General features: G+C 37.6%; 57 protein-coding genes and 2 riboswitches (2 of these 59 cut by a window edge). Of the genes, 30 read left to right on the top strand and 27 right to left on the bottom strand.

What is annotated here, in order from left to right; translation table 11 throughout:
- Window positions 1-262: the 3' end of a superoxide dismutase gene (locus QDN89_RS17430; RefSeq protein ID WP_280771441.1), read on the top strand. The gene continues 662 nt to the left of window position 1, outside the view; only the last 262 of its 924 coding nucleotides appear in the window; the start codon falls outside the window, past its left edge; it ends in the stop codon at window positions 260-262.
- A 67-nt stretch (window positions 263-329) separates the two neighbouring features.
- Here the strand turns inward: QDN89_RS17430 and QDN89_RS17425 are convergent, their stop codons facing one another.
- Entirely contained in the window at window positions 330-737 is a 408-nt protein-coding gene (locus QDN89_RS17425; RefSeq protein WP_280771440.1) for a VOC family protein, read from the bottom strand.
- A 314-nt stretch (window positions 738-1,051) separates the two neighbouring features.
- On the opposite strand from QDN89_RS17425, the gene QDN89_RS17420 reads away from it, so the two are divergent.
- From QDN89_RS17420 to QDN89_RS17410, 3 genes are all read left to right on the top strand, one after another.
- Window positions 1,052-1,252: a hypothetical protein gene (locus tag QDN89_RS17420; protein ID WP_280771439.1), complete on the top strand. Its 201-nt coding sequence runs from the start codon at window positions 1,052-1,054 to the stop codon at window positions 1,250-1,252.
- Between the two features lie 131 nt (window positions 1,253-1,383).
- Window positions 1,384-2,085 carry a Na-translocating system protein MpsC family protein gene (locus QDN89_RS17415; RefSeq protein ID WP_280771438.1) on the top strand — a complete coding sequence of 234 codons (702 nt, stop codon included), beginning with the start codon at window positions 1,384-1,386 and terminating at the stop codon, window positions 2,083-2,085.
- A 202-nt stretch (window positions 2,086-2,287) separates the two neighbouring features.
- On the top strand, window positions 2,288-2,470 hold the full coding sequence (locus QDN89_RS17410) for a hypothetical protein (RefSeq protein ID WP_280771437.1): 183 nt from the start codon (window positions 2,288-2,290) through the stop codon (window positions 2,468-2,470).
- 67 nt (window positions 2,471-2,537) lie between these two features.
- On the opposite strand, the gene QDN89_RS17405 is transcribed toward QDN89_RS17410, so the two are convergent.
- Window positions 2,538-3,581: an outer membrane lipoprotein-sorting protein gene (locus tag QDN89_RS17405; RefSeq protein WP_280771436.1), complete on the bottom strand. Its 1,044-nt coding sequence runs from the start codon at window positions 3,579-3,581 to the stop codon at window positions 2,538-2,540.
- 136 nt (window positions 3,582-3,717) lie between these two features.
- On the opposite strand from QDN89_RS17405, the gene QDN89_RS17400 reads away from it, so the two are divergent.
- Together QDN89_RS17400 and QDN89_RS17395 are read left to right on the top strand one after the other, a co-directional pair.
- Window positions 3,718-5,142, top strand: coding sequence for an amidohydrolase family protein (locus tag QDN89_RS17400; protein ID WP_280771435.1), 1,425 nt, complete (start codon window positions 3,718-3,720; stop codon window positions 5,140-5,142).
- 36 nt (window positions 5,143-5,178) lie between these two features.
- Entirely contained in the window at window positions 5,179-5,886 is a 708-nt protein-coding gene (locus QDN89_RS17395) for a YwaF family protein (RefSeq protein WP_280771434.1), read from the top strand.
- Between the two features lie 260 nt (window positions 5,887-6,146).
- Here the strand turns inward: QDN89_RS17395 and QDN89_RS17390 are convergent, their stop codons facing one another.
- Window positions 6,147-7,130: an acrylyl-CoA reductase family protein gene (locus QDN89_RS17390; RefSeq protein ID WP_280771433.1), complete on the bottom strand. Its 984-nt coding sequence runs from the start codon at window positions 7,128-7,130 to the stop codon at window positions 6,147-6,149.
- A gap of 269 nt (window positions 7,131-7,399) precedes the next feature.
- On the bottom strand, window positions 7,400-7,918 hold the full coding sequence (locus QDN89_RS17385; RefSeq protein WP_280771432.1) for a DUF3231 family protein: 519 nt from the start codon (window positions 7,916-7,918) through the stop codon (window positions 7,400-7,402).
- A 190-nt stretch (window positions 7,919-8,108) separates the two neighbouring features.
- On the opposite strand from QDN89_RS17385, the gene QDN89_RS17380 reads away from it, so the two are divergent.
- Window positions 8,109-8,315, top strand: coding sequence for a spore coat protein (locus QDN89_RS17380; protein WP_280771431.1), 207 nt, complete (start codon window positions 8,109-8,111; stop codon window positions 8,313-8,315).
- Between the two features lie 107 nt (window positions 8,316-8,422).
- A complete protein-coding gene (locus QDN89_RS17375; RefSeq protein ID WP_280771430.1) occupies window positions 8,423-8,887 on the top strand; it encodes a spore coat protein in 465 nt (154 codons plus the stop codon).
- Between the two features lie 76 nt (window positions 8,888-8,963).
- On the opposite strand, the gene cobA is transcribed toward QDN89_RS17375, so the two are convergent.
- The 5 genes from cobA to QDN89_RS17350 form a co-directional block, all read right to left on the bottom strand.
- Window positions 8,964-9,749, bottom strand: coding sequence for a uroporphyrinogen-III C-methyltransferase (gene cobA / locus QDN89_RS17370; RefSeq protein ID WP_280771429.1), 786 nt, complete (start codon window positions 9,747-9,749; stop codon window positions 8,964-8,966).
- A gap of 17 nt (window positions 9,750-9,766) precedes the next feature.
- On the bottom strand, window positions 9,767-11,938 hold the full coding sequence (nasC, locus tag QDN89_RS17365; RefSeq protein WP_280771428.1) for an assimilatory nitrate reductase catalytic subunit NasC: 2,172 nt from the start codon (window positions 11,936-11,938) through the stop codon (window positions 9,767-9,769).
- Window positions 11,939-11,968: 30 nt separating this feature from the next.
- Window positions 11,969-12,292 (bottom strand): nitrite reductase small subunit NirD, encoded by a 324-nt coding sequence (gene nirD / locus QDN89_RS17360; protein WP_280771427.1) that lies wholly within the window; start codon window positions 12,290-12,292, stop codon window positions 11,969-11,971.
- A 15-nt stretch (window positions 12,293-12,307) separates the two neighbouring features.
- Complete coding sequence (nirB, locus tag QDN89_RS17355; RefSeq protein WP_280771426.1) at window positions 12,308-14,740, bottom strand: nitrite reductase large subunit NirB; 2,433 nt, start codon at window positions 14,738-14,740, stop codon at window positions 12,308-12,310.
- Between the two features lie 86 nt (window positions 14,741-14,826).
- A complete protein-coding gene (locus QDN89_RS17350; RefSeq protein ID WP_280771425.1) occupies window positions 14,827-16,365 on the bottom strand; it encodes a NarK family nitrate/nitrite MFS transporter in 1,539 nt (512 codons plus the stop codon).
- A gap of 478 nt (window positions 16,366-16,843) precedes the next feature.
- On the opposite strand from QDN89_RS17350, the gene QDN89_RS17345 reads away from it, so the two are divergent.
- Window positions 16,844-17,572, top strand: coding sequence for a class I SAM-dependent methyltransferase (locus QDN89_RS17345; protein ID WP_280771424.1), 729 nt, complete (start codon window positions 16,844-16,846; stop codon window positions 17,570-17,572).
- Between the two features lie 42 nt (window positions 17,573-17,614).
- Here QDN89_RS17345 and QDN89_RS17340 read toward each other — a convergent pair whose 3' ends face one another.
- Window positions 17,615-17,815 carry a DUF2188 domain-containing protein gene (locus QDN89_RS17340; RefSeq protein WP_425335419.1) on the bottom strand — a complete coding sequence of 67 codons (201 nt, stop codon included), beginning with the start codon at window positions 17,813-17,815 and terminating at the stop codon, window positions 17,615-17,617.
- 220 nt (window positions 17,816-18,035) lie between these two features.
- Between QDN89_RS17340 and QDN89_RS17335 the strand changes: the two genes are divergently transcribed.
- Window positions 18,036-18,635 (top strand): trimeric intracellular cation channel family protein, encoded by a 600-nt coding sequence (locus tag QDN89_RS17335; protein WP_280771526.1) that lies wholly within the window; start codon window positions 18,036-18,038, stop codon window positions 18,633-18,635.
- 101 nt (window positions 18,636-18,736) lie between these two features.
- Here the strand turns inward: QDN89_RS17335 and QDN89_RS17330 are convergent, their stop codons facing one another.
- Together QDN89_RS17330 and QDN89_RS17325 are read right to left on the bottom strand one after the other, a co-directional pair.
- A complete protein-coding gene (locus QDN89_RS17330; protein WP_280771423.1) occupies window positions 18,737-19,081 on the bottom strand; it encodes a hypothetical protein in 345 nt (114 codons plus the stop codon).
- Window positions 19,082-19,195: 114 nt separating this feature from the next.
- The gene (locus tag QDN89_RS17325) at window positions 19,196-19,768 is read right to left on the bottom strand and encodes a DUF1836 domain-containing protein (RefSeq protein ID WP_280771422.1); all 573 of its coding nucleotides are present in this window, start codon (window positions 19,766-19,768) and stop codon (window positions 19,196-19,198) included.
- 172 nt (window positions 19,769-19,940) lie between these two features.
- Here QDN89_RS17325 and trhA point away from each other — a divergent pair, with 172 nt between their 5' ends.
- The gene (gene trhA / locus QDN89_RS17320; protein ID WP_280771421.1) at window positions 19,941-20,588 is read left to right on the top strand and encodes a PAQR family membrane homeostasis protein TrhA; all 648 of its coding nucleotides are present in this window, start codon (window positions 19,941-19,943) and stop codon (window positions 20,586-20,588) included.
- A 71-nt stretch (window positions 20,589-20,659) separates the two neighbouring features.
- Here trhA and QDN89_RS17315 read toward each other — a convergent pair whose 3' ends face one another.
- Window positions 20,660-21,457: a YihY/virulence factor BrkB family protein gene (locus QDN89_RS17315; RefSeq protein ID WP_280771420.1), complete on the bottom strand. Its 798-nt coding sequence runs from the start codon at window positions 21,455-21,457 to the stop codon at window positions 20,660-20,662.
- A gap of 151 nt (window positions 21,458-21,608) precedes the next feature.
- Here QDN89_RS17315 and QDN89_RS17310 point away from each other — a divergent pair, with 151 nt between their 5' ends.
- On the top strand, window positions 21,609-21,812 hold the full coding sequence (locus QDN89_RS17310; protein ID WP_280771419.1) for a YwbE family protein: 204 nt from the start codon (window positions 21,609-21,611) through the stop codon (window positions 21,810-21,812).
- A 70-nt stretch (window positions 21,813-21,882) separates the two neighbouring features.
- On the opposite strand, the gene QDN89_RS17305 is transcribed toward QDN89_RS17310, so the two are convergent.
- Window positions 21,883-22,911, bottom strand: coding sequence for a LacI family DNA-binding transcriptional regulator (locus tag QDN89_RS17305; protein WP_280771418.1), 1,029 nt, complete (start codon window positions 22,909-22,911; stop codon window positions 21,883-21,885).
- Between the two features lie 278 nt (window positions 22,912-23,189).
- On the opposite strand from QDN89_RS17305, the gene QDN89_RS17300 reads away from it, so the two are divergent.
- The 3 genes from QDN89_RS17300 to QDN89_RS17290 all read left to right on the top strand — a co-directional run bounded on the left by QDN89_RS17300 (window position 23,190) and on the right by QDN89_RS17290 (window position 28,619).
- A complete protein-coding gene (locus tag QDN89_RS17300) occupies window positions 23,190-24,455 on the top strand; it encodes an extracellular solute-binding protein (protein ID WP_280771417.1) in 1,266 nt (421 codons plus the stop codon).
- 140 nt (window positions 24,456-24,595) lie between these two features.
- Window positions 24,596-26,962, top strand: a complete 2,367-nt coding sequence (locus tag QDN89_RS17295; protein WP_280771416.1) for a glycoside hydrolase family 31 protein — start codon at window positions 24,596-24,598, stop codon at window positions 26,960-26,962.
- Window positions 26,963-27,314: 352 nt separating this feature from the next.
- Window positions 27,315-28,619 (top strand): sugar ABC transporter substrate-binding protein, encoded by a 1,305-nt coding sequence (locus QDN89_RS17290; protein WP_280771415.1) that lies wholly within the window; start codon window positions 27,315-27,317, stop codon window positions 28,617-28,619.
- Window positions 28,620-28,672: 53 nt separating this feature from the next.
- Here QDN89_RS17290 and QDN89_RS17285 read toward each other — a convergent pair whose 3' ends face one another.
- A complete protein-coding gene (locus QDN89_RS17285; RefSeq protein WP_280771414.1) occupies window positions 28,673-29,851 on the bottom strand; it encodes a MalY/PatB family protein in 1,179 nt (392 codons plus the stop codon).
- A 260-nt stretch (window positions 29,852-30,111) separates the two neighbouring features.
- On the opposite strand from QDN89_RS17285, the gene QDN89_RS17280 reads away from it, so the two are divergent.
- From QDN89_RS17280 to QDN89_RS17265, 4 genes are all read left to right on the top strand, one after another.
- Window positions 30,112-31,473 carry a TrkH family potassium uptake protein gene (locus tag QDN89_RS17280; protein WP_280771525.1) on the top strand — a complete coding sequence of 454 codons (1,362 nt, stop codon included), beginning with the start codon at window positions 30,112-30,114 and terminating at the stop codon, window positions 31,471-31,473.
- A 102-nt stretch (window positions 31,474-31,575) separates the two neighbouring features.
- The gene (locus tag QDN89_RS17275; protein ID WP_280771413.1) at window positions 31,576-31,923 is read left to right on the top strand and encodes a hypothetical protein; all 348 of its coding nucleotides are present in this window, start codon (window positions 31,576-31,578) and stop codon (window positions 31,921-31,923) included.
- Between the two features lie 99 nt (window positions 31,924-32,022).
- A complete protein-coding gene (locus QDN89_RS17270) occupies window positions 32,023-32,658 on the top strand; it encodes a DUF4352 domain-containing protein (protein ID WP_280771412.1) in 636 nt (211 codons plus the stop codon).
- A 155-nt stretch (window positions 32,659-32,813) separates the two neighbouring features.
- Window positions 32,814-33,803, top strand: a complete 990-nt coding sequence (locus QDN89_RS17265) for a helix-turn-helix transcriptional regulator (RefSeq protein ID WP_280771411.1) — start codon at window positions 32,814-32,816, stop codon at window positions 33,801-33,803.
- Between the two features lie 670 nt (window positions 33,804-34,473).
- Here the strand turns inward: QDN89_RS17265 and QDN89_RS17260 are convergent.
- Window positions 34,474-35,889 carry a rhodanese-like domain-containing protein gene (locus tag QDN89_RS17260; RefSeq protein WP_280771410.1) on the bottom strand — a complete coding sequence of 472 codons (1,416 nt, stop codon included), beginning with the start codon at window positions 35,887-35,889 and terminating at the stop codon, window positions 34,474-34,476.
- 253 nt (window positions 35,890-36,142) lie between these two features.
- Here QDN89_RS17260 and modA point away from each other — a divergent pair, with 253 nt between their 5' ends.
- Genes modA through QDN89_RS17245 form a run of 3 tightly spaced genes read left to right on the top strand, consistent with a single transcriptional unit; the run spans window position 36,143 to window position 38,675 of the window.
- Complete coding sequence (modA, locus tag QDN89_RS17255) at window positions 36,143-36,922, top strand: molybdate ABC transporter substrate-binding protein (protein ID WP_280771409.1); 780 nt, start codon at window positions 36,143-36,145, stop codon at window positions 36,920-36,922.
- Window positions 36,923-37,594 (top strand): molybdate ABC transporter permease subunit, encoded by a 672-nt coding sequence (modB, locus tag QDN89_RS17250; protein WP_280771408.1) that lies wholly within the window; start codon window positions 36,923-36,925, stop codon window positions 37,592-37,594.
- A gap of 7 nt (window positions 37,595-37,601) precedes the next feature.
- Window positions 37,602-38,675 (top strand): sulfate/molybdate ABC transporter ATP-binding protein, encoded by a 1,074-nt coding sequence (locus QDN89_RS17245; protein WP_280771407.1) that lies wholly within the window; start codon window positions 37,602-37,604, stop codon window positions 38,673-38,675.
- Between the two features lie 160 nt (window positions 38,676-38,835).
- Here the strand turns inward: QDN89_RS17245 and QDN89_RS17240 are convergent, their stop codons facing one another.
- From QDN89_RS17240 to pgsB, 4 genes are read right to left on the bottom strand one after another with little or no spacing between them, the layout of a single operon-like run.
- The gene (locus QDN89_RS17240) at window positions 38,836-40,752 is read right to left on the bottom strand and encodes a gamma-glutamyltransferase family protein (RefSeq protein ID WP_280771406.1); all 1,917 of its coding nucleotides are present in this window, start codon (window positions 40,750-40,752) and stop codon (window positions 38,836-38,838) included.
- Window positions 40,749-42,050: a CapA family protein gene (locus QDN89_RS17235; protein ID WP_280771405.1), complete on the bottom strand. Its 1,302-nt coding sequence runs from the start codon at window positions 42,048-42,050 to the stop codon at window positions 40,749-40,751. Before QDN89_RS17235 ends, QDN89_RS17240 begins: the two co-directional genes overlap by 4 nt.
- A 17-nt stretch (window positions 42,051-42,067) precedes the next feature.
- Window positions 42,068-42,526 carry a poly-gamma-glutamate biosynthesis protein PgsC gene (gene pgsC / locus QDN89_RS17230; protein WP_280771404.1) on the bottom strand — a complete coding sequence of 153 codons (459 nt, stop codon included), beginning with the start codon at window positions 42,524-42,526 and terminating at the stop codon, window positions 42,068-42,070.
- A gap of 58 nt (window positions 42,527-42,584) precedes the next feature.
- A complete protein-coding gene (pgsB, locus tag QDN89_RS17225) occupies window positions 42,585-43,847 on the bottom strand; it encodes a poly-gamma-glutamate synthase PgsB (protein ID WP_280771403.1) in 1,263 nt (420 codons plus the stop codon).
- Window positions 43,848-44,058: 211 nt separating this feature from the next.
- Here pgsB and QDN89_RS17220 point away from each other — a divergent pair, with 211 nt between their 5' ends.
- Both QDN89_RS17220 and QDN89_RS17215 read left to right on the top strand, forming a co-directional pair.
- Entirely contained in the window at window positions 44,059-44,736 is a 678-nt protein-coding gene (locus QDN89_RS17220) for a futalosine hydrolase (protein ID WP_280771402.1), read from the top strand.
- Window positions 44,737-45,573, top strand: a complete 837-nt coding sequence (locus tag QDN89_RS17215) for a 1,4-dihydroxy-6-naphtoate synthase (protein WP_280771401.1) — start codon at window positions 44,737-44,739, stop codon at window positions 45,571-45,573.
- Between the two features lie 314 nt (window positions 45,574-45,887).
- On the opposite strand, the gene QDN89_RS17210 is transcribed toward QDN89_RS17215, so the two are convergent.
- The 3 genes from QDN89_RS17210 to QDN89_RS17200 all read right to left on the bottom strand — a co-directional run bounded on the left by QDN89_RS17210 (window position 45,888) and on the right by QDN89_RS17200 (window position 49,463).
- Complete coding sequence (locus QDN89_RS17210; protein WP_280771400.1) at window positions 45,888-46,352, bottom strand: DUF2188 domain-containing protein; 465 nt, start codon at window positions 46,350-46,352, stop codon at window positions 45,888-45,890.
- Window positions 46,353-46,449: 97 nt separating this feature from the next.
- Window positions 46,450-47,916, bottom strand: a complete 1,467-nt coding sequence (locus tag QDN89_RS17205; RefSeq protein ID WP_280771399.1) for a methyl-accepting chemotaxis protein — start codon at window positions 47,914-47,916, stop codon at window positions 46,450-46,452.
- Between the two features lie 371 nt (window positions 47,917-48,287).
- Window positions 48,288-49,463, bottom strand: a complete 1,176-nt coding sequence (locus QDN89_RS17200) for a YVTN family beta-propeller repeat protein (RefSeq protein WP_280771398.1) — start codon at window positions 49,461-49,463, stop codon at window positions 48,288-48,290.
- A 435-nt stretch (window positions 49,464-49,898) separates the two neighbouring features.
- Here QDN89_RS17200 and QDN89_RS17195 point away from each other — a divergent pair, with 435 nt between their 5' ends.
- Complete coding sequence (locus tag QDN89_RS17195) at window positions 49,899-50,663, top strand: class I SAM-dependent methyltransferase (protein WP_280771397.1); 765 nt, start codon at window positions 49,899-49,901, stop codon at window positions 50,661-50,663.
- 9 nt (window positions 50,664-50,672) lie between these two features.
- Window positions 50,673-51,179, top strand: coding sequence for a GNAT family N-acetyltransferase (locus QDN89_RS17190; RefSeq protein WP_280771524.1), 507 nt, complete (start codon window positions 50,673-50,675; stop codon window positions 51,177-51,179).
- On the opposite strand, the gene QDN89_RS17185 is transcribed toward QDN89_RS17190, so the two are convergent.
- Window positions 51,174-51,464, bottom strand: coding sequence for a DNA-binding protein (locus tag QDN89_RS17185; protein WP_280771396.1), 291 nt, complete (start codon window positions 51,462-51,464; stop codon window positions 51,174-51,176). The two genes, QDN89_RS17190 and QDN89_RS17185, sit on opposite strands and share 6 nt — an antisense overlap.
- A gap of 188 nt (window positions 51,465-51,652) precedes the next feature.
- Here QDN89_RS17185 and QDN89_RS17180 point away from each other — a divergent pair, with 188 nt between their 5' ends.
- Entirely contained in the window at window positions 51,653-52,213 is a 561-nt protein-coding gene (locus QDN89_RS17180; RefSeq protein WP_280771395.1) for a beta-class carbonic anhydrase, read from the top strand.
- A gap of 118 nt (window positions 52,214-52,331) precedes the next feature.
- Here QDN89_RS17180 and thiW read toward each other — a convergent pair whose 3' ends face one another.
- Window positions 52,332-52,814 carry an energy coupling factor transporter S component ThiW gene (thiW, locus tag QDN89_RS17175; protein WP_280771394.1) on the bottom strand — a complete coding sequence of 161 codons (483 nt, stop codon included), beginning with the start codon at window positions 52,812-52,814 and terminating at the stop codon, window positions 52,332-52,334.
- Between the two features lie 116 nt (window positions 52,815-52,930).
- Window positions 52,931-53,040: riboswitch (TPP riboswitch) on the bottom strand.
- 86 nt (window positions 53,041-53,126) lie between these two features.
- Here thiW and QDN89_RS17170 point away from each other — a divergent pair.
- Entirely contained in the window at window positions 53,127-53,459 is a 333-nt protein-coding gene (locus tag QDN89_RS17170) for a hypothetical protein (protein WP_280771393.1), read from the top strand.
- Window positions 53,460-53,522: 63 nt separating this feature from the next.
- Here the strand turns inward: QDN89_RS17170 and QDN89_RS17165 are convergent, their stop codons facing one another.
- Together QDN89_RS17165 and QDN89_RS17160 are read right to left on the bottom strand one after the other, a co-directional pair.
- Window positions 53,523-54,245: a class F sortase gene (locus QDN89_RS17165; protein WP_280771392.1), complete on the bottom strand. Its 723-nt coding sequence runs from the start codon at window positions 54,243-54,245 to the stop codon at window positions 53,523-53,525.
- Window positions 54,246-54,261: 16 nt separating this feature from the next.
- A complete protein-coding gene (locus tag QDN89_RS17160; protein WP_280771523.1) occupies window positions 54,262-55,077 on the bottom strand; it encodes a DUF4397 domain-containing protein in 816 nt (271 codons plus the stop codon).
- 419 nt (window positions 55,078-55,496) lie between these two features.
- Here QDN89_RS17160 and QDN89_RS17155 point away from each other — a divergent pair, with 419 nt between their 5' ends.
- Together QDN89_RS17155 and QDN89_RS17150 are read left to right on the top strand one after the other, a co-directional pair.
- Window positions 55,497-55,976: a GyrI-like domain-containing protein gene (locus QDN89_RS17155; protein ID WP_280771391.1), complete on the top strand. Its 480-nt coding sequence runs from the start codon at window positions 55,497-55,499 to the stop codon at window positions 55,974-55,976.
- Between the two features lie 268 nt (window positions 55,977-56,244).
- Window positions 56,245-56,349, top strand: a riboswitch (SAM riboswitch).
- A gap of 222 nt (window positions 56,350-56,571) precedes the next feature.
- Window positions 56,572-57,671, top strand: partial view of a methionine biosynthesis PLP-dependent protein gene (locus QDN89_RS17150; protein ID WP_280771390.1) — the 5' portion only. It continues 28 nt past the right edge of the window; 1,100 of the gene's 1,128 nt are visible here — the first part of the coding sequence; it begins with the start codon at window positions 56,572-56,574; the stop codon falls past the right edge of the window.

Below are 57,671 nucleotides of genomic sequence, written 5' to 3'. Positions count from 1 at the left end.
AGTGCAGGGAGTAGGTTGGGCTTTGTTAGTTTGGGCACCAAGACCAAGGAGATTAGAGATTCTTCAAGCTGAATTCCATCACCTACTAAGTCAGCAAGATATGATTCCATTACTAGGCCTTGATGTTTGGGAGCATGCTTACTATTTACAATATAAAAATGACCGGAAATCATACGTTGATGAATTTTGGAAAATTATAAATTGGAACAACGTAAATGAGCGGTATGAAAAAGCTCGATTGATTAAATGGGAGCCTTTCTAGCGGAAGAATTCATCTGTTCGCTTTGTCTTACTATTGGAATTATCTTTCATGCTTCTCGTAGTAGATCTTACTCGGCCATATGAGGAGAATCATCGTCAGGATAAAGGAATTCGATTCGATTTCCATCAGGGTCTCTCACCCAGCATTGATAATTTTGACCAATACCACGTTTGGGAGGTACTTCAAGAGTGATACCATGTGATTTTAAATGATCCGCTATACCATCGATGTCGTCAACACGAATACAAAGGTGGTGAACACCGATCTCTTTTTCTAATGGTTCATGGTCGTTTTCACCCCCGTGAAAAAGTTCAATAAATTGCTGAGGGCCAACTTGAATATACTCAATCCAAGGATTTCCTTCTTTATCTTTAACGTCAAAAACATGTTTTAGACCAAGAATATCCCGATAAAACCGAAGAGATGATTCCATATCACTTACTGTTAATGCAATGTGAGCAAGTCCTTTAATCATAATAAATATCTCCTTTATGAAGTGATGACATTGTTTGCGTGTCATTTTATCATACTATACGAAGTGTTTTAAGTAGAGGGGGGGGGTTGAATTTATTTAAATTATCCTGTAGCATTGACTATGCTTGGAAAACGATAGTGTTTCTGAGAATAATAGAGAAATCATACAAATTAATTATCAAAATATAAACATCATTTATTAATAGGTGGGAATGACTCGGACAAAAGAGCCGTGCATAAGCCGAAAAGGATTTACGCGCAAGGTGTGTGTATCCTTTTCGGCTTTTTTGTTTTTAGTTTTGAAAGGGGAATGAGATGAAATACTTAGTTGATCATGAAAAAAAATCTATTCATCGCACAACGTATGCAAACGATAAGTGCCGTTTTAATGATACACATGTAGATAAAAGGGAATTCACTATCGATTTAACCTATATTGAAAGGTTAAAAATAGAGGGGAATTATGAGGAGTGCGAATTCTGTAATATTTTGGCAGCGAAACCGCAAGGAATTTAAGTTCCACCATGAAGAATGCACCTATGATTTATTAGCAGATTTGAGTATAATTATAGACATAGACAACCAACACACGATATTTATGTATTTTTAGGGATTCTAATATTAATTTACTAAGGTTGTGGGAATATATGAAAAATAATGAGTCGAACATTTACTCGCAAATATCAAGCTATATGGGACGTTTGCTAAGAGAAAAATTTGGAAAAGGGCCAACTTCTGTTTACGTTACGATAAATAATCCATATATTACGGTTTACTTACGCGATTTTTTAGCGCCAATGGAACGTGTGTTGCTAGATAAAGGAGAACGTAAACGATTAGAAGAAACTCGGGATGTCTTGATGCAAGAGTTGATACCTGAAATACAAAAAGAATTAAAAGTCATTGCTGGCATTGACATAGGAAAACTTCATTACGATTGGAATCTAGATAACCGTACTGGTATCGTATTTGGTTGGATTAAAGATGTCCAGCCAACATTAGGTGATTCAGGATTATCTAAAGTGGAGGAAGAAAAGTTCTATGAAGAAATTAATAGAGCTAGTCAAAAAGGGCAAAAGATGCCTGAAAAAACAGAAGTATTTTGGCTAAATGAACGAACAATACTTACAAAAAGAACTGGAATCTTAGTTACCATTGAGCAAGAACTGATTAAAAATGACTTTGTGAAAGAGTTGAAAATTACAAAACGTCCAATGGAAAAAGCGATAGTTGATCAACAACGGTTAGAAAAAATTATCGATCGAAAAATTCTTGATACGTTTGTAGAGTGGGATTTTTCAGAGGACATTGGTTATTTTATTTTTGTTACTGGGGCTAAAAAAGAATAAAGACAAAAACAGCCGATATCGTTAGGCTGTTTTTTAGTTTTTATGGGATGTTTTAGAACCAATGCCTCATAGTACGACATTAGGGAAAGGATAAAAAGATCAAAAAAAATTACCAAAACATATCATACTTTTACGATGATTAAGTTTATATAAACCGGGTATAACAAATATAAATAAATATTTACAAGAGGAGGTTATTTATATGAAAAAATTTAAGGTGATTGTATTGGACCAGTTAGGCAATGTGAGGACAGTATCTTCAGGTGAGGTTGAAGAAGATATAATGGAGATTAATTTTTCTTCAGAAGAAAGCAAAATATATTTTTATGAAGACATGAAAGGGAAGTACCCAGATTGTTCGATTAAAATGATGGCGTGTCAATAAAATAATCATTATATAAAAGAAAAAAGCCGACTCTAGTCAGCTTAAAATAATTGTCATTATTTATTAATTATCTTATTCCTTCTGCAATTTCAATTAATTCGTCTTGAGACAGTTCATCATCTGAAGCTATCAATTCTATAGTGAATTGACCTGTATCCCAGCGAAGAAACTGCATATCATACATGTATGAATATGATCCTTCATAGCGTCCTATCTCCACGTCTTCCTCAGAATCATCATTCTCTATAGGATGACTGTCTCCTTCTTTGAATAACGAAAGCATCAAGTAGTTCCCTGAGTTATCGATAAACTCAATCATGCTTTCATTGACATTGTCGAACTGCATAGCATCTTGGAATTGATAACTTTCCGGAATGCCATCAAAGTCAGGTAAGTCAAAATCAGTAGCTTCATCTAATTCGTCAAGCGTAAGGCTTTCAGGCATATAATTGTCCATTGATTGAATCTCTGCGTCTTCTGGTATATCAAAAGTAAACTTTTCCATATCTATATCGATATTGTATTCGATGTGGTGATAAATCGTTTCAGAACGGAAGTCATCATCTTCCCATATCATTTTCAAAGGTAAATATGTTTCTTCGTCAATCCAGATTTCATAGTTGTTGCTATAAATAGAATCTTCCTTATCCTCTATTGGAGTTAGAGAAAGATGAAAAGTAGAGCGGTCAGCAATTGTTTCTTTTCCTTCCGCAATAACCTCATTTGAGTTCAGCATCTCTGTTAACATTTGACGAATCATATCTGATTCATCTGGTGTTTCATCAGGCAATTCTTCACTGATGTTCTCATTTACCATCACCGTATTGTTTTCTTCGTCATAAGACCAAGACTGCTCTCCATCTGAAACAAAAATATGCCCATCATCCATTTCTGTTCTGTAGTGATCAGGTTTGATAATCCACTCTTTGTAATTCATCGTTTCTTCTTCTCCGTCAAAAACAAAGGAACTAGTGACTTCAGCATAGTAACTCTCCAAATCTTCCTGAGCGGCTACTGCATTTTCGACGATTTGCTCCGTATCTTCGACAGCGCAGGCAGATAGCAAAAAAGCGAATGAGAAGCTACCGAAAAGAAAAATGTTCCGTTTCATATTGATCCCCCTATAAATCTGAAAATAGTTTTCTTTATTTCAACTGTCTATTATACTTGAAACAAAAGGGAAAAACAGGATTTTTTCTTAAAAAAAGGGAAAACTTCTTCGTTTTGTTCTGAAAAGGAGGAATCAGATGAAAGTTGATTTAATAATAAGACATGCACATGTTATGACAATGAGTGGATCAGGAGTTGGTATGATAGAAGATGGAGCGGTTGCCATTAAAGGGAATCGTATTGTACAAGTAGGTAAAACGGAAGAAGTAATGAAAGGATGCCAGGCTGAAGAAATCCACGAATCTAAAGGGAAATTAGTGATGCCAGGATTCATTGATGCTCATATTCACTCGGGTTTAGCGATCTTACGTGGCGTGGCTCAAGACATGGGGAATTGGATGGAAGAAGGACTTTGGCCATTTATGAAACATGTGAAAGATGATGATCAGAGAAAAGGTTCGATGCTAAACATTATGGAGGGGGTCAAAGCAGGGACGACAACTTTTTGTGATTATGATGCTAATATGACGACGCTAGTGAACAATTATGTCGAAATAGGTGCAAGGGCTAGGCTAGCTGAAATGATCAATGAAATCCCGAAAGATATTGGGGATTTACCTAGAGGTGAGCTTTATCCGTTTGAATCAACGATAGGAGAGAAGAAGCTTCAAAATAATATTGATTTGATGAAAAATTGGGATGGAGAAAATAATGGAAAAGTGACCGTGTTATTTGGTCCCCATGGACCGGATATGATGAGCCTTGAATTATTGAAGGAAGTTCAGCATCAAGCAGAGAAGTATGATACAAAACTACATATGCACGTATGCCAAGGCGACAGAGAAATTCATCAGATGAATATGCGATATAGGAAACGTTCGATCCCCTTTTTAGAAGAAAATGGATTTTTAAACGATCGTTTATTAGCCGTTCATTTAACGGAAGCTACCAAGTCTGAAACAGCAGTTGTTGCGCAATCTGGTGCATCGATGATTAATTGTTCGGGAAGCATTGGTATTATTGATGGCATTGTTCCTCCTATATTGGAGTTTTTAGAAGCTGGTGGAAAGGCAGCACTAGGATCGGATCAAGCGCCAGGGAACAATTGTAACAATCTCTTTAATGAAATGAAATTTGTATCCATCTTAAATAAAGTGAAAACGCAAAACCCAGCAACGTTTCCTGCAACGAAAGCGTTAAGGTTAGCAACAATTGAGTCAGCAAAAGCGGTAGGGTTAGACCATGAAGTTGGTTCCATTGAAGTTGGAAAAAAAGCAGATATAATCTTTATCGATTTAGAATCGCCTTCGATGAGTCCTGTTATTAGAAAACCAGTAAGGAACATTGTCCCTAATTTGGTTTACTCAGCGAACGGGAGTGAAGTGGAACATGTCATGGTAGACGGGAAGTTTATTATGAAAGATAGGGAGATCAACACTTTAAATGAAAAAGAAAAAGTGAGAGAAGCACAAAAAGCAGCAGAGAGCTTAAGTGATCGAGCAAGTGCCGATTTTCAAAGTCACTCTCCAGTCATTGGCATGATGCAGAGAGGGGAATTATAAAAAGATAAAAAACGACTAAGAAAGAAGGGAAGACCAGTGTGGTTTGGTGAAGTAGCGGCAGAAGTCCCATTTAAGATGTATTCCATAGAGCATGCTATTGTAGTCGCTATCCTCCTTGGAGGGATCATGGCCTTGTATTTGTCTCGGAAAAAATTGAGGGGAGGAGAAACGCGCTGGTTGGAATGGCTGTTGGCTATCACCTTGATTTTGTTCGAAGTAAGTTATCAACTTTGGATGGTTGTGACAGATAAGTGGGATGCTAGCCATGCTTTACCTCTTCAATTAAGTAATTTTAGTATCATTTTTGTCATTGTACTCCTTTTTACTAGAAGTAAACTGGTGTTTGAAATTGTCTTTTTAGCAGGAATAGGTGGTGCATTGCAGGCAATGATTACACCGGTTTTAAGTTTTGGGTTTCCGCATTTTGTATTTTGGCATTTTTTCTACACACATATGATGGTAATTTGGGTTGCTTTTTACTTTTTGTGGTGTCGTGGCTTTTCATTCACACTTACGAGTGTGATGAGAACGATGTTGTTTCTAAATATCTTACTACCGTTAATTTACTTCATCAATGTTCTAGTCGGAGGCAACTACTGGTTTATTATGCGAAAGCCTTCTGGTGGAAGTTTGTTAGACTTTTTAGGACCGCATCCGTGGTATATTTTAGGGATGGAATTTGCAGCGCTTGCTTTTTTCCTTTTGCTCTGGCTAATATTTGGGCAAAAAAACCGCCGTACCTAATTGGGAATTAGTATTAGGTTTAGCAGTTATATGATTTACTGACAAGAAAATTGCTAGGCAGTAATCGAGTTAGATAGCTCCTTTTATTTGCTATCAGCCGAGCGAAGGGAAGTAAAGGATGGTCATAGTGCCCGACGAACGAGAGGGTCAGCGATGAAAGGCAGTAAACCATCGAAGTAGAAATCAAAACTAAAAAGAACCTGACTTGGCCAAAAAAGGCTTCATCAAATCAAATCAGGTTCTTCCAAACACTAAAATCATTATAGTTTAAGTAAATACCTACCTCGAACGTTACCTTGTAATATCTCACTCAACGCATTTGGTAGTTCTTCAAAACCAATTTCTGTTGCGATGTCATCTAAATGATCTGGTTTAAGGTCTGTAGCTGTTCTATCCCAGACCTTTTGACGCAAGGGCATTGGACAATAACCTGAATCAATTCCAAGGAGGTCAACTCCTCTTAAAATAAATGGCATAACGGTTGTTGGAATTTCAACACCAGCAGTTAATCCACTGACAGCAACAGCTCCCCCTTGTTTAGTCGCACTTAATATGGAAGCCAGTGGTTTTCCGCCAGTTGGATCAATTGCAGCAGCCCAACGTTGTCTTTGAAGCGGTCTGATTTTTTCAGGTGTCACTTCTTCTCGGTCAATAATAGAATGAGCTCCAAGGTTTTTTAAATATGGGTGCTCGGATTTTTTCCCAGTACTTGCCGTTACGGAATAGCCTCGTTTCGAAAGCATGGATACAGCCATACTTCCGACACCACCCGTAGCTCCAGTAACTAGAATTGGTTCTTCATCTTGAGTCAATCCTCTTTGTTCCAATCGGTGAATCGATAAGGCTGCAGTGAAACCAGCAGTACCAATGATCATTGCTTCTCTTGTCGTTAGTCCTTTTGGTAATGCAACGACCCATTTGGCAGGGACGCAGGCATATTCACTAAAACCACCGTCATGGCCTACGCCAAGTTCATAGCTCGTGACAATAACAAGGTCACCAACACGGAATTGATCATCTTTGGAGTCAACTACTTCCCCAGCTAAATCAATTCCCGGTACGTGAGGATATTTATCTGATACTTTTGATTTTGGATTAAGTGATGCTAGTCCATCTTTGAAGTTCACTCCGGAGTAATGAACCCGAATGGTGACTTCACCTGAAGGTAAGTCTGCAAATGTTCGATCTGCAATATTTATTTCACCGTTTTCATTGGCTACTAATGCTTTAAATGACTGAGTCATATAGATAGAACCTCCCCTGAGTATATGATTATATATTATTATTGTGACTTGTTAAGGTTCACCTGTCTAGGGGGAGGAAGGCTACGAAAGTGTCAAAATTATTCTTCCTCTGTCGATTATCAGGTCTAGATGTTTTCACTTCACAATTCCTTCATATGAAAAAACATAAATATTCCCCCTATAAACTCGATTACATAAATCATTTTTCAACATAAGTAGTCTCATGCCAAAGGAAAAAACTCCTCCCGACAAAACGGGAGGAGAAATGTTTAAATCATTTGTTCTTTTGGTGTTCCAACTTCTAATGGCGGTGGAACTAACCAACCTTTTTCTTTGTTAAGCCTGAGCATTTTTAAAGCGGATTGTGCTTTGTCTTGGTGGAATTGTCCATACATTATGGCAATATCTTCTCTCGTGCTTTGTGCCATTGCTTTACTACAGGCAAGAAGTCCAGCTGCAAGGTCTGTAGAAACTTGCCAGGAAATATCTTGATCGGTCATCTTTGCCCCTGGAGGGATTTCTTCAAGTGAAGCTTTAGGTCTTTCAGCTGGACTTGGAGGTAATCCAATCCCATTTTCTTTGAGCAATTGATCTACTTGCTGCTCTTCTTGACTTACTTGGTCGATTAATTGACGTATATTTTTTTTCAGATCGTCATCACCACAATGATTCTCATAAAGTTGATACATGGACTTGACTGATTTCGCAGTCGTTGAATACGTCCAAGTACTAAATATTTCACCGTAATGCATTGGTTCATTTTTTTGATTTCCGCTCAATATACCCATCTTCATCCTCCTTATTTTATAAATATGGTCCTTCTCTGAAATAATGACCACATTCCTTAATATATGGATGTTATGAGTACTTATCCTTGGGAAAAATAGTAATTAATCCTATCACAATCCGCACGTTCATTATCACCATAAAAAAACGGTGGACATAATCTAATACTAAATGAGTAAAGGAAGTGTCAAGGTGGATAAAACACAACAGCAATTGCTCGATTTAATGGTCGATCAAGTATTAACGAAGCACGGAGTAGAAAAAGACAGAAACCTCTCTCTTGAGGACAAAAAACGATTAAAAGAAGTCGTACAAAAATTACAAGAAGATGTGGAAAAATTTAGTGAACAAGCAAATAAAACGTATACCGAACACAATGTCCCAAATCAAAGGAGATAAGATTACACGGGTAATTACTTTCTCAAAATAGTGAAATGTCTTCAGCCAGCTGTCCATGCAAATGAGGATATGATGCATAAGCTATCGTAACTGAAAGGAGGATGAACATGAACCAAGAAATTTATTATTCAGGTAATGACAAGTCAAAAAGGAGCGAATGGTCTGCGTTAGATCCTGATCAGTGCCATCCTACAATGCAAACAGATGATACTCAAGCAGCTGATCAAGTAAATAAAACAGTGCAAACGTCCGAAGAATATATTTTTATAAAGGATTCTTGTGACATTACAGTTTCTACAACAGATACGAAAGCAGCTGTTTCATTGCAAGCAGCATTACAAGCGGCTATTGCATTGGTCATTAATATCTCGATTGCCGATAGCAGTAAAGCAGAAAAAGTGACTCAAGACCTTTTACAAACAGCAAAAACAAAGCAAATGACTTTCCAGAAAACAGTTGTCGAAAACTCTCGTAATGTAGATGTAAAAACGACAGATACACAAGTATCAGTGAATATTCAAATTCTTTTACAATTACTATTAGCGCTAATTGTAAGGTTAGACATTTTGTAATGCCTTTCTAAAAATTACTATGTAAAAAGATGCACACGTTTATTGTGTGCATCTTTATTTTTTATTAAAAGTTCATTTATGCTTCAGCTAGTTGGTATGATTCGGTTTTATGCTCTTTAAACCAAGCTAATTTCTCTCTTAATTTTACCACTTCACCAACGACGATGATTGCGGGAGAACGAAATGTTGATTCAGCTACTTTCTGAGAAATATTCTCTAAAGTTCCTGTTAAAGTTTCTTGATTTTTTGTTGTCCCCCAGCGGACAAGAGCTACAGGAGTATGTGCGGGTCTTCCGTGAAATAAAAGTTGTTCTTGAATCATTTTGATGTTGCCAACACCCATATAAAACACGAGAGTGTCAACAGACGTTGAGAGTGTCTCCCATTGAATTTCCTTTCTTTCATTGTTTGTCCCTTTGTGACCGGTAATAAACGCGCATGAAGAGCTGAAATCACGGTGAGTTAAGGGGATACCCGCATACATAGAAGCAGAAATTCCAGATGTAATTCCAGGGACAACTTCAAAAGAAATGCCATGATCTACACAGTGTTCGGCCTCTTCCCCTACACGACCGAAGATACTAGGATCTCCACCTTTTAAGCGGACGACTGTTTTTCCTTTCAAAGCTTTTTCCACTAATATTTTATTAATTTGCTTTTGTGGAATGAGGTGTTTATCAGGCATTTTTCCACAATAAATTAATTCAACTAATGGCTTAGCGTACTCTAATAGTTTCGTGTTTACCAATCGATCGTATACTATCACATCGGCTTTTTTTAATGCATTTGCCCCTTTTATTGTCATTAATTCAGGGTCACCTGGACCTGCTCCTACGAAAAATACGGTTCCACTCCTATTCATTTTCGTACCCCTCTCATTTATCGTTTCATACTAACGGATTCTTCTGGATTTTTACTTGAGTTTCTTACTAATGGAGTAATAGAAACAGCAGTAAGTTTGAATTCAGGCATTTTGCAATATGGATCTAACTTTCCCTTTGTAACTCGATTAATGGATTGAGAATTTCCCCAGTGAAAAGGAGCAAATATCGTATCTTTACGTATTTGGTCTGTGAATTTACTTCGAATAATCATGGATCCTCTAGTGGAACTTAATTGAAAAATTTCCCCATCTGAAATGTTATATTGTGCCCCTGTCTCAGGGTGTATTTCTAATAGCGGTTCAGGATATCGTTTATTAAGATCTGGACTCCGACGGGTTTGAACACCAGTTAAATAATGCTCCATTACTCTTCCAGTCGTTAAAAGAAGAGGATGCTCTACCGTTGTCATGGACGACTGTTTTTTTCCTTGCAAAGGATAAAAGAGGGCGCGCTCATTCTCATGAGCAAAAGACTGATCAAACAAACGATTTGTTCCGGGATGTCCTTCGTTTGGACAAGGCCAAAATATTCCCTCTTGATCTAGTCGTTTATAAGAAATTCCTGAATAATCTGCTTTAGCTCCCTTGGTTGCTAGACGTAGTTCTTCAAATATGTCTTCAGCTGATGAATAAGAAAAAGCTTTTTCATATCCTAATGCTGAAGCGATCATTGCTAGTATTTCCCAATCATGCTTTACGTCCTTAGGAGGTTGTCGTTCACCTCTTCTTAGAACGACTCTTCCTTCTAAGTTTGTCATCGTCCCGGTGTCTTCTAAATATGAAGAAGTAGGGAGGATCAGATCAGCTAATTGAGCTGTTTCAGAAATAAACATATCGACAACGACTAAATACTTCAATTTCTTTAATGCCTTTTCTACAAAAATAGAGTCGGGGTTTGATACAACTGGGTTTGAACCCATAACGAATAACCCTGTTATTTCTTGTCGGTCAATTTTTTCAATGAGTTCAAACGCCGATACGCCTTTTCGAGGTAATTCGGATTCTTTCAATCCCCATAAATCTGATATAAATTTTCTGTCTTCAACGTTTTCAATGGAACGATAACCAGGAAGTTGGTCAGCTTTCTGACCGTGTTCTCTTCCACCTTGGCCATTTCCTTGACCAGTAATAGAACCATATCCAGCGGCATAGCGGCCGATTTTTCCTGTTGCAAGAACAAGGTTAATAAACTGTCGAACATTTTCGTAGCCGTTCGAATGTTGTTCAACCCCTCGAGCAGTGAATAGAAAACCGTTTTCTGCTTGACCGTATTGTCGTGAAGCCTCTTTCAAATCATCTACATTTACGCCAGTAATATCAGATATTTCTTGCAAGTCGATGGATTCGACTTGTTTCTCAACTTCTAGATAACCATCGGTGCGCGACTCCATAAAATGTTCATCGACATAGTTCTCATCAAATAGAACTTTTAACATACCATTGGCCAGATGAGCGTCGGTACCTGGCTTCACTTTTAAATGAAGATCCGCCAATTTTGCTGTAGTGGTTTCTCTAGGGTCAATGACAATGATATATGCACCGTTTTTTTTGGCTTTTCGAAAATAAGGAATAATTGTAGGTTGGCAATCTGCGATGTTGGTTCCAGCTAAGATAATACATTTTGCATCGGGAATTTCTGAAAGGCTATTCGTTAAGCCACGGTCTATGCCGAGTGCTGCATTGGATGCCAATGAGGAAGCACTCATGCAGAACCGTCCATTATAATCGATATGTTTTGTTTTTAAAGCCATTCTAGCAAATTTTCCTAAGAGATATGTTTCTTCATTTGTAAGGGATCCGCCACCATAAACACCAAGGGCATCTTGGCCATCGTGTGCTTGAATGGATTGGAACTGGATAGTAATAAATTCAATAGCCACTTTCCAAGGGACAGAAATAAACTCTCCATCCATTTTCAGCATAGGTCTTGTCACTCGGTCTTGGTGATAGACATGTTGATGAGCGTTTGCCCCTTTAATGCACATTCTTCCACCAGAAGTAGGATCATTTTTAGATGGTTTTGGTTTAAATTTTCTTGTTGTAATCGCTGTTTGTTCTAATAACTCCATAGAACATTGAACACTACAGTAAGGGCAAACTGCCGGCATGACTTTTTCCGTGCTTTGTTGTAACTCTTTTGATCGAAAATGGTTTAGAAAATCACTCATAGATATCACACCTTTAGTTACGAGAATGCTTTATATTTTTATAAAAACTTCATTATTCCTTACTTCAACGTGATACGTTCGAACACAACCATCATCAGGTTTTTGAACGTCACCGCTCGTCAAGTCAATTTTCCAATCATGTAACGGACAGAAGACAAATTCTCCGCTGACAATGCCTTCTGATAACGGACCTTGTTTGTGTGGGCACTTGTTTTCAACAGCTTTGAATTTTCCACTACTTAATCTAAAAATGGCAATTTCCAAGTTATCAATAATGACTTCTTTCCCAACTTGATTCGGAATTTCATCGACATTTGCGACTTTGATTAACTGTGTTTCTATTGCTTTACTCATTTGTTTTACCCCTTTCTACTTTTGAGCAACAGCTGTGGCTTTATAATTTTCAAAAAGGTCATTCTTTTGTTTTTCATCATTAATAATTTCGCTCCAAGGCTCTTTAAGATTAGAAAGAGCAATTTCCATTCGATTGGCCAACTTTTGTTTTTCTTGCTCATCATCTAAAATAACTGATTTGATATAGTCTAAGCCAACTCGCTCTAACCAATGGGATGTTCTTTCTAAATACCTGGCATTCTCCCTATAGAATTGAAGGTAGGCGGCAATGACTTCTAATACTTCTTCGCCAGTAATAACGGTACATAACAACTCAGCTGCTCTTAAGGTAATGCCACCGTTTCCACCAACGTAGATTTCCCAAGAACCTTCAACACCAACTACACCAACATCCTTGATACCCCCTTCTGCGCAGTTTCTTGGACATGCCGAAACTGCCATTTTTACTTTATGAGGGGTGTTTAGTTTTTCGAATTTCTTTTCGATCGCGATACCTAGACCGATTGCATCTTGTGTTCCAAATCTACAAAAATCTTTACCAACACACGTTTTAACCGTTCGAATTGCCTTACCGTAGGCGTAACCAGAAGGCATATCTAAGTCTTTCCAAACATTGGGAACATCTTCTTTTTTGATACCAAGCATATCAATGCGTTGGCCACCAGTGACTTTAAGCAATGGGACGTCATATTTATCAGCAACATCTGCAATTCTTCTTAAATCTTTTGAGTTCGTAACGCCGCCATACATCCTTGGAACGACGGAGTATGTTCCATTTTTCTGAATGTTTGCGTGCATTCTTTCGTTTACAAACCTTGATTCCTTTTCATCTTCATGTTCCATTGGGTGTACCATTCCTAAATAATAATTAAGTGCTGGACGACATTTTGAGCAACCTTCATCTGAGCTCCAATCCAACACATTCATGACTTCCCTGGTATGAGTAAGACCTTTTTCGCGAATTTCGGCTACGACTTCTTCATGAGTCAAGTCTGTACAATCGCAGACGGTAGCTTTCTCATCAACAATTTCAAATTCATCACCGAGAGTATGTTCCAGTAAATCTCCAACGAGACCAGCGCATGTACCGCAAGATCTTGAAGCATTTGTACAACCTCTTACTTCAGAAACAGTTGTTAAGTTTTGTTCTTGAATAGCGGTGACGATATCTCCTTTTGAGACACCATTACAGCCACAAATCTGATCACTATCAGCCATTTCAGCAACACCACTTTCAGCACCTTGACCTGTTGATTGGAAGATCGTCACTTTGCTCATTTCAGAAATGTCCGTTTCGTTATTGATCATACTCAGCAGTCTTGTTCCTTCACTCGTATCACCGAATAGAACGGCTCCGACAACTTTGTTGTCACGAACGACCACTTTTTTATAAAGCCCTTCAAACTCATCTTGCACTCGAATGGCTTTCGTATTTGGATTATCAGCGAATTCACCAGCAGAGAATACGTCTACACCACTTACTTTTAATTTCGTAGAGAGAATCGATCCTTGATAACCATCTCCGGCATCTATTTCGCATATCTTTTTAGCGAGTGCTTTTCCTTGATCCCAAAGTGGTGCGACAAGCCCATAAACCATTTCTCTGTGCTCAGCACACTCACCGAGGGAATAAACATCAGGTGCGCTCGTTTGCATGTAATCATCGACAACAATACCGCGGTTTGTTTTTATCCCTGACTCTTTTGCAAGGGCGACATTTGGTTTGATCCCAACGGCCATGACAACAAGATCTGCTTTTACAGGTTTGGCATTTTTAAAGGAAACTTTTTTAACTCTTCCTGCGCCTAATATCGCTTCCGTTTGATAACCCATAAGGAAATTCATTCCTTGTTTTTCCAACTCTTCTTGTAACATCGTTCCGGCAGTTGCATCAAGTTGACGCTCCATTAATTGATCCATGATGTGAACGACATCGACTTCCATTCCAAGGTTTAGCAATCCTCTTGCAGCTTCAAGTCCAAGTAAACCACCGCCGATAACAACAGCTCGTTCATACTTCTTTGATGAACGTATCATTTGTTCACAATCTTCAATGTTTCGAAACGCAATAACACCTTCTTTATCAGCTCCAGGCAATGGGAGCATGAAAGGATTAGATCCCGTTGCTATAATAAGGTCATCATAGGATACTTCTCTGTCTTTATCTGTGTAAAGTAGTTTATCTTCCGTGTTTATTTTCTCAACAGTTTCTCCCGTGAAAAGTTTGATGCCATGTTGTTCATACCATTCATAGCTGTTTAGAATAATGTCATCAATCGTTGTGTCTCCTTGTAGTACGGATGACAACATGATTCGATTATAGTTTGGGTGAGGTTCTGTCCCGAAAACGGTTATTTCAAATCTGTTGGGATCTTCTTTCAAGATCTCTTCCAAACATCTGACACCTGCCATTCCATTTCCAATAAGAATTAACTTTCTTTTAGCCATGATAACTCCTCCTATTTATTAAAATACTGATTTAAAGATGGTAAAGGGTTAAAATAACGATGCGTATTCAAAGTAACTTCATGTATTTACTTGGTTTTAGTTGAATAGTTAACCATCGATGCTGATGCGACTTTCTTTAATTCATTTGTAGATTCTGATTCTGCTTGTGCTCTATCAACTGATGATTCGTAATAATCGTTACTAAAAGCGTTCTCTGGCTCGTCTAACCAGAAATAACATGCGAGAAAGCTAAGTAATGCTCCCCCTGCTAAAACGAAGAAAAATGTCTGTGGCGTTACGAGCGTATAAAGAGTTAAATACAATGTGGCTCCGACATTCCCGTAAGCGCCAGCCATGCCGGCAACTTGACCAGTGATTCTTTTCTTTACCATTGGAATCATAGCAAAGGTTGCTCCTTCAGCGCCTTGAACAAATACAGAAGTTAAAACGGTGACGACGATCGCTAATATAAGCGGCCAACCAGAATCAATGAATCCCATCATCGCTAACCCGATAGTAATCCCTACCATGTAAATCAACATAACTTTCTTTCGACTTCCCATTCTGTCAGATAAGACACCTCCAAGAGGACGGGCAACTAGGTTGATAAATGCAAATGAAGCAGCGATAAGCCCAGCTGATGTTGGTGTTAATGAAAATGTTAGTTGAAAAAACATTGGTAGCATTGAAATAATTGCTAGTTCTGCACCGAAGTTTGCAAAATACGTACTGTTTAATGCGGCAACATTTTTAAAGCTATATTTGTCATCGTCTGGAACCCCTTTTTTCAAAATGGGAACATTAACGGCTAGAATTTTGTAAAGTTGATAAACCATTGTAATTCCAATCACTGTATAAGTAAGATATAAGATGGAAGTTGAAATGAATCCCATACTGGCAACTCTCCAAGCGAGAACGGCTAACGCTCCTCCTAGAGGAATCGTCCAAATAATCAACCAAATCATATCTTTCCAAGTACTTACTTCCATGGCACCAGCTTTTTTAGATTTTATGAATGTTTTTCCTTTAGGAGTATCACGCACTGCTAAGTAATAGATGACTCCGTATACGAGACAAAATACACCGGTTAAAGCGACAGCATATCTCCAACCTTCTTCCCCACCGAACATGGTTAAGGCAAACCATGGAAGTAGCATTGCAGCAGCTGCGGATCCGAAATTTCCCCACCCTCCATAAATGCCTTCAGCAAAGCCAACATCTTTTGGTGGGAACCATTCAGATACCATGCGAATACCGACTACAAACCCTGCGCCGATACTACTTAACAATAACCTTGAGATCATCATCTGTGTCCATGAATCCCCGAAAGCAAACATGAATGTCGGAATGGACATGACGATAAGTAATCCTGAATAAACGACTCTTGGACCAAATCGATCAAGTAGCATCCCAATAACAATTCTTGCAGGGATTGTTAAAGCGACATTCATAATCCCGAGGGCTGCAATATGTTCTCCGGTCATCCAATCACTTGTTTCGATCATTGTTGTTGCCAAAGGAGCCATATTAAACCAGGTGAAGAATGAAATGAAAAAAGCAAGCCATGTTAAGTGCAATACTTTCATCTGTTCGTTTTTAAATTTAAAGATAGCAGAAACTTTCAATGATAGATCCTCCTTCAAATAGTTAAAAGATAATTGATCGTACGTTGAAATGTTTGTTTATTCATTATTTTCAAATTATTTAACGCAAAAAGATTTATTTCAAATATTTGTTTGTTAGTGGCGAGTATGTCACAGAATTTTCAAAAATAAAGGATTTTTGTAAGATTATTTAACAGGTAAAATCGCATAAAAAGGCAATTAATTCAACATTTTAAGTGAAGTAATTGCGCTTCTATACATGGTGATAGCGCTTACTTATTTAAGGCATAATTCTATCTCCGTTTATATTTGTTTTGTTGGCTATGTAGACTATCTAAATTAAATTTTGTTGTGAAGCCTAATGTCTCATTAATATGGTTATTGGATAAAAGATCATGAAAGCTCATAAAATGTTTGTTAAACTTCTATAGATTGAGTGAGCAAGCTCACTGCGATATTATTGTCTTTGTAGTGAAATGAAGAGAAGGGGGAGATTACGATGGACTTTTATACAGCTTTAAGTAGCTATTACGATGATATATTTCAAACGAATGAAAAAGCGATTCAGCTAATTAAGAAAAAGGTAAAAGGGACTCGTCTGCTGGATTTAGCTGCAGGAACAGGGGAGGAAGCCATTGAGCTAGCAAAAGCTGGATACGAAGTTACAGCAACAGATTTGAATGATCAGATGGTTGAAATAATGAAATCTAAAATAAAATTAAGAAATTTACCACTCGTTATTAAAAAAATGGATATGAATTTATTAGGGGAAGCACCTGAAGCAGGTTTTGATGGTATTTATTGTATCGGAAACTCCTTTGTTCATCTTCAAAATAGACAAAAGATGATCAGGTTGTTAAATACAGCCTATGAAAAATTAAATAAAAATGGCGTTTTCATTATCCAGGTCGTTAATTACGATCGGATTTATTCGCAAAAGATAAATCAATTACCGACCATAGAAAATAAGGAGAAAGGACTTATTTTTGAGCGATTTTATAAAGCAGAGGACGATCATTTTCGTTTTCGAATGAGATTAACAATTGAAAATGAAGCGATGTCTGACGTACTTGAGAGCGAGACACCACTAAGTCCGCTAACGAAAGATAGCTTTGTTTCTATCTTAGAGTCATCTGCCTTTCAAAAATATAATATTTTCGGTAATTTTCATATGGGGGAGTTTACGACGAATTCACCAGCTTTGGTAGCGGTATTAACTAAAGAATAAAAAAAACCTGACCTCGAGTTCAAAGAGGTCAGGTTTCATTGTTTAACCAAATGTCTTTTCATCTACTACTTCGTTTAAGTGGTTATAAATAGTTAATTTGCTGGGCTTATTTTCTTCAGCCACTTTTTCTCCGGCTTCTATTGCTTCATCCATTTTATCAAAATCTTGCTGTGGTGCTACGTCCTCTATTTTCAGAAACCATGCGTCTGCATCTTTATTTGGTCTTACGGAATATTTTTTCATTATGGAGCACTCCTTATTTTTATTGATTGAAACTATACTGTGGCCATTCCCACCTCGCTTTCAAGATAAACATTGAATTCCCTATTAAATGTATTTCGCTTATTCTGTTCAAATGATATTAAAGGCTTGATCATTTCTAAGTACTCCTCTAGAATTAAACAGTATTTTGATTAGTCGGTATGAGATTTATAAAAAAATAAATAGTGAAAGAAAGAAGGCTATCGTTGTGTGGGAAATATTAAACGGAATCGGTACAATCGCATTTGCTTTAAGTGGTGTATTAGTAGCAATGGAAGAACGATACGATTTAATGGGTGTCTATATATTAGGTTTTATTACCGCTTTTGGAGGAGGGGCCGTTCGGAATTTGCTAATAGGGGTACCTGTTTCGGAGCTTTGGGAACAAGGGACTTTGTTTACGGTTGCTTTTTTAGTCATGACATTGGCGTTTGTGTTTCCAAAAATAGTCCGCTGGACTTTGCTTCGAAGAGGTGTCTTTTTTGATGCAATAGGGTTAGGTGCTTTTTCCGTTCAAGGAGCGCTATATGCTTACTCTATGGGGCATCCACTAAGTGCTTGTATTGCTGCTGCGGCTCTTACGGGAACAGGAGGGGGAATGATTCGTGATGTGTTGGCTGGACGGAAACCATTATTTCTACAAAAAGAAATTTACATCGCATGGACGTTAATCCCTGGCATCGTCGTAGGACTTGGTTGGCTAACAGGACCTGTAGAACTAATAATGATCGTTGTCCTTGTCGTAATCCTAAGACTATGTTCTGTTTACTTTGGATGGAGATTGCCCAATAGACAAATTTAATAGTTGAGATTTTTTATATAAAAAGCAGCAACGGATTAATTGTCCGCTGCTGCTTTTCGTTTATGGATGTTTTAATCAAACAATCGTTTGAAAGGTTTCGTTTAGACCGCTTTTAATTGGTCTTCAGGTAGTTGATGTTTATTAATAAAATCAACAAACAAACGATTGTTTAAATGTGAGCTTTGCTTAAAAATAAATAGAACTTGCTTAAAATCTTCTGATTTCAATGCATGATATATATTTTCCAATAGCAACATTTGAGACAGATCGTCGACATATAAATCAGTGCAGTCTACTTCAACAGTAAATTCTGACGTTGGAATAAGAGTGATCTCTTTTTTATATTCTGAATAAAACTCCTGATCGTCACCGGCTAACAATGATCCTTCAATTTTAACGTTCAATCTTTTGTCGTAAGGGTTAATTTGAATAATTGTGTTTCCCAAATTAAATCCACTCCTTTTGGGAAATGACTTATACTTCCATGTTAAATGGATAAGGAGTAATATTCAAGGCTATCCATACTTTTTGACTATTTTAAACATACTGACACGGAAATACTATATTTCACTTATTGAGGGCAACTCATCAATAAGCTTTTCTGCTGATTTTCGATAAAAATTACTCATCGTTATCATAGAGAGGATCATAAGCACCTGTTGGACGTACTCATCTCCTTCCATCCTTTTTACTTCTTCTGTAATGATTTTCGTATGCTCGTTTGTTTCTTTTACAAAAGACGAAGCATTTTCAGATGCGATGTTTAAATAACGCTTATAAAAGTCATCGACGCCATATTCATCTGAGGAAGTTTTATCGTTAATATGTTGGAGTGTTTTTTTAATATCGTTAATCGACAGGGCACCCTTTAACTCAAATATGAGGCTGATAAGCATCACGTGCTCTTTTGAATAGCGCTTGTTTTTTATTGGAGGGAGAAGTCCTCCCTTAGCATAATTATTAATCATTGTCTTTGTGATGATTTTTTCTTTATCGTTTCGTTTTGCGTTTTGAAATGTGCGATCAAATAATTGAATAACTTGATCCATATATAAATCTAAATCTGGAATATCTTCCATTGTTATTTTTTGTTCCAACTGCATCGTTGGGATTAACTCTGTTAATGATTTCATATAAAACCTCCGTTGTTTCATCGATAAATGATTTTTACTTTATCTAACTGAGACGTTCACACATGTCATTATAACCTTAATTCATTTTGTCGTAAACGTTGACTATTAGATATCGTTACTATATCATTATAAGTAGTTATTAAAACTACTTATCATCATAGGGGGATTTACTTTGAACACATTTATCCGTGAGCCAATAAACGGTTTGACTCATTTAGCGGGAGCAATTCTTTCGTTTGCAGCACTTCTTGCAATGGTTGTAAAAGTATCGATGGAAGGGGCGGCACCTTTAGATCTGACAGCTGTCATTATCTTCGGATTAAGCTTAATTCTTCTCTACGCTGCTTCTGCAACGTATCACATGGTAATGGCAAGCGACAGGGTTATTGCGTTTTTTAGAAAAATGGATCATTCGATGATTTATATATTAATTGCAGGAACGTACACTCCTTTTTGTTTAATCGCTTTAAATGGTGTGACGGGATGGGTGTTATTTGGAATCATTTCAACATTGGCAATGATGGGAGTTATTTTTAAAATGGTTTGGTTTGATTGTCCAAGGTGGCTTTCAACGTCAATTTATATTGCTATGGGTTGGCTTGTCATTTTTTTCATTTCTCCATTATCCGGCGTACTGGAAGCTGAAGGACTATTGTTGCTTATTGTAGGCGGTGTTTTATATACTATTGGAGGCGTTATTTACGGATTAAAACCTCGTTGGCTTCAGATGAAACATTTAGGATTTCATGAGATTTTTCATATCTTTATTTTGTTAGGAAGTTTTGCACATTTTTTAAGTGTCTTTTTCTATGTGTTATAACTAAAAAATTGATTTGGTTCATCTTAATCTAAAGATAAAAAAAGGCAGAAGGGAAACTTCCGCCTTTTTCGTCATCTTACTTTTCTAACCACATCTTCTTTTAAAATCGCATTGATTTCTCCTCCTAGTAGAATAATGATGGAGGAAAGATGAAACCAAACCATCAAAGCTATAACCGTTCCAATGGTTCCATAAGTGGCAGAGAAATCAGCAAATCGATTTAAATAGATAGAAAACCCAAAAGACGTTAATTGCCAGCCGATGGTGGCAAAGATAGCACCGATATATACTTCTCTGATTTTAAGTCGCATGTAAGGACCTACTAAATAAAGAATAAGTAAGATAGTGAATATAATCGCGGAACTTAACATCCAGCGAAGTAAGTCTAGATTAAAGATGACAAAATCGACGATCAAGTAGTCTTTCATAAAGGATCCGACGACTTGTAAGCTAAGAGCGACAATGATTACTGCAAACATCCCAATAGTTAATGCAATGGAGATCAATCTACCAAGAACCATCCCTCTTCTTTCTGTGACGTTATATGCCAAGTTTAAAGCACGAAGAATAGAATTCAACGCTAGCGACGCCGTCCATAGAGTAAAGAGAAGCCCAAATGATAAAACTCCAGTGCTTTGCTGATTCGTCAAAAGCTCCCATTGCCCTTCAATTACTTCAAGAACGTCACTTGGTACATAAGCTTCTTGTAACAAGTTGTAGACATCATTGAATGAAAAAGGTAAAAAAGTTAAAAGGCTGATGATAAAAAGAAGAAAAGGAAATAATGATAGCAAAAAGAAATAGGCACATTGAGCAGCTAAGTCGATTAAGCTATGTTCTTTGAAACGTTTCATGAGTAATTTAAGCAAATGGGAACCTCCTTGGACTATGATTAGTAAGATAATGAAAAGTTTCCTTGTTTTTATCTCATCATTCCCGTAAAGTTTAATGAAGAATCATTTATTTAAGAATTAATGGAAACTGCACGATAGATGTAAATTAGGAAGAGAGGAAACCTTTATGAACGGACAAAACAGAAACAATATCAAACCTGGGCTAGAAGTTGATATCGTTTTAAAACAAGATCAGAGAAGTGGGAAGCTAACGAGAGGGACTGTGAAAGACCTTTTAACAAAATCGTCGAATCACCCTCATGGAATAAAAGTTCGTCTGCAAGACGGCCAAGTTGGTCGTGTAAAGAATATCCATAAAAGAGAAGAGTAAATCTACACAAGAGAAATTCGAATAAATAAACGTATCCGCAAGCTGACTTAGGCTTGCGGATATTTTATTATCAAATTAGTTTGTCATTAAATGGTTTAATACTGTTGCGTTCCATGATTTTAATAGGTATCGTATTTTTTCTTTCTATGTTTACTTTATGATCGATTTGTCCAATTAATAACTCTGTAGCAGTTTTCCCTTTTAAAATAATATCTTGAGAGATTGTAGTTAGTGGAGGAGACAAGTACTTTGAAAAATACAAATCGTCAAACCCCATAATGGATAAATCTTCAGGAATATTCACACCTAAATCATGCAATCCTTTCATGACTCCAAAGGCTGTGACGTCGGAGAAGCAAAATATAGCAGAAATATCCTTTAAAGCGAGTATTTGATTTGCAGTATGTAAACCACCTTCTATGGATACAGGTGCCACAATATGATTTTCTTCTGAGAATAATAAGCCATTTTTATTCAAAGCATCTATATGACCTCTCAGTCTAGCAGTTGTGACACCACCTTCTAGTTCACCACTTATAACAGCAATATTTTGATGGCCATGATTTAATAAATACTTTGTTCCTTCGTAAGCCCCCTTTTCATCGTCAAGATAGACCTCATAACAATTTTTGTCTTTCAAATAACTGTCAATATAAACACAAGGAATATTTAGCTGATTGATTTTTTGAGTAATAGGGGAATCTTCGTACGTACCAACAATAACTAAACCGTCAAGATGGCGGTCTTTCACAAAATCCAGTGCATCAGCATTTTCTTCATTTATTCCGGATAATATAACGTGAAACTTTTCATTTCTTGCACCAAGCTCAATACCGGAAACGAGATTCCAATAAAAAGGATTATCTTGTAGGTTTCCATCTTGTTGTTGAAATGGAACAATGACACCTATAAGATAACTTTGCTGTTGTTTCAATCCACGAGCAGAAATATTAGGGGAATAACCCATTTCAGAAATAATCGATTGAACACGGTCTATCATTTTCTCTGAAACGCGTCCTTTCTTGTTTACGACATTTGAAACGGTCGCAATGGAGACTCCAGCTTTTTCTGCGACATCTTTAATACTTGGTTTTTCCAATCAAATCACTTCCTTCAATTACATTCCTTAGTGTTATTATACTAAAACGACGTATTAAAAGTTAAAAATTCCTGAAACAGTAATTATAAATGTGACCCACATGAGTAGAACAACTTGCCTTGTCTTAAAAATATCATCCTTTCATGAACCAATTTCACTAATTAAGTATGTAGCAGTTGAAATTCAGTTAGAAAAAAATAATGAAAACGATTGCAAATAATTTATTTAACTGTTAGTATGAATGTTGATTAAACGTTTAATCAGAAGGGGGAATAAACATGAAAGTTAAAAAGAATCTTGTTTTATTATTATCATTAAGTACACTTCTTGCAGCGTGCACTGGGGAAAGTGATGGAGAGGGTAATTCAAATGCAACTAATGAATCAAGTGGGAATGAAATACCAGAAGTTTTAGAAGTTTGGGCAAATGATGAAGCAAGTCAACTAGAAGCTGTGGAAGTCTTGGCAGAGGAATTTACAGAAGAGACAGGAATTGAGGTAGAAGTAACGCCTTTTGGAATGCTTGATCAAACAGAGGCTATTTCTTTAGATGGACCTTCTGGGCAAGGGCCTGATTTGTTTTTTCAACCGGGTGTAGGAGATTTGTCTATTCAGGGTCTCGTTCAACCTATTATGGTTGACGAAGATGATTTACAAGATTATACGGAAAGCTCACTAGAAGCTTTGAAATATGAAGGAGAACTTTATGGCTTGCCATTAGTCGTTGAAACGTATGCTATGTTTTATAACCAAGATTTAATTGAGGAAGCGCCATCAACAATAGAAGAGCTTGAAATAATTGCAGAAGAGCATACGGATTCCTCAGTTGATCAGTATGGATTTCTTTACGATGCAGGAAATTTTTATTTTGACTATGCGTTTTTAGGTGGTTACGGTGGATATGTCTTTGGGCAAGATGAGGAAGGGATTTTTGATATTTACGATATTGGTCTTGATAATGATGGTGCAATTCAAGGTGGTGAACTAATTCAAAGTTGGTTTGACAAAGGGTATCTGCCTATTGGTGTCGATGGGGATATTGTTGGGGGATTGTTTAGTCAAGGGAGCGTTGCGGCTGTTTTCGATGGACCGTGGGCAATATCGGACTACAGAGATGCATTAGGTGAAAGCTTAGGAGTTGCTCCTCTACCGAAATTAAATAACGATGAGGAACCTACTTCCTTCATAGGTGTTAAAGGTTGGATGCTATCTGAGTATAGCGAAAATCCTGAATGGGCCTCGAAATTAGCTTTACATTTAACTAGTGAAGAATCTGCTCAATATTATTATAATCAAACTGGAGAAATGCCTCCATATGAAGCATTATTAGAAGGTGGAGATATTGCTGATGATCCGTTAGCTTCTGGTTTTGGTGAACAAATTATTTATGGTGAACCTATGCCAAACGTAGCTGAACTATCTCACGTATGGGATCCGATGGCAGATGCTGGTCAATTTATCTCTCAAGGTGAAGATGTCAGAGAGGTTTTAGAAGAAGCTGTAGAAGTTATAGAAAGTGAAATCAGACTTGCACGAGGAGAATAAGAGATTTCGTTTTTAAAGTAAGTTTCATGTTAATAATGATAGAAATTGCCGGCAGATCGTATCAATTGGTCTGCCATTTCTGCTCATTAATTGTATTATATTGATGTAAAGTTACACATACATGGGAGGGATATCATATCGTGCTACAGAATACAAGTTTTGCTATTCATCCAGGAAATAACAATAAAGAGAATAAACGAGTATTAAAAGATATTGGAAGAGTAAAAGACGTACAGTCGGATGACGGAGTCGTTACCTTTTGTTGTGAAGGTGGAACTGTTCATATTCAGTTTTATCATGAAGAAGTGGTTCGGGTAACTTATGCTAGAAACAATGTAGTTCCCCTGCCCACACAGGCTGTTACTCAGCAATCTAAAAAAGGATTATTTACGTTTGAACACACTGAACATATGTGGAAAATGCAAACTGAAAAACTGATTGTAGAAGGAAATATGTCACCATTTCGTATTAACATTTCTAATACGAATGGTGAGTCATTGCTAGCAGAGTCAGATAAAGGACTAGCCTATAATTTTCAAGGTGACCTCGTTAATTTTAAACAAGCACACGATCAAGATCGATATTATGGATTTGGTGAGAAGACAGGGTTTTTAGATAAAAAAGGTGAGAAAATGACGATGTGGAATACAGATGTGTATGCCCCACACAATCCTGAGACGGATCCTTTATATCAGTCAATTCCGTTTTTTTTAACGTTAAGAGAAAGTCTTGCCTTTGGGCTTTTTTTCGACAATCCAGGTAAAACTCATTTCAATATGAAAGAGGACAAAGGATCCTATTATTTTCACAATGAGACAGGGGCTTTAGACTATTATGTATTTGCTGGACCAACGCTGAAAGATGCGATCCAACAATATACGTGGTTAACTGGAAGAATGCCTCTGCCACCAAAATGGGCGATTGGTTATCATCAGTCGAGATTTAGCTATGAAACAGAAGCAGAGGTAATGGAAGTCGTTGATAAATTTGAAGAAAAGAATATTCCATTGGATGCGATATATTTAGATATCCACTATATGGATGGATATAGAGTGTTTACGTTTGATGAGGGTCGTTTCCCTAATCCTAAAAAAATGGTTGAAACGTTGAAAACAAAAGGAATTCATGTTGTCCCTATAGTGGATCCAGGTGTAAAAGAGGATCCTAATTATCCTGTCTATCAAGAAGGGATGCGAAAGAATAAGTTCAGTAAATTCCTTGACGGATCGGTCTTCTATGGTAATGTGTGGCCAGGTAAAAGTGCATTCCCAGATTTTACAAGCGAGACAGTAGGTCGGTGGTGGGGGAATCTTCATCAGTATTACACAGACATCGGAATTGAGGGTATTTGGAATGACATGAATGAGCCAGCAGTTTTTAATGAAACAATGACGATGGATTTGAAGGTAGTACATGACAATGAGGGAAATCCTAAAACACATAATGAGTTACACAATTTATACGGATTTCTGATGGGAAAAGCTACTTTTGAAGGAATGAAAAAAAATCTTGATTCGAAACGAACTTTTTTGGTGACAAGGGCTGGTTATTCCGGAATCCAGCGTTATGCTGCAGTATGGACAGGGGATAATCGAAGCTTTTGGGAGCACCTTCAGTTGGCTGTTCCTATGTGTATGAATTTAGGAATGTCAGGCGTAGCTTTCTGTGGATCTGATATAGGTGGGTTTGCTCATGACACGAATGGCCAACTTTTAGCTAGATGGACACAGTTTGGCGCGTTTACACCATTTTTTCGAAACCATAGTGCGGCCGATACAATTCGCCAAGAGCCATGGGTATTTGGAGAGCAGACGGAGATAATTGTTAAGAAATACATTCAATTGCGCTACCAATGGTTTCCTGAGTTTTATAAATGGTTCTATGAAGCCCATAAAACTGGCTTACCAGTGATGCGACCTCTTGTGCTAGAGTATCCAAATGATAAAGAGACACACCATTTATTTGATCAATTTTTGATTGGAGAAAATACAATTGTGGCCCCAATTATGACTCCAGACACAAAACACCGTGTTGTTTATTTACCTGAAGGAAAATGGATCAATTATTGGACAGAGGATGTATTTGATGGGAATAGACATCACCTTGTTTATGCTGACTTTGATATTATCCCTGTTTTTATCAAGCAAGGTTCCGCTATTGCACATGGAAGCATTAAAGCGAATACAAAACAACAAGAAACGGACTGGCAGCTTCATGTTTATCCTAGTAACGAAGATAAAGTGACTTACGAAGCATATGATGATAATGGTGAAACTACCTCTTATGAAGAAGGTGACTATGAGTTATATCGGATTCAAGTTAAATTGAGTGAGAGCATGATTGAATTGGTCTCCAACGTGGAGGGAACATTTCGTCCATCAATGGATCAGCGGTCAATAGTCATACATAGTGATGTCACATATGAAAAAGCAATCTACAATGGGGTAGATGTAACATCTTCAATGACAATAGAAAATGGGTGTACAGTCGTTGATTTAAGTATTTAGTCTTGGCGAATACTATGACAATAGTATTAGAGTGTTCGTTTAGTTGCCCCCGCAGTTACGTCGTTTAGCTACGAATTAAATCTGCAAACCTAATCTACAGGTTTGCGGATTTCTTCGTTTTATGAATTTAGTGCGTCTTTCAGTCACTTTAGTCCTTCTGTAATTTAATATTTGGGTTTTCTAATCAGATCACTTCCTTCACTTACACTCCTAAGTATGATTACCCAAAAAAGTTGGAAAAAACTTATTATAATTAAAATAAATGATAACGCTTGCAGATGAAAACTCTCTGTGTTAGAATTCAATTATATCATATGATTAAACGTTTAATCAAAAAAGAGGAGGAACAGAATTGTTCAGATTTAAAAAAGCGTTAAGTTTTCTAATCGTCATGTTAATTTTTGTTGTATTAAGCGCTTGTTCAGGGGATGGTGAAGGGGAAGGGGAGGTAATTGATGAAGCTATGAATGACTCAACTTCTAATATTGATTCTAATGAACAGTTAACATCAGATGCTCCAGAAAAACCAGAGGCGTTAACGATATGGGTGCATGATGATGATGTACAGATGGATGCATATGAAGAAATTACAACAGGATTTACGGAAGAGTACGGAATTGATGTTGAGATGGTTCCATATTCTATGGCCGATCAGCTAGAAGGGTTATCTCTAGATGCCCCTCAAGGACTAGGTCCAGATTTATTCTATTCCCCTCATGATCATATGGGGAATATTCATTTACAAGGATTAGCAGCTGAATTAGACCTTACGGAAGAACAACAAGATCGCTTGGACCAATATAACGAAGAAGCGGTTACGTCGTTTAGCTACGAAGGTATTCAGTATGGCATTCCAGCAGTAGTTGAAACATATGTTTTATTCAGAAATACGGATATTATCGAAGAAGCACCTGAAACGATGGAAGAATTATTGGAAAAAGCGAAAGAAGCTACGCATGATGAACAATACGGTTTTATGATCACTGCTGCTGATTTTTATTTTACGTATCCATTTTTAACAGGACCAGGCGGATACATTTTTGATCAAGACGATGATGGTATTTTTAATACGGATGATATTGGATTAGATTCTGAGGGTGCCATTGAAGGCGCAGAGGAAATACAATCGTGGTACGAAGAAGGACTTATTCCTGCAGGAGTAGACATGGATATTTTAAACGGATTATTTGTCGAAGGAAATGTGGGCATGGCCGTAACAGGCCCTTGGGCGATTGCTGATTACAGAGAAGCAATTGGAGACAGCTTAGCCATTTCTCCATTACCAGCATGGGATGGTCAACCTTTGAACTCGTTTTCTGGAAATAAAGGTTGGTTAGTGAGCTATTATTCTGATTATGACTATTGGGCAACCGAATTAGCTCTATACATGACAAATGCTGAAAATGGGGAAACGTATTTTGATATAGCTAATGAATTACCTGCTCATAACGATTCTATCATTGAGGATGAATTTATGGCACCTGTTCTCGAACAAATTCAAGTCGCTGAACCGATGCCTAATGTTCCAGAAATGGCTCTTGTGTGGGAGCCGATGGCAGACGCGTTAAACTTCATTGCTCAAGGTGATGATCCTAGAGAAGTTTTAGAAGAAGCAGTTGACCAAATCGAAGAGTCCATTTCTGTCATGAATCAATAACATAGTACTAAAAAATCCGCAAACCTATTTCTACAGGGATGCGGATTTATTTTTTATTCGTTTGATGATTTCAGCGCTTTTTTCATTCGCTTTAGCCCTTCTTCAACAGTAGCACGAGGACAAGCTACGTTCATTCGAACGAACCCTTCGCCGCCTTTACCAAAACTAGGTCCAGGATTGAATCCCACTTTTCCTTCTTCCACAAATAAGTGATTAATCTTTGCATCAGAAAGTCCCAGTTTTCGGCAATCAATCCAAAGTAAATAAGTTGCTTCAGGTTCGACCAACGACAATGATGGAATATGTTCAACTAAATAGTTTTTAACAGTGGCAATATTTCCTTCAAGATAAGTGAGAAGTTCTTCTAACCATTCTTCTCCATGTAGGTATGCTGCTTCCATAGCAATGATACCAAAGGCATTTAATGTGAATGCGCCTTGTTGTTGATCAATCGATGTTATTTTTTTACGGAAAGAATTATTGGAACTAATAATAGCAGATGATTGTAATCCAGCTAAATTAAATGTTTTACTTGGTGCAACTAAAGTGATCGTTTGCTCGCCTATCTCGTCTGAGAGAGAAGCGATAGGAATATGTTTGTGTGGTTTAAGGATGAGGTCGGAATGAATCTCATCTGAAACGATAACAACATCATGGGCGACACACAATTCAGCCATTTTCCGTAATTCATCCTCTTTCCAAACTCTTCCTGTTGGATTGTGAGGATGACAAAGAAGAAATAATTTAACACCATTTTTTAAAGACTGTTCGAATGCGTTAAAATCAATATCATATTGATGATCAGATTTAACGAGTGGACAGTTCTCAACAACTCGATCATTTGATTTAATCATTGAAAAGAACGGTGGATAAACTGGAGACTGGACGAGTATTTTGTCCCCTGGATCAGTCAGTGCTTGTATAATTTTACCTATCGAAGGAACGACACCGGGGCTATATTGAATCCATTCTTTCTCTACTGTCCACCCATGCCTTTTTCTCATCCAAGAGCAGATTGCCTTGCTCACATTGTCTCCAATGAATGTGTAGCCAAAAATTCCGTGTTCAACTCGCTCTTGTAATGCAGTTGTTACTGCTTCTGGTGGGCGGAAATCCATATCCGCAACCCACATTGGAAGAACGTCTTGCTCAGTTTTGAATACTTCTTTTGTCCGTTCCCATTTAACGGAAGCGGTGTTGCGACGATCGATGTTTTGTTCGAAAAAATCCATGGAATCATCCTTTCATTATGTAAAGATTCTAATGTATTAAGTATATAGCTGATCCCCTTCTTTTAGCAAAGTAAATCGGTTATAAAAGAAAAAGACGTAAAGAAACCACGAAACAAATTTCCGGATCATTTCCAAATAAATCTATCTATTGACAAACGATGAGAACAGGAGTAAATTTTGTTTATCCAAATGGAGAGAAAATCTGAAACAATAAATGATTGAACTGATTTAATAGTTTTAGACAGCCGTAGTCCGTTTTTATATTCCTAGGAGATGTTGAAATGATGAACGTAACTAATAGAAAAATTCCTTCTGCGAGGCGAATGTCCCCGCAGCAATTTTTAGCATTCGGTTTTTTAGGAACGATTTTGATTGGAACGATCTTGTTACTTTTGCCCATCTCTACACACAATCCAATTTCGCTTATTGATGCTTTGTTTACATCGACATCAGCTACGACGGTTACAGGGCTAGTTGTTTTAGATACGGGGTCTGACTTCACGTTATTTGGCCAAATTGTTATCATGCTTCTTATAAAAATAGGAGGACTAGGTTTAATGACGTTTGCCGTTATGATCGTGTTGGCATTAGGAAGAAGAATTGGCTTAAGAGAGCGAGTTCTTGTCCAAGAGTCATTTAATCAAACTTCTTTAGGAGGGATGATTAGACTTGTAAAAGTGTTATTCATTTTTGCTTTCTCTGTTGAAGCCGTAGCAACTCTTTTACTATCTTTTTATTGGATTCCCACATATGGATGGGGATTTGGTTTTTTCACTAGTTTGTTTCATTCCATCTCTGCTTTTAATAATGCTGGTTTTTCCCTTTGGGACGACAGTTTGTCAAAGTATGTCGGTGATCCAGTCGTTAATATTATTATTCCGTTTCTTTTTATAACAGGAGGGATTGGATTTACGGTTATTTATGATTTGATCGTCACAAAAACATTTCGGAGACTATCTCTTCATACGAAGCTCATGCTTACCGGGACGTTGGTTATTAATTTAGTAGCTATGTTGCTCATCTTCGCGTTAGAGTATGGAAATCCGGCAACGTTAGGTTCCTTATCATCTATAGAGAAGATGTTTGCTTCCTTTTTCCAAGCAGTAACACCTAGAACGGCAGGGTTTAATACGATTGATATTGGAAGCATGAACCCGGCTACGATAACATTTTTCTTACTGCTTATGTTTATTGGGGCAGGGAGTGCATCAACAGGGAGTGGGATAAAGTTAACGACATTTATTATCATCGTGTTAGCTGTTTATTCTTATTTAAGAGCAAGGAAAGAATCAGTCATTTTCGAACGGAAGATTGATAATCAAATCGTTATTCGAGCCTTATCAATCGTATTTATTAGTTTGACAGCGGTTGTAACGAGCATATTCCTTTTATCGATTACGGAATCTGCGCCATATTTGTGGATTGTATTTGAAGCTTTTTCCGCCTTTGGAACGGTTGGATTATCCATGGGTTTAACGGAAGAATTGTCATTCATGGGGAAACAAATGATTATTATCTTAATGGTAATAGGTCGAATTGGTCCTGTGACATTGGCTTTTGCTTTAGCCAAGTCGGAGTATAGTCACATTCGCTATCCAAAAGGCGATGTCTTCACAGGTTAATCCTGATCTGGTCACTTCTGTTCCATTTGAGAAGTGACCTTTTGATTTGATTTAGAATCGATTAGAATAGAGAAGACCTCTATATACGAAAGGAAGAAAATTGTGAAAAAATCCCTTCAATTTATTTTAGAAATGCTAAGGTTAATCTTTATTTTGTTTTTAATATTACTTTTTTATAGCCTCATTAACACATTCATTATTGAAACGGCAGGAGGATTTGAAATATTCGAAGGTACGAACTTACTAACCGTTTTCTTTTTATTACAAACGGGTGGATTATTAGTATTAATGACAATTTTTTACCGAAACAAATTGCAATTCACTGGTTGGTATAAAGGCGAACACTTCAAACCATTTTCAAAAAAACTGACACAAAGACTGTTAATCTTGAGTATTTCAGCCATCATTGGTTCTTATCTTATCCTTGTTTTTCGAATGTTGACGATGTAATTTTGTTCACCCAAACTTCTATTCCCTGACAGCTACTGACACTCCTATCCTTAAACTAGTAATTGTAAGTCATTAAACTAGAAAAGGGGAAGGTGCATCATGAAAAAAATAACAATGTTGGTCATGAGCGTCAGTTTAATCGTTGTGTTAGCAGCGTGCGGAGAATCGTCGATTGAGCCAGTAAATGAAGAAGAGAATCAGGGAAACTCTGCGGAAGCAGCTGAAACAGAAACAAAAAATGAAAATGATAGTAATGACATGGAACAAGACAATAACGAAAATGAAACGGTGGAATCGTCAGAAGACGCAGATGGGACGGAAGACGAAGTCGTTGAAAAGGAAGATTTAGGGGTTGGCACAACTGTTGATTTTAATGGTCTTCATGTTACGTTAAATTCGGCTAAGAAATATGAAGGGGATGGCGATTGGGAAGTTCCAGACCGTGACTATTTTGTCATATTAGACATTAGTATTGAGAACAAAACGGACGAAGAGGCGAATGTCTCTACTATGCTCCAAATGGATCTTGTTGATCCGAATGGTTATGCTCAAGACATGGACTTCATGGCCGATACGAAAGGAAGCCTTGATGGAGAAGTTGGGGCTGGACGTACGATGGCAGGCGAGATTTCCTTTGATGTGGAAGATGCGGATTACTTTGAATTCATCTTTGAGGATCCATTCAAAAGTGGGCAAGCGATCTGGATGATTGATGCAAGTGAGCTAGTGGAATAAGGGAAAACCCGTCGAGAATCATATGCTCCCCTTTAGGTAGGCAGATTAAAAAACAAAAATCTGGCTATTTATAGGGGAGTATTTTTTATTCATTTAATTCAAAATAATGGATAAATGTTATGATGAAAGAAGATAAAGAAATGAGGAGGGTCATCATGGCAAAAGCAAAAGGATTTCTCCGAGCGGAAAGGTTATTTTACATATTACAATATTTAACGAATCGAGAAACAGCAACGGCAGCCGAATTAGCAGATCACTGTCAAACATCGGTGCGAAGTATTTATCGTGACATGAAAACATTAGATGATTTAGGTGTCTACTATCAAAGTGAAGGAAGAAACGGGTATAAACTTCTTTATCAACCGGTACAAACAGGCGGCAAATTGACGAAAGAAGAGTGGATGGCACTGACATTGTTTCCTATGCTTTCTGAAGGCATTACATCAGGGGACCATCCTTTTCACCAAGCTTACCGAAAAGGTGTAGAAAAAATCATGAGTATCGTGCAAAAAGATGGGGGAATGTCCTCTGGAGAAGGTGGACTAGGAGAAAGAATTCGCCTTCATGCGAGACCTAGAGATTCTGCGCAGATCAAAGTGATGCCGGCCCTTCTAACTGCGATTTCAGAGAATAAAGCGATAGATGTGGACTATTACTCGATTCATCGAGATAAAGAAACAAAAAGACGATTAAATCCTTATTATTTAGTACCAAGAGAAGGGCATCTTTACCTCGTTGCTTATTGTCACTTTCGTGAAGATACACGTGTATTTCGATTAAGTCGGTTTCAAGATGTAGTGGTGACAGAAGAAACGTTTAAATTGCCGCGTTCCTTTAATATTGACGATTTTTTGTCGCATCGTTGGTCTATTATTGCGGATGATGAAGAGACAACGTTTGTTGTTCGCTTCACTGAAAAAGCGGCGCGTTATGTATTAGAAGGAGAGTATCACGTGGAAACAAAACGTGAATCTCAACAAGATGGATCACTTATTTTAACTGTTACAGTGGAAAGTAAACAAGAATTTTTAAGATGGGTTCGTTCCTTTGGGACAGATGGAGAAGTATTAGAACCGCTAAATGTTCGAGACAGCTTAGCAGAAGAGTACCGGGAAATGGCAAGAAGATATGAGGAGAAGAGTTAATTAGAGTAAATAAATCAAAGCAAAAAAAAGCATCGTTCCTTCATGAGTTATGAAGGAACGATGCTTTTTCTAGTAAATAAAATCAACAACTTCGCTTAACACCAAAGGGGACTCAACCATTTCACTTCTTCGATCTGCTTTCATAGTTATTCCCCTTCTGAATGAACAGGGCAAAAGTGATTTCATTAGCAGCTGAGATAGTGAGTTGCTTCCGTAGAAGATAAATTTTATTACTTTGATACTAAACTTTTGAATGAGTGAGTTTGTCTTTGTGTCTCTGTTACTCATTACATCAATTTTAAATGTGCATTGATAATAATGAAGAGGCATTGCAAAGATAAATCATCGCTCTTTCATTAGTGCATTTTTCAAAAACAAGGTTGATAGTTAGATATGACACAATGTGGCGGGATTTTCAGAATGAGTAATCGGTTCTTACTTTTTCCGCATTGTTTCTAGCTACAAGTTTTTGAATGGGTGCGTTTGATTACGGAATCAACCTAGTGGTTGAGTCTCCTACGGTGTTAAGCTATTTAGTTGTTATTAATATTATACCCTATTATTCAGAAAAAATAAAGTGAATATTCTGTGAACTTTAAAGTTATTTATTGGAAAGGTGATAATTCTCTAAAAAGAGGAGGTTGCCGATGTGATGGCAACCTCTAACCTACTATTCTGTTGGTAAATTTTCTTTTTTCCATCTCATAAAACCGCCTTTAATATTTTTGACGGTATACCCTTTCGCTTTCAAAATACTCGTTGCAATGGCTGATCGTGCTCCTGAACCACAATATAACGCCATCGTATGATCAGGAAGTTCTTCAGCTTTTGATGGCAAGTGGTTGATCACCATATGCTTGGCATCTTTCACATGCTCTTCCTCAAATTCGTGCTCTTCTCGAATATCAAGAATCGAAAGGTTGCCTTCTTTCTGCATGTTATAAGCATTTTCAGGGGAGATAACTTCATAGTGATCGGTTCCATGTTCCTCTTCGTATTTTTCAACGATTGCTGGAGAGAAAAAACCTTCCGTTTTATCTAAGCCAATTGCGTTCATCGCCTCAGTAATTTGTGAAAAGTGATGAGGGTCTGCGATGAAAAATATAGGTTTATCATAAGAAACGAGAGCACCAATCCAATTAGTAAATGATGAATCATAAGCAATATTTACCGTTCCAGGGATATGTGATTGAGAATAAGCTTCTCGGCTTCGTGAATCCACAATGGTCACATTTTCTCGTAATAAGTTATTTATTTTTTCCACATTAGTACCGTATCGAAGGGCATTTTTTTGATCTCTTAAAAGAGGAGCTCCTTCTTTGTTTACTTTTTTCATAACAGCAAAATATGCTGGTGGGACAGGTTGTTCATCCAAAAGAAACTCGGTAAAATTCTTCCTATCATCAAATTGAAATGCTGGGTTTGTTTTTACTTCATAACCTAAGGTTGTCGTAGGAATAGAACCTAGTGATTTCCCACATGCACTTCCAGCACCGTGACCTGGCCAAATTTGTAATGCAGAATCCATTGATTTTACTTTCTCAATAGAATGAAACATTTGCTCGGCACCTTTTATGGCTGAATCTTTCACACCAGCAGCTTTTTCTAACAGGTCAGGTCTGCCAACATCTCCGACAAAAATAAAGTCCCCGGTAAACATTCCTAATGGTTCGGCAGAAGCGGCGCCATCTGTTAATAAAAAGCTAATATGTTCAGGTGTGTGTCCAGGAGTGAAAACCACATCGAATGTTACATTTCCTAGCTTAATCTGATCACCATGACGGACGCCCTGTTGTCGTATGGAACGATCAAACGTATACTCAGAGCTAGGGTCTCCTTCTCCTTCTAAAGAGTAGTAAATCGTTGCTGATGCTCGTTCTGCTAATTCACGGGATCCGGAAACGAAATCAGCATGAATGTGCGTCTCAAGAATTTTAGTAATAGTAAAGCCTTCTTTTTCAGCCGTATTCAAATACTCTTCGATGTTTCTTGAAGGATCAATAAGGGCAGCTTCCCCTGTCTTTTGACAACCTACCATATAAGAAGCTTGTGAAAGTGACTCATCATAATAATATTTTAAATACATTTTCATTCCTCCAATTAATATTTCGTCTATACTGTAAGGGGTAACCGTTTTTTAATACTTTTAAACAGATAAGAAAATAAATGAATAAGTAGAAGGAAAATGTTCGTAGAAATTGACATTTGTTCTACAGGCAAGCATAGGTGAGTCACAGACAAAGTGATATAATTAATATGAACGATTTCAAAATTTTTATTAAAAAACAGGTAAGAGCGATAGAGCTTGGATGGTTTTTGTTATAGGAGGGAAAAGTTAGTTGAAATATTTTCTGAACTTATTAATTGTATTAAGTTTTTTGATATCAGGTTGTTCTAATGGAGGTTCTTCAGAATCATCATCAGAAATTACGGTAGCAGCAGCATCTGATCTGTTGCCAGCATTTAATGAAATAGGAGAACTGTTTGAAGAGGAAGAAAATATATCGATTACGTTCTCCTTTGGGTCTACAGGTCAATTAGCGGATCAGATTGAAAACGGGGCTCCTTTTGATGTATTTGCAGCTGCAAATGTTTCCTTTATGGATAGGCTAATTGAAGGGGAATATGTGTTAGAAGATTCGCAACAAACGTATGCATTTGGAAGAATTGGGATTACGACGATGAAAGAAGATAACCACCATATTGAAGTGTTAGAGGAGTTAACTTCTGATGAGATTCGATTTCTTTCGATTGCTAATCCTGATCATGCTCCATATGGTTTAGCCGCAAAAGAAGCTTTGCAGAGCGTGGGGATTTGGGATGATATCGGTGAAAAACTTGTTTTAGGTAGAAACATTACGGATGCACTAACACAGCTTGAAACAGGAAATGCAGAAGTAGGAATCATTGCATTGTCCCTTTTTAAAGCGCAAGAAGAGGACCTTGATTTTACGCTTATAGAGGAAGAACTACACGAACCACTAGAACAAAGCATTGGGATCGTCGAAGGAACAGATGAAGAAGAAGGAGCCCGTAAGTTTATTGAGTTTATCTTGAATGGAAATGGAAAAGAAATCATGGAGAAATACGGGTTTGTTGTACCGGAGGGTAAAGAATAAATGGCTGATATTAACCTTTTTCCGCTTTTTCTATCGTTACGTGTCTCTCTTACTGCTACGTTCTTAGCGATATTAATCGGTTTACCGATCGCTTATTATTTGAACCGTTCTAATTCTCGATTATCAGATTTTATCGATACAGTTATTACATTGCCGATTGTTTTACCTCCAACTGTTCTCGGTTACTATTTACTTGTTTTACTCGGAAGAAATAGTGCGGTTGGACGGTTTCTTGAAGACAATTTCAATTTGACAATTGTGTTTACACCTGCTGGAGCTGTCGTGGCTGCTTTAGTTGTGTCGATCCCTTTTATGATTAAATCATCAAAAGCAGCTTTAGGTTCGATCCAACCAGAGTACATTCATTCAGCAGAAATTTTAGGCAGATCAAGACTCAATATCTTTTTTACCATCATGATGCCGTTAGCATGGAGAGGGATTTTAGCTGGAGTTACGATGTCCTTCGCGAGAGCACTGGGAGACTTTGGAGCAACATTAATGGTCGCCGGAAGTATACCAAATGAAACGATGACGATGCCGATTGCGATTTATGACTCTCTTTTAGCTGGAGACCGTGCGATGGCAAATACGCTTGTTTTAATTATGACATCTGTATCTTTGGTGATTTTATATTTGATAAACAGACTAGAAAAACGAGTGATACAAGGATGATGCCCCAATGTTAGATGTAACGATACAGTCGTCTTATTCTTCTTTTCATTTAGATATTACCTTTCAAGCACAGCCAGGAATAACAGGTATTCTAGGACCTTCTGGATGCGGAAAAACGATGACCCTACAGTCTCTCGCAGGGATTATTAAGCCTGAGAATGGAAAGATTTCAATGGACAAGCAAACGTGGTTTGATAAAAGTGACCGAACATTTTGGAAACCTCAAAAAAGAAAAGTCGGCTATTTATTTCAAAACTACGCATTGTTTCCACACTTAACTGTGGAACAAAATATTGCATTTGGACTTAAAGGGCTACCAAAACACGAGATAGAAAAAAAGGTGAAACGGTGGCTTGGTATCATTCAGCTAGAAGGGTTCAAAAATCGTTACCCAAGTAAATTATCGGGTGGGCAGCAACAGCGTGTGGCTTTGGCTAGGTCAATGATTACCGAACCACAGCTATTGCTATTGGATGAACCTTTCTCAGCTCTTGACCAACATATTCGCCATTCGTTAGAAGAAGACTTAAAGCACCTCATTGATGATACGTTCCGTGGAGTTGTTCTCCTAGTGACACACAATATCGAAGAAGCGTACCGAATGTGTGATTCGATTATGCTCTTTAATGATGGGAAAGTTATTCAGCAAGGAAACCGAAAGCAAATATTACAATATCCTCGCTCTAAAAAAGCAGCAGAGATTGTCGGATGCGAAAACGTAGTGCCTATAGTAGGGGCGAGAAAAAAAGTCGAAGGAACTGAAATTTTGATTGGTAAATCGAGTGATACACTGATTTGCGAGACAATCGAAGGAAGCGATTTCCCTCCAACATATTTAGGGATTCACAATCATCATCTTAGTGTATCTAAGGAAAAAATAAAGGATGACAATGTGAAAAGTGCAACGGTGATAAAAGTAATAGAAGGAATCACTCGCCGAACAATCATTGCGGAATACGCAGGATTTCATTGGAGAGTGGATCATAACGAACAATCCAGATACGATAAGGAAATATATAAAGAAGGAGACAGTTGCTACTTATTGTTTCCAGAAGAAAAGTTGATTTTGATGAATGGGTAGCGGTTATTATAAGGTGTAGTAAATCGAAAAACCACCAAATTTTATTTGGTGGTTTTTCTTCATAAGAACTATTTCTGTAAGGTATCAACAGCTATCGCTACTTTAACAAAATTTATACGAAAGGTATTTCCATGATTCAATTATCATTTCTACCCTTTGACTAATCTTCGCTATCTATTTGCCATGATCCTCGTCTACGAGGGTCACCACCACCATACATGCTCTCTGCGCGACCGTCTTCATTGAGGACGACACCGAGACCCTGGATTCCTCCATAAAATAGTGGAGAACCATGTTCGATTACAGAGTACCCAGTATCCACATTAGAATCTCTCAACAGTGCATTTATTTCGTCATCCAATCTACGTTCTACGTGAACGACACCATCTTCCGTATAAAAACGCGGCTGTTGAATGGCTTCTTGTAAAGTTAATTTTTCATTCTCTTCATTCAAACCATATTGGTACTGCATAATCGTTTGAAAGACCATAGCGGGAATACGACGTCCACCAGGTGAACCTAGACCAAGAACAGCTTGTCCTTGTTCTTCAAAAATCATCGGTGCAACAAAAGAGCGTGGACGTTTACCAGGTGCATAGCTATTTTTGGATTCTTCCCGGTCACTAAAGTTTTCCATCTGACTATTGATAAAAATTCCATCAGAGTAAACACCAGAACCGAAAAATTGACCTAAAGAATTAGTTGCAGAAACCATTGTTCCTTCTTTATCTACTATGACATAGTGAGTTGTATGCCTAGAATCATTTTCTTCTCCAGGAGAGTCAAATAGTTGAGCGGTTTCTCCTGAGGTCGCTGCGCCAGACGATTGACTGTATACTTCATCCAAAAGCCTGTCGATCGTCTGTTGAGAAGTAAATTCAGCATGGTCAATCATTTCAAATTCAGGATCCCCTAATGTATCAAGTCTTTCTGAATACGTTTTTTGAGTAATTTCGGTAATAAGGTGAATATAAGAATGGGTGTATTCGTCATAGTTAATAAGATCACCTAGACGTGCTTCTCTATCTATGCCATCTTCAGCTAATTTTTCTTCAAGATCGGATATTACTTCGTCAGATAATACTCTACTTAAATCAAGGTTGTTAGCCATTTGCATCGCTTGGACAACGGTTGTACCAGAAGAAGGTGATGGCCCTCCGTGTAGTATTTGGTCACCAATTTCTGCAGTGACGGTTTCCGTAGTCATTGCTTCATAAGACGTAAGGTCGTTTTCATCGAAACCGAACGCTTCTTGCATGGCAATCGCAGTTTCTCCTTCGTAGAAGCCAGCTGCACCATTCTCCTTGATCAGTTCTAATGTGTCAGCAAGTTCTTCTTGTATAAGCGTCTCATTTATTTCTATAGGTTGACCACCAGGATAGTATATTTCGCGAATATTAGGGTCATCGAACTGAACATAGCGCGTCGAGTTGGCAATTTGTTCATGCAACACTTGACCAACTTCAAATCCTTCTCTTGCGACTGTCACAGCAGGGTCTAATAAATCTTCCCATGATATATTTCCTGAACCTTTTTCTTCGAAGGCTTTTTCCATTCCTTTAACCAGTCCAGGAACAGCAAAAGGACTATTTACATCGCCTTCAATCGGTGCTGCTTCACGATAATCATAAGTAATAGCACCGTCTTGACGGTCATGAACGAGCATGAGTCCACCGCCACCAATACCAGATCCATAAGGTTCCACGACATTTAACATAAAGGAAACGGCAACGGCAGCATCTATCGCATTTCCACCGTCTTCAATTACATTCATCCCTACTTCTGCGGCTAACGGATGAATAGAACTTACACCATATATTCCTGGGAAATCTTCCGCAGCATTGTTTTCATCTGATTCATTTGTTTCTTCTACGTTATTATTCACATTTGAAGATGTATCATTATTTTGACTAACTTCTACGGAATCCACTTGTCGGTCTTGAAAGTCACTTCCAGAGTATGGTTCTCTAAACTGATCAAATTCACCCTCAAAGTAAACGCTCCAAGAAATTAAGCCAATAAAGATGATACCTGCAAGGATGTGGGTGATTTTCAAGTACACTTTGTAATTATTCATGATGTGATGTCCACTCCTTCCAGGACCCCAGCCTCGTCTAAATCGATAATTAATCGACCGTCCTGAACGGACCACTTGTCATTTTCCAATTCTTTCCTTAGCGTTCGAAAAATCCTGAAATCCTGATAGGGTTTCATCAAACCGAAAGTTTCTTTTGGACGTGTATCTGTAATATGCAACGGAACAAAGGAAAGTTGCTTAGATCCATTATCAAGAAAATCTAGTTGAGCGATAGCGGACTCCTTCGTACGTGACCATCCTTGGTCAAAAACGAAATTTCCTAAACTGTTCATGACAATCGATTTATTTCCATCAATACCTTCCACAATCGTAATTGGCTCAAGGACATGGGAATGATGGCCGACAATGATGTCTGCACCATAGTTCGTTAAAAATTGAGCTTTTTCTTCTTGATCTTCATTAAAACCTACTTGATATTCGTCTCCCCAATGCACATGGACAATGATAATGTCAGCACCACCGCCACCTTCTTCTTCAGGGAGTTTAGCATTTTCTATTCTAGATCTTAGTTCTCCAATTTCTTCATACGTTAAGACTCCACCAACGTGTTCTCTAGCATCAAAACCTCGAGTTTTTACTTCTGTATATCCGATTATCCCTGCTCGAGTGTTGTCATTAATATCAAAGAAAGATACTTCTGCCGCGTCAACTGCGCCGTCTTCTATTTCATCTTCATCTAAATTAATCGCATCTCCAATCCCAAGAGTTTGTATTGAAGAATCAGCGAAATGTTCCAATGTATCCTCTAGAGATAAGTCCCCGTAATCTAGGGCATGGTTATTTGCGAGAGTAACACTATCAAAACCTGCTTTTTCAAGGGCCTCAATTGCCCAAGGTTCAGCATAAAAATGAATGTCTTTGTTGTCTAATTCTGAATCAGACTTCAATGTAGAAAAATCTGGGATATCTGGATCATCTGAATCGTCATACCTTTCATGATAAGGATCCAATATAGGGGACTCAAAATTACCAGTTACATAATCAGACTCTTGAAAAAAAGGTGTTACATAATCAAACGTTCGCCCAACATGTTCACCACTTCGAACGGCAGCATCGTGTACGTGCCTACCTAACATCATATCGCCAACCATCGACATTCGATATTCCACATTATCTGGTCTCGTGTTCGAAGGAGCTTCTGCTGAAAATAACCATTGATGACCAAAAAAAGGAATTGCTAAGATGATAATAGCAATGAGAGAATGCGACAATGCTTTTTCGCGATGACGCATTTGCATCAATTTCATTTTTTCTTTAAAAGATAATTCTTTCGACATTTATAAACGCTCCTACTCTAAAACAAGTGATAAATTGTAATAATAACAAAAGTAAAGAATGAGATAACAAACGTAGATGAGAAGGTTGGGAACACACCTTGTTTTTGAATTGAATTAGCAATTAAGCCGGGGACGATAACCCCTATCCCTCGAAGTTCCATCGCTTCAAAGGGGATCCCAAATGGAGAACCATAGGCATAATCCATCCCCATTTTCATTAAAATACCAACGGTTAGCATCGCAGCAAACTTTCGTCTGCCATATAAAACCGTTATTCTTGTTAACAATTGTGTAACAATAACGTAAGTTAATAAACTGATCATCCCGACAACGACAACATACATTAATTGATCAAAAACGAGCGCTAAATAGCCAGGGACGACTAAACCAGAAGGTACGACTCCTGTTTTTTCTGCATACAGTAGCGATAATAAAACACCTATAACAATTGCGATATATAAATCTGTTCCAAACACGTGTCTGCCAACTCCTTAAAATTTAACTTTAAACATACCGAATATTTATAAACTTCCATCAAGGTGTTTGCGCATAAGAACCTTGCTTTTTAATCGTTGTTTTGCGTGGCCTAACTTTTGAATTGTAATTAGCAATTCTAACACTTTCTAAATCTAGCTGTTCGATAGCTTCAGCAATTTCTTGACCACCACCGTGAATATTTCCAATACCATATATCATGCTTTCACTTGGTAGTTGCTTGATATGGTCTAATACGGTTTTCGTAGGTTCTTTTTCTAGATTAATTAAGTTGCTTACGTTAAGGTTGCCATCTTCAATCGCTTGTAGAATAGGTGATACACCTTTTCCCGTTAAGATAAGCGTATCCATATCAAACTTAGGAAGTACTTCTTCAGCAAATTGTATAGTACGGTCTACACGATCATCGCGGCAATTCATCATGACAACCTTGTTGTCAGAAGGATAATCTTGTTCTTGTATTTTGTTCCAAATATTAATGGTGGACGTTGCGTCATTTGCAGCGAACCCATTAAAGAAATAGCTTGGAGAAGATGAGAGACCAAATTGATGAACTCTCATGGCACCTGGATCGACAGGAGCATTTAACATGCCTCTAAGCGCTACTTCATGGTCAATTCCAAGAATATCAGCCACAGCTAGTCCAAAAGCTGCGTTTTCTGCAAACATCATGAATGGAAATTTAGTCAAATAACTTTCTTCTATTAAACTAGGATCCGCAACGACTACTTTTGTGCCACGACTATCAGCAATTTTTTTGAAATAGCGCTGGTACGTTGATGGTGGAATAACTAAATACCCGTTATAAGGGATCGTGCGCCCAAAGGCTTCAGCAATCTGTTTGATTGTTGGACCCATAACATCTAAATGGTCTTCCATCACGTTTGTGATGACCGTAATATTCGCTTTCACTAAACGGTCTTGAAAAATAGTTTGATAGTCAGGATTGACGGCCATGCATTCTGTTACAAACGTGTCCACATTTTTTCGAGCGACTTGTTTGGTAATTTGTTTTTGTTCTGAGATATTTGCACCTTGTAAACTTCGAACAATTGGTTCTTCTTCTTCTTTATCCCAATAAAACAATCTAGGAGATGTTCCTGTTGTTTTACCTGCTACTCGCTGTTTATTTTCTTTGATTATTCCCATAATTAACCTCGTCACAGTCGACTTTCCTCTAACGCCGTTGACAAGAATTCTTGTTGGGATACGTTGAATATTTCGTTCGAGCTTGCTGCGTTCACGAAATCCGATGTATAAAACAATCGCAGCAAAAAATGATAAATAAATAAGTTCATTCACTGGTTATTAACCTCCTAATAGGCGAAAAATACATTACTATTATAAACTATTTAAGCACAAAAGTACTAATCAGTCTTATCTCTTTACCCTATCTGCAAAACTATATAACTTCTTTTTCATTTGTTAAATTATGCCATACGTCATTGCTTTCATCTTTTGCTAGAGATTGGTAAACTAGAAAAAGATGAATGGTAAAAGGGAGCTTTTAATAATGATAAAAAATAATGTCAAATGGAACAATGAAGTAAGATCGGTTCTTGTTGTTACTTCTGTGGAAGCAGAGAAACAAGCCATTTTGAAAGGGATTGGAGATGATCCTCGTTTTCACGTGGAAACAATTGGTGTAGGACCGATGTTCGCAGCGGCAAAAACAGCGGAATTCCTCCATAAAAGTTCGTATGATGTTGTTGTTAATATGGGGGTCGCAGGCGGATTTCCTAAAGTAGCAAGAATTGGAGATGCTGTTGTTGCTTCAAAAATGATTGCAGCTGACTTGGGGGCAGAGTCTGCTGAAGGTTTCAAACCGATTGAAGAGCTTGGGTTTGGACAATCCAGTTTTACATGTGATGAAGAAATGGCGATGAAAATAGTTGATAGAATTAACAATAACACAGACGTGCGAGCTTATTACGGACCAATATTAACGAGATCGATGGTGACAGGGACAACCAAAACGTTAGAGCTTTTAGAAAATCAAGTTCCTGGAGCCGCAGCAGAAGCAATGGAAGGTTTCGGAGTGTGTACTGCTGCTCAAATACATAATATCCCTTGTTACGAAATTCGGACAATATCGAACCCTGTTGGTCCGAGAGACCGAGATTCCTGGAAAATTAGCGAAGCTCTTATATCATTAACGGGAGTTAGTACAATTCTTAAGGAGGTTTTTTAAATGAAATTAGCTTTTTCCCCTTGTCCTAACGATACCTTTGTTTTTCATGCTTGGACACATGGACTCATAGACGGAGCGCCACAACTTGACGTGACGTATGCTGATATTGATAAAACAAATTATTGGGCGATGGATTTAGAGGGACCAGAAGTAATGAAAATTTCTTTTGCTGCATTACCGTATGTGATTGATGATTATCGTCTCATTCCTTGTGGAGGGGCATTAGGTAGAGGGTGTGGCCCATTAGTTTTGACGAGTGGTGGAAATGGGAGTCCAGAAAATCTTGTTGGAAAAACGGTTGCCGTACCAAGTGATAAATCAACCGCTTATATGTTATTTCGTTTATGGACGTCACAAAAAATTCCTGATGGAGTAGGGAAAATAAAGGTCATGCCGTTTCATGAAATTATGCCAGCTGTGAAAGAAGGTAGGGTAGACGCAGGGCTCGTTATCCATGAAGCTCGATTTACGTATATAGATTATGGCCTTGATTTGCTCGTTGATCTAGGTGACTGGTGGGAAGAGGATACTGGGTTTCCAATACCATTAGGTGCAATTATTGCCAAGCGATCACTAGGGAAAAAACAGGAGTTAACCGAGTGGATTCAGAGTTCTGTTCAGTATGCGTGGGACAAACCTGATGCTTCGATGGATTATGTGATGGAACATGCTCAGGAAATGTCGACAGAAGTTGCCAAAAACCATATTGATTTATATGTAAATGAATTTACGGGTGAGTTAGGTGAGAAAGGGTATGCTGCTGTGGAATCATTGCTAGGTAGAGCGGCGAAAGAAGGTCTTATACCAGCATTTGATATGAAAAAATTGAGAGACTAACTGCGAAGTTTATAAAAGGATGATGATTTGGATATTGATGAACGAGACAAATAAATTCGCATGGTGATTACCCGCAGATTAAATAATTTTCTGCGGCTTTTTTATTGATTGAGAAGATTTGCTATGTTTTCATCAATATAGCCTGTTCGTTTTAGGTATTCAAGAATTTTAACGTTAATTAATACATATCCAGCAAAGATGAGAATGGAAAAGAAACAACCAGATAACTGCATATAAATAATTACTTGACCAAATCTAACAATATCCTAAAGTATCAGATTCTAAAAAAGTAGAAGGCAGCCAATAGCTACCTTCTATTTTTCGTCATAGGATTGTTTTTGTTGAACGGATCCATCACCTAAATGAACGACTAAATGGGTTTCTTTCTTTTTAGCAATTTCACGTGCTCGCGAAATCGCATCCTTTTTATTATCAAAAACGTGAGACGGTTGTTTGGCATCTTCTGCTTGCACTGCCCAACCGTTATCATGCGGATAAACATGTTCCCCTTTATCTAGAAGTTCTGGGCGGGAGTTTGATTCGTCCTTTTCTCCATCATGTTCTGTTAACTTCTCGTTTGTTTTATTCGTCATACGATTGATCTCTTTCTTACTAGCATTTTCATACCATTCTTTTGCTTGCTCTGTTGCAATAGGTATGGCTTGCCCTTCTTTATATCCTTCGTCAACCATAGCATTTGCGATTTCAATCGCTTTTTTTCGTATAGGTGTATTTAAGTTTTTTAAGGATTCAGGGTAATCATTTGTATCCCATGGCATAAATGGAACACCTCCTTTAAGATGTGTTTTGTATGTACCACAAATAAAGGAATAATAAACAATCTTTTGCTATAAAAAGATAATCATAAGTTAGTTATTAAATTACCAAACGCTGAGATGACTTGGTTGTTTCTCCAATTAAATCACCAACTAATTTGTTTTCGTGAATAACGGTTTCAAGAGATGCATTCATTTCTTCAAAAGATGCAGAAGCTTCTTCTAACAATGCTGCGAAACTATTTGTAGAATGTTCAATCGTACGTATCCCATCTTTGGATTTCGACGTAAAAGTTGTAAAGTCATCCATTTGTTCTGTTAACTCTTGTAATGAACCATTGATTTGTTTGAAATAACCTGATGCTGTTTCTGCCATGGAGACATTGCGATCAATGGATTCGTTGTTTTGTTCAATTTTCTTTGATGCATCTTGGCTGACTGATTTAATGCTAAGTAAATTCATTGTCATCGATTTCGTGATGGACTCCGTGTTTGTAGCGAGCTTACGAATTTCTTCAGCAACAACAGCAAACCCTTTTCCTGCTTCTCCAGCCCTGGCTGCTTCTATTGATGCATTGAGAGCTAATAAGTTCGTTTGTTCTGTAATGTCCTTTATACTCGTAGTCATGCTGTTTGTTTCGTCTATTTTTACAGTTAATTCACTGAAAGTTTGTGTCAAAGAAACCATTTCTTCTTTAAAACGATTCATTTCAGTAGTTAATTTAGTTAGACTATCCGATCCGCTTGTAGATAGTTGGCTGTTAGCGGACGTTTTGTCTTTTAATTCAATAGAAGAGTGATAAATATTTTCCATTAGTTCTGTGTTTTCCGATAAAATTTGAGCTATTTGGGAAATCTCTTCGTTTTGTTGTTCACTTCCAGAAGTTAATTCGTGGATGACAGTGAGAACTTGGTTTTGTGAATCCAAACTTACTTCTGTTTGATCAAAAATTTTCGCTAAATTCTCTGCTATCCTTTCTGCTTGTGTTTGAACATGTTCTTTCGCTTCTTTTTGCTGCTGCATTGCTTCTGTTTGATGAAGAACCATTTGTTCCGTTTCTAAATTTCTCTTGTTATTGATATAACTTAAAATAAAAAGTGTCATGGTATACAAAAGAGTGACAAACATAAATGTTAGTAAACTTGCCTCAAGTGTTTCGGGGTAGGCAAAGTTTTGGATAATGAGGTAAATAACGCCCCCAGACAACAACGTTTTTAAAACCAAAGCTGAGATCTTACCATGCATCGCTGCGAGTAAAACAGTAAAAATTAACATGAAAATATTTGTTATGGTAGTGTCAGTGACTAGAGCTGTTGCGACATGAGAAGAAATAGATATAAGTACAAAAACAAACGGAAAACTAGCTTCAAATTTCCCTGATAAACGGGATGTCCAATGATACAAAGACATGAGTACAAAAGGGATACCTAGACACAACCCCTGTAAGATTTCTCCTGTAAAAAAAGAAACCAAGGTACCGACTAATAAGGATGCACTATACACATAATAAACTAATGAATTTTTTTGACGCATTGTTTTATTACGTAATTGTTCAATACTGTTCAAACGAACACTTCCTCTCTCATTATGGGGGAACGCAGATTGCTTAGTGTAGTAAAGATATTTTAATATAACATCAACCCTCTCATTATACAATATTTTGAAATCTGTGAAAATAGTACTATTAGATACTTATTTGGTGAAGGAGGAATGGAGAGAAGGAATTTTAATGTACCGTGGAACAATTTGCTGAAAACAAAAGTAATTCGTCGTATGTATGAGAAAAGGGGTGAATGGCACGATCTCGCTCGTGTGGCACTATGACCACTGTTTAGTTCCCTTCGCTCGGACGATAGCAACTGAAAGGAACTATCTCAGTGATTTAGTTCCCAATACTTACGCAAGCTCTGCGACTAGACGCCCCTCAGAATGACTAGTTAATTGATAGATATTCCATTTGGTGATGCGCCTACATCGATGCGATTAACTTCTTCGAACGTTTTTAAATCCAAAACGGAAATCGTGTCTTCGAACATGTTTGTAATAAAGGCATACTGACTGTCTTTAGAAATAACTATGCCATGAGCCCCTAAACCAACTTGTATTTCTTCAACAACTTCAAGTGTTTCGATATCGATGATCGATACTGTATCTGACGGACTTTCTTCACTACCTTGATTGGCCACGATAACGTATTCATTGTCATAGCTAGCGTACATTTGAACTGGTCCAACGCCAACCTCAATCGTTTTCAAAAGTTCTTGAGATTCGGAATCGATCACAGCTAATTGATCTTCTAAATGTAATCCAGCAAAGGCGTACTTCCCGTCATGAGAAAAGCCAGTTTGAACGGCTCCGTCACCTACGTGAACTCTATCCACTTCTTTTTTCAATTCTACGTCAATAATGCTAATATCAGCACTATCCATGTTGGCAACATAAGCAAACTTTTCATCTGGTGAGATGCGCACACCATGAGGGTAATCGCCTGTATCAATATCCCATGATTCTCCGTTAAAACGATCGATAATCGTAACGGTATTATCACCAGAATTAGTAACAATGACAGTTTTCCCATCTTTGGAAAGTGTAACGTGAGCAGGATGATTTCCAACAGGATATTCCTCGACTTTTTCTAATGTATTTAAGTCGTAAGCAACAATTTTTTCAGTCGATCCATTTTCTTTCTCCTCCTGATGATCATCGTTGTTATGGGCGTGCCCTTTGTCTTCGTTGTGATCATCGTTTCCGTGAGTGTGTCCATCATCACTATCATCATGGTCCCCATGAGGTGGATTAATTGTCATCCAAACTAAGTTTGATTCCACATTGACTTCGATGTTATGAGCTTGTCCATCAATATCAATGACTTCTTGTTTGTTTTCGGGATAATAAATAATTGAGATTGTTTCATCTTTCTCATTCGTAACGGCTACAGTATATTCCGTTTTCGCTTCCTCTTCTACAACATCAGTATTTTCAATAATATTATTACTGGTGTTGCTATTCCCATTTTTCAGATCATTGGCAGAATCAGCTGTACTCCCAGTCCCACAAGCTGTAAGTAATAACCCTAATCCTAAAGTAAAAGATAGTCCAATAGATTTTTTCATCTTAAAATCACTCCCTGTTTATTTGTTTTTTAGTATAGGCTCTGTTAAATTCTATTGTTGATCTTGAAAAACCACATTTGCTTGCCTGAAATGATCTCATAGCTTCCTCTTGAAACTCCCTCTTTGGGATCTTCAGCGATACTTTTTTCGCAAACACGTTTTATAGATTTTGAAAAATCAACATGGAACGATAACAGAGCTTAAGTATAAGTAACTTATGGGAGGTAAATAAGTGATAGAAATCACCAGAAGAAGGTTATATATTTTTTTGTTCACTTTTTTGTTCCAGTTTTTTCATACTTTCTTCAAATTTTTATTATAAGAAAAAATGAGAATGGAACGAATTTCATGTACTTTGTTGACAGTAAAGTAGGAAAAAAGGAGATGGATGTAGAAGAGTGGTTGAATAAGCGATCATAAGTGGAGGTGTTGTGCGTGCTGAGTTACTATAACCGGTTATCCTCAGAAGTGTACGATATGGACAAACCGATTGGACATTCTTTCGGAGACGTAGAGTTTTATTTGGAGCGTTTAGTTCATTGTAAAGGACCGGTATTAGAACCTGCAACAGGGACAGGGCGAATCCTCATTCCTTTATTAGAGGCAGGGTTAACTGTGGATGGTTTTGATCAATCATCAGAGATGTTAAAAATTTGTCAATCAAATTGTCGAGATCGAGAATTAGCTACAGAACTATTCGAAGCGGATATGGAATCTTTTTATTCCAATCAAAGATATGAAGCTATTGTTGTACCTTCAGGGACTTTTTTACTCATACATGAAAGGGAAAAATCGTTACAAGCACTTAGGAATTTTCGTGATCATCTCCGCGATGGAGGAAGATTAATCGTTGATTTATTGTTGCCAACAGACCTCACCGTCGGAAAGTTGTCTACAAAAACATGGGAATGTGAAAATGGTGATATGATTACTCACGAAAATAAATTGGTGGAAGTAGATATGATAAACCAATTTACGATTTCTCATGGACGCTATGAAAAATGGCGAAAAGGAAAGTTAATAGAAACTGAACTGGAGCGGTTTCCTCTACGATGGTATGGTATGGAAGAATTCCGTAATATATTGGAGGGACTAGGTTTTGAAGATATCATCATCTCAGCTGACTATTCTTATGGTACATACCCATCAGAATCTGATCAGATCATTACATTTGAAGCAACCTATCACGAAAGGTGGTAAAGGTAATTGATGATTACCGTTCAAAAAGCAACAGAAGTTCATGTAGAGGGAATTGCAGATGTTTGTACCGCTGCTCAGTGGGATACATATTCTGATCTTTGCGATGATGCTTATATTCAAAGAGTTTGTGACGAGTTTTATAACCATCACCGTATATTAGATGAAATTAAAAATACTAGCAAGGAATGGGGAGGCTGGTTTGTTGCTCTAGAGAATCGTCAAGTAATAGGAGCGATTGGTGGAGGGATGACAGGAGAAGAAACAGGAGAAATATTTGTGCTTTATCTTGATCCATCACGAAGGAACGAAGGAATTGGAACAAGGCTCCTTACTGTAGTGACAGAACAACAGAAAAAGCTAGGTGCGAAACAACAATGGGTTTCGATTCAAAAGGAAAATCACAAGGGCATACCATTTTATGAAGCAAGAGGTTTTAAGTATCAACATGAACAAAAAACGTATCAATCGAAGGAAGATGAAGACTATACCTCCCTTCGATATCGAAGAGAATTATAGGTTATTGAGCCATTGTCTTAGTTTGGCTTTAGGGTAGTAGATATTACCATTAATCGTAACGTGAGGGATATCAGGATACTTTTGCGCGATAGACTGTGCATCTTCTTTTGAAATTCCAAGAAAATCATGAAGATGTTTCTCTTTGATGAATTGATCTTGGTTTTCGAAAAGTGATTTAAAAGATGCTAACGATGCTTGGTCAGACCCTTTACCTACGTTTTTAATGCCTTCGCCAATGAAAAATCCAGCTACCGCAATCCCGATTGCAATTGCAATCCATTCCATATAAATGACCTCCAATTAATTCCATAGTTGTTTTTAAGTTTATCATATAAAATCGTTCGAATGGATGTAAAAATCGACTCAAATTTCTTCTCAAAAAAGATGTTGCATGTTGACAAGAAACGAAAAGAACATATAATCAACCTAATAAGTAGGTTTTATAGATTTACTGATAATAAAGGAGGAATCTTATGTCTTTACTACCTAAAATTCTCGAATATAACAAAGCTTTCGTTGAAAGTAAGGAGTATATTCAGTACCAAACGACAAAATACCCTGATAAAAAGATGGTCATTCTTTCTTGTATGGATACGAGATTACAAGATATGTTGCCTAAAGCAATGAATGTGAAAAATGGCGATACAAAGATAATCAAAAATGCAGGGGCAATCGTTTCTCATCCTTTTGGCAGCATTATGCGTAGCATTTTAATTGCGGTTTATGAGTTAGAAGCGGATGAAGTGTATGTTGTAGGTCACCATGATTGTGGTATGTCTAATTTAAATGCGTCATCGATATTGGAAAAAACAAAAGCACATGGTATTTCAGATGAAACAGTGGATTTGTTAACGCATGCAGGTATTGATTTAGAAACGTGGCTTAAAGGATTTGATAGTGTGGAGGACAGTATTGAAAATAGTGTTCATATGATTAAAGAACATCCTTTATTTTCATCAGATATTCCAGTTCATGGCTTAGTCATAGATCCTGGAACAGGAAAATTAGATATTGTTGTAGATGGGTCACTTTAGATCGTAAAAAAATTAATTAAGCGTTACAGGCTTTAGTCAAATATTTTTTCTATCTCAAAAACAATGGAGTTAAACGTAAATGTACAAAAAGTTGCCTCAGTTTGAGGCAACCTTTTTCTTAAGATAAAATTTTATCTTTAGGAATACGCGACAAAATGATCCAAGCGAGGATAGCCCCTGAAGCACTGCTTACAAGAAAAGCAGGAATAAAGAAGAAAACACCAGCTGATTGCCCGAGAAAAAATTGCGCAAGCGGAACGGCAAGAAGAGAACCGATAATCCCTGTTCCAATTACTTCTCCAATAACTGCTGAAGATTTCTTTTTTCTCCAACGATAAGCGAGTCCTGCTAACAGTGCACCAGCCATTCCACCAGGAAATGCTAGTATTGTTCCGACACCTAGTAAATTGCGTAACAATCCAATTGCAAAGGCAATGACAATAGCTGGTCCAGGGCCTAAGGTAACAGCGGCAATGACATTGACAGCATGTTGAACGGGATACGCTCTAGCTACTCCAGCCGGGAACCAAATAAAGGTAGCACCGACAATACCAATTGCGATAAGCATCGCCATCAACGTCAATTTGTGTGTACGATTCATGTTTGTGTTGCCTCCTTTTTAATAACCAACTCACTGAAAAAAGAGCATAAAAAAAGCCAAGTCCTCTCATTTAAGATGAAAGAACCTGACTTTGGTAACAAAAGTAGGTAAAACAGGATTACATTTTGCTACTTCCCTCCGCTGGTTTAACCCAGATCAGGTTCATAGAGTTAAAAGGTATGGACCTTTCTCTCAGCTCATTTCATGAGCACCCCTAGTAGATGATTTATTATTTCTCTTGATTCTAACAGATGAATCCTATATGTCAACCGTTCTTTTCTAGTATAATAGAAGGAAAAGGAGGTGATCGGGATGAGTCTCGATCGTAATATCATTGATCAAGCGAGAGAAGCAAATTTCCTTGAATTAAAAACCTTCTTAAAAAACAATCATCTACACCTCCCGCGAAGAGAATTTTCCGCTGTGTTATATGCAATAAACGGAATGACGATTTATGACTTGCGAAAGCAAGATGCTATCAAACGAAGTTCAGCAAAATATCAAGTAACGCAAGTATCTATCAAAAAAATTCTCGATAAAATGGGCATTAAAAGTAATCGCGCTCGCAAGGCACAAAAAGAATTTGCTTTGTATCACCATATCGGATTACACAAACACCGACAAAAAATGGACGACCATGGTTAATTCTATATGTTGAAATACGGAAAAATTCGATGGAGTAATCGACAAACAAAAGAGCAAGCCGGGTTAGGCTTGCTCTTCTTCAACTAATTCGGTAAATACAACTAAACGCTCTCTGTGAGTACCTTGATCACGATCGAATTCTCCTGTACAAGTAATAAGGTTTAAATTTCTTGAAGAAGAAGGACCAAATACTTTGGAAATTGGTGCATCATCATAAGGATAAACTTCTCGATCTTTCACTTGAAATGTAAGAACGGTTCCATCTTCATCTGTGATGATAATTTTGTCACCGATTTCTAAATCTTTTAAGTCGAAAAAGATAGCAGGACCTGAACGATCATCTACGTGACCAGCTAAGACAGCGTTACCTGTTGCTCCTGGTTTGACGCCTCGGTTAAACCAACCGACTAAGTCACCATCGTCAGGAACTTCCATTGCACCGTCGTCTTCAAGTCCAACTTCTGTAACATCAGCTTTTACATCGATGGCAGGAATCTCAACAGTAACCGGAATAATACCTTGTGATGAGCTACCGTAAACGGGCTCAATTGGTTCCGACACAGTAACGGTTTCCGATTCTTCTACTTCTTCCTCAACTATATTAGAAGACTCTTCGTTAACGAGGTTATTATTTACATTTTCTTCCACATCTTCAGACGAAGTATGTTCAGAAGATGAAATAGCCTCACTCGTCTCAATTGTATTTGATGTTTCATCTACATTATTTTGATTGCCTTCATTCTCAGCGACACATGCAGTAAGAATGAAGGCTAATGTAACAATCAATCCTGTAGATAATAATTTATGCTTGTGTTGCCAATCTTTTGCGAAAAAATACTGTTAATACTGCTCCACCAGCGATCATTGTTAAGAATAGTGGAAGGAAAGTATTTGATTGAGATGCTCCACCCATACCTGTTGCAGGCATTTCAGAAGGCATTTCATGTGCTTCGTCAGCAACAACAACTACTTCTAGATCTTCGACACCTTCACCTACTGCATACACAGAGTAAACCATATCACCTTGTAGTTCAGTACCAGATAAGTCTAATACAGCATCTTCAGTTCCAGCAGCACGAATTTCAAGGTCATACGTATCAGCCTCTAGGTCTAAGTAATCAGTTACCGCGAAGAATTCAGCACCTTCGAATAAGGAATCCCCACCTACAAGTCCAACGTCAACTGCAGGAGCGCCTGGAGATAAGTGTCCAACACGAACCTTAGTCATGCCTTCGTCAACTGTGTTGTCATCGGAGATAACTTCTAACGCTAATGAGTCCAATGTGTTTGTTGCAGCAACTGTATAAGCTTGACCTGCTTCTACTGACAATGTTGCTTCAATAACTGGGTCGCCTTCCCCATCTTCACCAGCAGGGAAAATCGCTACCTCGTGGTCACCTGCAGGTAATTCTAAGTAACCGGTAATGTCTTTAAATGCTGCGCCTTCAACGGCTGCATCGCCATTTACATAAACATCAACTGCGGGTGCATCAGGAGAGGCATGGAATACTCGAACCATTGCATCGTCTTCATGCCCGTCTGCTAAACCAGCACTAGCAAACATTCCAAACATTAACAAAAATACTAGACTTGATGTGACCCACTTCATTTTCTTCATCAAACTAATCATCTCCTTGAATTTTTTTTGAGTTAAACAAGTTCCACATATTATGTGTACAACTTTTGTGTATTCTTTGTATGGATATTGTTTAACTCTTGTACAAGGATATAATACCACGGTTAATCAAATTTAAAACCTAAAAAGACTTACTTTTTTAAAGAAAATTTAATTTTTTTAGCGATATGTTGGTAATACAGGCTTTATCTAGGGTAATTAATTATTTATTCAGAATAAATAATTAACATTTATACTATCATTTGGTGAAATGTTATATTGTACAACAATTGGATAATCATTGTTCACCTTAATTTTAAGTTGATCCAAAGGAAATAAAGGATATTTTCTAGGTGATGAAGAAAGTAGTCTTATCAAATGATCACGAAGGTAACCGTTTTTTATTTAAAGGGGGAATATATATGAAAGTAAGGGGAATGAAGGAAAGAATCGTAGTTGGGTTAGTTTGGGAAGGTACCTATCAAGAAGCTAGCAGAGGGGACATTCATCAAATTATAGAAGCGGCCAAAACTCGAATGGATGAAATTAAATATAAAACGAATGAATCGGAACTAATTGGGATTTCCATTCACGACCGCAGAGGTGGATTCATTCATTATGTAGGGTGGGAAGTAGATAGTTGTGAAGAGATTCCACATGGGATGACGAGTAACGTCCTGCCAGAGGGTATGTACCTCATTTCGAGACATAAGCAAGAGAAAAAAATGGAAACAACTTATGAAGAAATTAAACAAGCTATCCAAGATAAAAAGTTAACGCCACTTAAGCCAGAAGAGGTAGACGCATATGATCCGTTACCGATTAAAGTAGAGTTACACTCTCTCGAAACGGTATTAAAGGGAGAGAAAGAGTTCGAAATTCATATCCCAGTCATTAAGTAGGAAAAGTAGAGGGAAGAAACTGCCAAAGATATTGTAACAAACCCGAAAGAAAAATAGAACACGGGAGTTCTTGAAGCTCTTTGAAGATGAATAAGTCAAGATATGATTCCTTTCTGTTTAAAATATAGAAGGGAATTTTTATGATTTTTGAAGAAAAATGTACTCTATTTTCTCGTTTCTAGCAAGACAATGTTCGAAAAGCTATTGCATCTTCTTGTCACATCATATACAATGAGGAACAATCAATTAAAATGAATATTCGGAATAATTCTTATCGTGAGAGATGGAGGGATAGGCCCTTTGAAGTCTCAGCAACCAGCCAACAAATTGGTCAGGTGCTAATTCCTGCAGGTGAGTCCTGCAAAGATAAGAGGGAGACTTCGTAACTTTTTAAAACCAGCCTTCTTCTTACTTTATGGAGAAGGCTTTTTTGCACTTTAATGTTTAACTGATCTAAAGGGTTAAAGTGTAGAACCTTAACGAGCGCTATTGACACCTAAATTTAGGATAAGCGAAGTATTGTTTATATTTTAGCTCACCGAATAGATTGATAAGTTGAAAATATGTTAGGAGAGACGGAAAGGGGTTTTCTTGCATGAGTAAGTACCGTAAAGAGCTTGAAACAACGCTCGTTCAAATAGGTAACAGAAGCGAATCCGGAACAGGGGCCGTTAGTGCACCGATATACTGTTCCACAGCATATCGCCACGAAGGGATTGGGCAGTCGACGGGATTTGATTATTCACGAACAGGTAATCCAACGAGGCAATTGTTAGAAGATGCGATAGCTGAATTAGAAGGTGGAGATAGAGGGTTCGCCTGTTCATCAGGCATGGCTGCGATTCAAGTTGTTTTATCGTTGTTTCAAAGTGGCGATGAAATTTTGGCAACGAACGATTTGTACGGAGGGACATATCGACTATTTGAAGAAGGCTGGCGCCGATGGGGTCTTTCGTTTCAATATGGAGACGCACGGGATATACAATTTTTCAAAGACCATATCTCAGAAAAAACAAAAGCTTTGTATATTGAAACGCCAACAAATCCGTTAATGCATGAAGCGGACCTCGTGGCTTTTAGTAAGTTAGCGAAAGAAAATGACCTTCTATTAATAGTGGATAACACGTTTTACACACCACTTATCCAACGTCCAATTATAGAAGGGGCAGATATTGTCATTCATAGTGCTTCTAAATATTTGTCGGGGCATAACGATGTGATTGCTGGTTTAATCGTCGCAAAAGGTGAAGAATTAGCTGAACGCATTTTTTACTACTTTAATAGTATTGGGCCAGTTTTATCTCCAATAGATTCGTGGCTTGTGATGCGAGGGATGAAAACACTAACCCTTCGAATGGAAAAACATCAGCAAAATGCACACGAACTAGCTGAATTTTTAAAGACTCACCCAGCCGTACTTGAGGTGATTTATCCAGGTAGAGGTGGCATGTTATCGTTTCGAGTTCATGAAGAAAACTGGGTCAACCCTTTTTTACAAAACTTAAAATTAGTGACGTTTGCGGAAAGTTTAGGAGGAGTAGAAAGTTTGATGACCTACCCTGCTACGCAAACTCATGCTGATGTACCGATTGAATTACGTGAGGAACTTGGTGTTTGTAATCGATTGTTACGATTTTCCGTAGGAATCGAAGCCGTTGAAGATTTGAAAAAAGATGTCGATCAAGCATTGAATGA

It is taken from the genome of Salipaludibacillus daqingensis (genome assembly GCF_029891575.1).
GTDB classification, from domain to species: domain Bacteria; phylum Bacillota; class Bacilli; order Bacillales; family Salisediminibacteriaceae; genus Salipaludibacillus; species Salipaludibacillus daqingensis.
The sequence above is the reverse complement of the archived record's forward strand: the minus strand, read 5'-3'. Positions and strand labels throughout refer to the sequence as shown.

Coding starts and splice junctions, on each gene's coding strand:
- QDN89_RS17420 (WP_280771439.1), top strand. CDS start 1,052: ATGAAATACTTAGTTGATCATGAAAAAAAATCTATTCATCGCACAACG.
- QDN89_RS17170 (WP_280771393.1), top strand. CDS start 53,127: ATGAGTCTCGATCGTAATATCATTGATCAAGCGAGAGAAGCAAATTTC.
- QDN89_RS17180 (WP_280771395.1), top strand. CDS start 51,653: ATGTCTTTACTACCTAAAATTCTCGAATATAACAAAGCTTTCGTTGAA.
- QDN89_RS17425 (WP_280771440.1), bottom strand. CDS start 737: ATGATTAAAGGACTTGCTCACATTGCATTAACAGTAAGTGATATGGAA.
- QDN89_RS17210 (WP_280771400.1), bottom strand. CDS start 46,352: ATGCCATGGGATACAAATGATTACCCTGAATCCTTAAAAAACTTAAAT.
- QDN89_RS17390 (WP_280771433.1), bottom strand. CDS start 7,130: ATGACTCAGTCATTTAAAGCATTAGTAGCCAATGAAAACGGTGAAATA.
- QDN89_RS17200 (WP_280771398.1), bottom strand. CDS start 49,463: ATGAAAAAATCTATTGGACTATCTTTTACTTTAGGATTAGGGTTATTA.
- QDN89_RS17215 (WP_280771401.1), top strand. CDS start 44,737: ATGAAATTAGCTTTTTCCCCTTGTCCTAACGATACCTTTGTTTTTCAT.
- QDN89_RS17265 (WP_280771411.1), top strand. CDS start 32,814: ATGGCAAAAGCAAAAGGATTTCTCCGAGCGGAAAGGTTATTTTACATA.
- QDN89_RS17220 (WP_280771402.1), top strand. CDS start 44,059: ATGATAAAAAATAATGTCAAATGGAACAATGAAGTAAGATCGGTTCTT.
- QDN89_RS17310 (WP_280771419.1), top strand. CDS start 21,609: ATGAACGGACAAAACAGAAACAATATCAAACCTGGGCTAGAAGTTGAT.
- QDN89_RS17185 (WP_280771396.1), bottom strand. CDS start 51,464: ATGGAATGGATTGCAATTGCAATCGGGATTGCGGTAGCTGGATTTTTC.
- QDN89_RS17400 (WP_280771435.1), top strand. CDS start 3,718: ATGAAAGTTGATTTAATAATAAGACATGCACATGTTATGACAATGAGT.
- QDN89_RS17415 (WP_280771438.1), top strand. CDS start 1,384: ATGAAAAATAATGAGTCGAACATTTACTCGCAAATATCAAGCTATATG.
- QDN89_RS17160 (WP_280771523.1), bottom strand. CDS start 55,077: ATGAAGAAAATGAAGTGGGTCACATCAAGTCTAGTATTTTTGTTAATG.
- QDN89_RS17345 (WP_280771424.1), top strand. CDS start 16,844: ATGGACTTTTATACAGCTTTAAGTAGCTATTACGATGATATATTTCAA.
- QDN89_RS17285 (WP_280771414.1), bottom strand. CDS start 29,851: ATGGATTTTTTCGAACAAAACATCGATCGTCGCAACACCGCTTCCGTT.
- nasC (WP_280771428.1), bottom strand. CDS start 11,938: ATGAGTGATTTTCTAAACCATTTTCGATCAAAAGAGTTACAACAAAGC.
- QDN89_RS17325 (WP_280771422.1), bottom strand. CDS start 19,768: ATGAAATCATTAACAGAGTTAATCCCAACGATGCAGTTGGAACAAAAA.
- QDN89_RS17245 (WP_280771407.1), top strand. CDS start 37,602: ATGTTAGATGTAACGATACAGTCGTCTTATTCTTCTTTTCATTTAGAT.
- QDN89_RS17155 (WP_280771391.1), top strand. CDS start 55,497: ATGAAAGTAAGGGGAATGAAGGAAAGAATCGTAGTTGGGTTAGTTTGG.
- QDN89_RS17405 (WP_280771436.1), bottom strand. CDS start 3,581: ATGAAACGGAACATTTTTCTTTTCGGTAGCTTCTCATTCGCTTTTTTG.
- QDN89_RS17410 (WP_280771437.1), top strand. CDS start 2,288: ATGAAAAAATTTAAGGTGATTGTATTGGACCAGTTAGGCAATGTGAGG.
- QDN89_RS17300 (WP_280771417.1), top strand. CDS start 23,190: ATGAAAGTTAAAAAGAATCTTGTTTTATTATTATCATTAAGTACACTT.
- QDN89_RS17240 (WP_280771406.1), bottom strand. CDS start 40,752: ATGAATAATTACAAAGTGTACTTGAAAATCACCCACATCCTTGCAGGT.
- QDN89_RS17375 (WP_280771430.1), top strand. CDS start 8,423: ATGAACCAAGAAATTTATTATTCAGGTAATGACAAGTCAAAAAGGAGC.
- thiW (WP_280771394.1), bottom strand. CDS start 52,814: ATGAATCGTACACACAAATTGACGTTGATGGCGATGCTTATCGCAATT.
- QDN89_RS17190 (WP_280771524.1), top strand. CDS start 50,673: ATGATTACCGTTCAAAAAGCAACAGAAGTTCATGTAGAGGGAATTGCA.
- nirD (WP_280771427.1), bottom strand. CDS start 12,292: ATGAGTAAAGCAATAGAAACACAGTTAATCAAAGTCGCAAATGTCGAT.
- QDN89_RS17235 (WP_280771405.1), bottom strand. CDS start 42,050: ATGTCGAAAGAATTATCTTTTAAAGAAAAAATGAAATTGATGCAAATG.
- nirB (WP_280771426.1), bottom strand. CDS start 14,740: ATGGCTAAAAGAAAGTTAATTCTTATTGGAAATGGAATGGCAGGTGTC.
- QDN89_RS17270 (WP_280771412.1), top strand. CDS start 32,023: ATGAAAAAAATAACAATGTTGGTCATGAGCGTCAGTTTAATCGTTGTG.
- QDN89_RS17385 (WP_280771432.1), bottom strand. CDS start 7,918: ATGGGTATATTGAGCGGAAATCAAAAAAATGAACCAATGCATTACGGT.
- QDN89_RS17340 (WP_425335419.1), bottom strand. CDS start 17,815: ATGAAAAAATATTCCGTAAGACCAAATAAAGATGCAGACGCATGGTTT.
- QDN89_RS17260 (WP_280771410.1), bottom strand. CDS start 35,889: ATGTATTTAAAATATTATTATGATGAGTCACTTTCACAAGCTTCTTAT.
- modB (WP_280771408.1), top strand. CDS start 36,923: ATGGCTGATATTAACCTTTTTCCGCTTTTTCTATCGTTACGTGTCTCT.
- cobA (WP_280771429.1), bottom strand. CDS start 9,749: ATGAATAGGAGTGGAACCGTATTTTTCGTAGGAGCAGGTCCAGGTGAC.